Origin of the sequence: Caballeronia arvi, assembly GCF_001544695.2 — a bacterium.
Lineage (GTDB): Bacteria > Pseudomonadota > Gammaproteobacteria > Burkholderiales > Burkholderiaceae > Caballeronia > Caballeronia arvi.
Genome location: NZ_FCOM02000004.1, coordinates 1 through 56,558, shown reverse-complemented (window position 1 = coordinate 56,558; position 56,558 = coordinate 1). Strand labels below are relative to the sequence as shown.

General features: G+C 64.2%; 54 protein-coding genes and 1 pseudogene (1 of these 55 running past the window's edge). 27 read left to right on the top strand and 28 right to left on the bottom strand.

The window, feature by feature from the left end:
* On the top strand, window positions 1-579 hold the 3' portion of the coding sequence (gene leuD, locus AWB74_RS06545) for a 3-isopropylmalate dehydratase small subunit (protein ID WP_061145971.1). The gene continues 39 nt to the left of window position 1, outside the view; 579 of the gene's 618 nt are visible here — the last part of the coding sequence; its start codon lies beyond the left edge, outside the window; it ends in the stop codon at window positions 577-579.
* Window positions 580-595: 16 nt separating this feature from the next.
* Complete coding sequence (locus tag AWB74_RS06540) at window positions 596-1,486, top strand: isocitrate lyase/PEP mutase family protein (protein WP_061146171.1); 891 nt, start codon at window positions 596-598, stop codon at window positions 1,484-1,486.
* Here AWB74_RS06540 and AWB74_RS06535 read toward each other — a convergent pair.
* The 5 genes from AWB74_RS06535 to AWB74_RS06515 form a co-directional block, all read right to left on the bottom strand.
* Window positions 1,458-2,426, bottom strand: coding sequence for a 2-hydroxyacid dehydrogenase (locus AWB74_RS06535; RefSeq protein WP_061145970.1), 969 nt, complete (start codon window positions 2,424-2,426; stop codon window positions 1,458-1,460). The genes AWB74_RS06540 and AWB74_RS06535 overlap by 29 nt on opposite strands.
* Window positions 2,427-2,434: 8 nt before the next feature.
* Window positions 2,435-3,742, bottom strand: coding sequence for an MFS transporter (locus AWB74_RS06530; RefSeq protein ID WP_061145969.1), 1,308 nt, complete (start codon window positions 3,740-3,742; stop codon window positions 2,435-2,437).
* A gap of 61 nt (window positions 3,743-3,803) precedes the next feature.
* Complete coding sequence (locus AWB74_RS06525) at window positions 3,804-4,754, bottom strand: dihydrodipicolinate synthase family protein (RefSeq protein WP_061145968.1); 951 nt, start codon at window positions 4,752-4,754, stop codon at window positions 3,804-3,806.
* Between the two features lie 181 nt (window positions 4,755-4,935).
* The gene (locus tag AWB74_RS06520) at window positions 4,936-6,693 is read right to left on the bottom strand and encodes an IlvD/Edd family dehydratase (RefSeq protein WP_061145967.1); all 1,758 of its coding nucleotides are present in this window, start codon (window positions 6,691-6,693) and stop codon (window positions 4,936-4,938) included.
* Window positions 6,694-6,837: 144 nt separating this feature from the next.
* Window positions 6,838-7,713, bottom strand: coding sequence for a LysR family transcriptional regulator (locus tag AWB74_RS06515; protein ID WP_061145966.1), 876 nt, complete (start codon window positions 7,711-7,713; stop codon window positions 6,838-6,840).
* A 107-nt stretch (window positions 7,714-7,820) separates the two neighbouring features.
* Here AWB74_RS06515 and AWB74_RS06510 point away from each other — a divergent pair, with 107 nt between their 5' ends.
* Window positions 7,821-8,945 (top strand): mandelate racemase/muconate lactonizing enzyme family protein, encoded by a 1,125-nt coding sequence (locus tag AWB74_RS06510; RefSeq protein WP_061145965.1) that lies wholly within the window; start codon window positions 7,821-7,823, stop codon window positions 8,943-8,945.
* 9 nt (window positions 8,946-8,954) lie between these two features.
* A complete protein-coding gene (locus AWB74_RS06505; RefSeq protein ID WP_061145964.1) occupies window positions 8,955-10,502 on the top strand; it encodes a UxaA family hydrolase in 1,548 nt (515 codons plus the stop codon).
* A 19-nt stretch (window positions 10,503-10,521) separates the two neighbouring features.
* Here the strand turns inward: AWB74_RS06505 and AWB74_RS06500 are convergent, their stop codons facing one another.
* Both AWB74_RS06500 and AWB74_RS06495 read right to left on the bottom strand, forming a co-directional pair.
* Entirely contained in the window at window positions 10,522-11,352 is an 831-nt protein-coding gene (locus tag AWB74_RS06500; protein ID WP_061145963.1) for a siderophore-interacting protein, read from the bottom strand.
* 16 nt (window positions 11,353-11,368) lie between these two features.
* Complete coding sequence (locus tag AWB74_RS06495; protein WP_061145962.1) at window positions 11,369-12,118, bottom strand: PadR family transcriptional regulator; 750 nt, start codon at window positions 12,116-12,118, stop codon at window positions 11,369-11,371.
* Window positions 12,119-12,270: 152 nt separating this feature from the next.
* Here AWB74_RS06495 and AWB74_RS06490 point away from each other — a divergent pair, with 152 nt between their 5' ends.
* The 3 genes from AWB74_RS06490 to AWB74_RS06480 all read left to right on the top strand — a co-directional run bounded on the left by AWB74_RS06490 (window position 12,271) and on the right by AWB74_RS06480 (window position 14,711).
* Window positions 12,271-12,852, top strand: coding sequence for a flavin reductase family protein (locus AWB74_RS06490; RefSeq protein ID WP_061145961.1), 582 nt, complete (start codon window positions 12,271-12,273; stop codon window positions 12,850-12,852).
* Between the two features lie 262 nt (window positions 12,853-13,114).
* The gene (locus AWB74_RS06485) at window positions 13,115-13,801 is read left to right on the top strand and encodes a hypothetical protein (protein WP_061145960.1); all 687 of its coding nucleotides are present in this window, start codon (window positions 13,115-13,117) and stop codon (window positions 13,799-13,801) included.
* A gap of 133 nt (window positions 13,802-13,934) precedes the next feature.
* A complete protein-coding gene (locus tag AWB74_RS06480) occupies window positions 13,935-14,711 on the top strand; it encodes a class I SAM-dependent methyltransferase (RefSeq protein ID WP_061145959.1) in 777 nt (258 codons plus the stop codon).
* On the opposite strand, the gene AWB74_RS06475 is transcribed toward AWB74_RS06480, so the two are convergent.
* From AWB74_RS06475 to AWB74_RS06430, 10 genes are all read right to left on the bottom strand, one after another.
* Window positions 14,684-15,151, bottom strand: coding sequence for a hotdog family protein (locus tag AWB74_RS06475; protein ID WP_061145958.1), 468 nt, complete (start codon window positions 15,149-15,151; stop codon window positions 14,684-14,686). The two genes, AWB74_RS06480 and AWB74_RS06475, sit on opposite strands and share 28 nt — an antisense overlap.
* On the bottom strand, window positions 15,148-15,948 hold the full coding sequence (locus AWB74_RS06470) for a beta-ketoacyl synthase chain length factor (RefSeq protein ID WP_061145957.1): 801 nt from the start codon (window positions 15,946-15,948) through the stop codon (window positions 15,148-15,150). Before AWB74_RS06470 ends, AWB74_RS06475 begins: the two co-directional genes overlap by 4 nt.
* Window positions 15,945-17,162, bottom strand: a complete 1,218-nt coding sequence (locus AWB74_RS06465; protein WP_061145956.1) for a beta-ketoacyl-[acyl-carrier-protein] synthase family protein — start codon at window positions 17,160-17,162, stop codon at window positions 15,945-15,947. The genes AWB74_RS06470 and AWB74_RS06465 overlap by 4 nt, the downstream gene beginning before the upstream one ends.
* A 79-nt stretch (window positions 17,163-17,241) precedes the next feature.
* Window positions 17,242-17,964, bottom strand: a complete 723-nt coding sequence (locus AWB74_RS06460) for a class I SAM-dependent methyltransferase (protein WP_061145955.1) — start codon at window positions 17,962-17,964, stop codon at window positions 17,242-17,244.
* Between the two features lie 39 nt (window positions 17,965-18,003).
* Complete coding sequence (locus tag AWB74_RS06455) at window positions 18,004-18,816, bottom strand: polysaccharide deacetylase family protein (RefSeq protein WP_061145954.1); 813 nt, start codon at window positions 18,814-18,816, stop codon at window positions 18,004-18,006.
* Window positions 18,813-21,176 carry an MMPL family transporter gene (locus AWB74_RS06450; RefSeq protein WP_061145953.1) on the bottom strand — a complete coding sequence of 788 codons (2,364 nt, stop codon included), beginning with the start codon at window positions 21,174-21,176 and terminating at the stop codon, window positions 18,813-18,815. The genes AWB74_RS06455 and AWB74_RS06450 overlap by 4 nt, the downstream gene beginning before the upstream one ends.
* A 6-nt stretch (window positions 21,177-21,182) precedes the next feature.
* Window positions 21,183-21,767 (bottom strand): LolA family protein, encoded by a 585-nt coding sequence (locus AWB74_RS06445; protein WP_087038869.1) that lies wholly within the window; start codon window positions 21,765-21,767, stop codon window positions 21,183-21,185.
* A gap of 4 nt (window positions 21,768-21,771) precedes the next feature.
* On the bottom strand, window positions 21,772-22,746 hold the full coding sequence (locus AWB74_RS06440) for an LpxL/LpxP family acyltransferase (protein ID WP_061145951.1): 975 nt from the start codon (window positions 22,744-22,746) through the stop codon (window positions 21,772-21,774).
* Window positions 22,743-24,425: an AMP-binding protein gene (locus AWB74_RS06435; protein WP_061146170.1), complete on the bottom strand. Its 1,683-nt coding sequence runs from the start codon at window positions 24,423-24,425 to the stop codon at window positions 22,743-22,745. The genes AWB74_RS06440 and AWB74_RS06435 overlap by 4 nt, the downstream gene beginning before the upstream one ends.
* Before the next feature lie 20 nt (window positions 24,426-24,445).
* On the bottom strand, window positions 24,446-25,099 hold the full coding sequence (locus tag AWB74_RS06430; protein ID WP_061145950.1) for a COG4648 family protein: 654 nt from the start codon (window positions 25,097-25,099) through the stop codon (window positions 24,446-24,448).
* 447 nt (window positions 25,100-25,546) lie between these two features.
* Here AWB74_RS06430 and AWB74_RS06425 point away from each other — a divergent pair, with 447 nt between their 5' ends.
* From AWB74_RS06425 to AWB74_RS06385, 9 genes are all read left to right on the top strand, one after another.
* The gene (locus AWB74_RS06425; RefSeq protein WP_061145949.1) at window positions 25,547-25,807 is read left to right on the top strand and encodes a phosphopantetheine-binding protein; all 261 of its coding nucleotides are present in this window, start codon (window positions 25,547-25,549) and stop codon (window positions 25,805-25,807) included.
* A 142-nt stretch (window positions 25,808-25,949) separates the two neighbouring features.
* Complete coding sequence (gene fabG / locus AWB74_RS06420) at window positions 25,950-26,666, top strand: 3-oxoacyl-ACP reductase FabG (protein ID WP_061145948.1); 717 nt, start codon at window positions 25,950-25,952, stop codon at window positions 26,664-26,666.
* 13 nt (window positions 26,667-26,679) lie between these two features.
* Window positions 26,680-28,011, top strand: a complete 1,332-nt coding sequence (locus AWB74_RS06415; RefSeq protein WP_061145947.1) for an NAD(P)/FAD-dependent oxidoreductase — start codon at window positions 26,680-26,682, stop codon at window positions 28,009-28,011.
* Window positions 28,011-28,871 carry a MipA/OmpV family protein gene (locus AWB74_RS06410; protein ID WP_061145946.1) on the top strand — a complete coding sequence of 287 codons (861 nt, stop codon included), beginning with the start codon at window positions 28,011-28,013 and terminating at the stop codon, window positions 28,869-28,871. The genes AWB74_RS06415 and AWB74_RS06410 overlap by 1 nt, the downstream gene beginning before the upstream one ends.
* On the top strand, window positions 28,864-29,658 hold the full coding sequence (locus tag AWB74_RS06405; protein WP_061145945.1) for a lysophospholipid acyltransferase family protein: 795 nt from the start codon (window positions 28,864-28,866) through the stop codon (window positions 29,656-29,658). Before AWB74_RS06410 ends, AWB74_RS06405 begins: the two co-directional genes overlap by 8 nt.
* A gap of 68 nt (window positions 29,659-29,726) precedes the next feature.
* On the top strand, window positions 29,727-30,494 hold the full coding sequence (locus AWB74_RS06400; protein ID WP_061145944.1) for a glycosyltransferase family 2 protein: 768 nt from the start codon (window positions 29,727-29,729) through the stop codon (window positions 30,492-30,494).
* Between the two features lie 279 nt (window positions 30,495-30,773).
* The gene (locus tag AWB74_RS06395) at window positions 30,774-31,499 is read left to right on the top strand and encodes a gluconate 2-dehydrogenase subunit 3 family protein (RefSeq protein WP_061145943.1); all 726 of its coding nucleotides are present in this window, start codon (window positions 30,774-30,776) and stop codon (window positions 31,497-31,499) included.
* A 3-nt stretch (window positions 31,500-31,502) separates the two neighbouring features.
* Window positions 31,503-33,278, top strand: coding sequence for a GMC family oxidoreductase (locus tag AWB74_RS06390; RefSeq protein WP_061145942.1), 1,776 nt, complete (start codon window positions 31,503-31,505; stop codon window positions 33,276-33,278).
* A 13-nt stretch (window positions 33,279-33,291) separates the two neighbouring features.
* A complete protein-coding gene (locus AWB74_RS06385) occupies window positions 33,292-34,602 on the top strand; it encodes a c-type cytochrome (RefSeq protein WP_061146169.1) in 1,311 nt (436 codons plus the stop codon).
* Between the two features lie 15 nt (window positions 34,603-34,617).
* Here the strand turns inward: AWB74_RS06385 and AWB74_RS06380 are convergent, their stop codons facing one another.
* The 4 genes from AWB74_RS06380 to AWB74_RS46860 form a co-directional block, all read right to left on the bottom strand.
* A complete protein-coding gene (locus AWB74_RS06380; protein ID WP_061145941.1) occupies window positions 34,618-36,627 on the bottom strand; it encodes a glycoside hydrolase family 28 protein in 2,010 nt (669 codons plus the stop codon).
* 307 nt (window positions 36,628-36,934) lie between these two features.
* Complete coding sequence (locus AWB74_RS06375) at window positions 36,935-38,266, bottom strand: sensor histidine kinase (RefSeq protein ID WP_061145940.1); 1,332 nt, start codon at window positions 38,264-38,266, stop codon at window positions 36,935-36,937.
* Window positions 38,263-39,006 carry a response regulator gene (locus AWB74_RS06370; RefSeq protein WP_061125551.1) on the bottom strand — a complete coding sequence of 248 codons (744 nt, stop codon included), beginning with the start codon at window positions 39,004-39,006 and terminating at the stop codon, window positions 38,263-38,265. The genes AWB74_RS06375 and AWB74_RS06370 overlap by 4 nt, the downstream gene beginning before the upstream one ends.
* Window positions 38,993-39,136, bottom strand: a complete 144-nt coding sequence (locus AWB74_RS46860; RefSeq protein ID WP_167390430.1) for a hypothetical protein — start codon at window positions 39,134-39,136, stop codon at window positions 38,993-38,995. Before AWB74_RS46860 ends, AWB74_RS06370 begins: the two co-directional genes overlap by 14 nt.
* A gap of 201 nt (window positions 39,137-39,337) precedes the next feature.
* On the opposite strand from AWB74_RS46860, the gene AWB74_RS06360 reads away from it, so the two are divergent.
* From AWB74_RS06360 to AWB74_RS06320, 9 genes and pseudogenes are all read left to right on the top strand, one after another.
* Complete coding sequence (locus tag AWB74_RS06360) at window positions 39,338-39,865, top strand: thioredoxin family protein (RefSeq protein WP_061145938.1); 528 nt, start codon at window positions 39,338-39,340, stop codon at window positions 39,863-39,865.
* Between the two features lie 206 nt (window positions 39,866-40,071).
* The gene (locus AWB74_RS06355; RefSeq protein WP_061145937.1) at window positions 40,072-40,293 is read left to right on the top strand and encodes a DUF4148 domain-containing protein; all 222 of its coding nucleotides are present in this window, start codon (window positions 40,072-40,074) and stop codon (window positions 40,291-40,293) included.
* A gap of 38 nt (window positions 40,294-40,331) precedes the next feature.
* A complete protein-coding gene (locus AWB74_RS06350) occupies window positions 40,332-40,604 on the top strand; it encodes a hypothetical protein (protein ID WP_061145936.1) in 273 nt (90 codons plus the stop codon).
* A gap of 38 nt (window positions 40,605-40,642) precedes the next feature.
* Window positions 40,643-41,059 carry an organic hydroperoxide resistance protein gene (locus AWB74_RS06345; RefSeq protein ID WP_041733356.1) on the top strand — a complete coding sequence of 139 codons (417 nt, stop codon included), beginning with the start codon at window positions 40,643-40,645 and terminating at the stop codon, window positions 41,057-41,059.
* A gap of 79 nt (window positions 41,060-41,138) precedes the next feature.
* Window positions 41,139-42,062, top strand: a complete 924-nt coding sequence (locus AWB74_RS06340) for a LysR family transcriptional regulator (protein WP_061145935.1) — start codon at window positions 41,139-41,141, stop codon at window positions 42,060-42,062.
* A 109-nt stretch (window positions 42,063-42,171) separates the two neighbouring features.
* Window positions 42,172-43,372 (top strand): annotated as a pseudogene (locus tag AWB74_RS06335) (YbfB/YjiJ family MFS transporter).
* Window positions 43,369-44,601, top strand: a complete 1,233-nt coding sequence (locus AWB74_RS06330) for an MFS transporter (RefSeq protein WP_061146168.1) — start codon at window positions 43,369-43,371, stop codon at window positions 44,599-44,601. The pseudogene AWB74_RS06335 and the gene AWB74_RS06330 overlap by 4 nt, the downstream one beginning before the upstream one ends.
* A gap of 118 nt (window positions 44,602-44,719) precedes the next feature.
* On the top strand, window positions 44,720-45,541 hold the full coding sequence (locus AWB74_RS06325; RefSeq protein ID WP_061145934.1) for a serine hydrolase family protein: 822 nt from the start codon (window positions 44,720-44,722) through the stop codon (window positions 45,539-45,541).
* Window positions 45,542-45,550: 9 nt separating this feature from the next.
* A complete protein-coding gene (locus AWB74_RS06320) occupies window positions 45,551-45,916 on the top strand; it encodes a hypothetical protein (RefSeq protein WP_143749151.1) in 366 nt (121 codons plus the stop codon).
* Between the two features lie 4 nt (window positions 45,917-45,920).
* Here the strand turns inward: AWB74_RS06320 and AWB74_RS06315 are convergent, their stop codons facing one another.
* The 6 genes from AWB74_RS06315 to AWB74_RS06290 all read right to left on the bottom strand — a co-directional run bounded on the left by AWB74_RS06315 (window position 45,921) and on the right by AWB74_RS06290 (window position 51,685).
* The gene (locus AWB74_RS06315) at window positions 45,921-47,171 is read right to left on the bottom strand and encodes an MFS transporter (RefSeq protein ID WP_061145932.1); all 1,251 of its coding nucleotides are present in this window, start codon (window positions 47,169-47,171) and stop codon (window positions 45,921-45,923) included.
* Between the two features lie 85 nt (window positions 47,172-47,256).
* Window positions 47,257-48,177: a LysR substrate-binding domain-containing protein gene (locus AWB74_RS06310; protein WP_061145931.1), complete on the bottom strand. Its 921-nt coding sequence runs from the start codon at window positions 48,175-48,177 to the stop codon at window positions 47,257-47,259.
* A gap of 42 nt (window positions 48,178-48,219) precedes the next feature.
* The gene (locus tag AWB74_RS06305; protein WP_061145930.1) at window positions 48,220-49,515 is read right to left on the bottom strand and encodes a sugar efflux transporter; all 1,296 of its coding nucleotides are present in this window, start codon (window positions 49,513-49,515) and stop codon (window positions 48,220-48,222) included.
* A 203-nt stretch (window positions 49,516-49,718) separates the two neighbouring features.
* Entirely contained in the window at window positions 49,719-50,084 is a 366-nt protein-coding gene (locus tag AWB74_RS06300) for a response regulator (RefSeq protein WP_061145929.1), read from the bottom strand.
* 50 nt (window positions 50,085-50,134) lie between these two features.
* Complete coding sequence (locus AWB74_RS06295; RefSeq protein ID WP_087038867.1) at window positions 50,135-50,827, bottom strand: response regulator transcription factor; 693 nt, start codon at window positions 50,825-50,827, stop codon at window positions 50,135-50,137.
* A 147-nt stretch (window positions 50,828-50,974) separates the two neighbouring features.
* Window positions 50,975-51,685, bottom strand: a complete 711-nt coding sequence (locus AWB74_RS06290; RefSeq protein WP_235024510.1) for a bestrophin-like domain — start codon at window positions 51,683-51,685, stop codon at window positions 50,975-50,977.
* 301 nt (window positions 51,686-51,986) lie between these two features.
* Here AWB74_RS06290 and AWB74_RS06285 point away from each other — a divergent pair, with 301 nt between their 5' ends.
* Entirely contained in the window at window positions 51,987-53,954 is a 1,968-nt protein-coding gene (locus AWB74_RS06285) for an alkyl/aryl-sulfatase (protein ID WP_235024500.1), read from the top strand.
* A 42-nt stretch (window positions 53,955-53,996) separates the two neighbouring features.
* On the opposite strand, the gene AWB74_RS06280 is transcribed toward AWB74_RS06285, so the two are convergent.
* Window positions 53,997-55,940: a sensor histidine kinase gene (locus tag AWB74_RS06280; protein WP_087038866.1), complete on the bottom strand. Its 1,944-nt coding sequence runs from the start codon at window positions 55,938-55,940 to the stop codon at window positions 53,997-53,999.
* A 298-nt stretch (window positions 55,941-56,238) separates the two neighbouring features.
* On the opposite strand from AWB74_RS06280, the gene AWB74_RS06275 reads away from it, so the two are divergent.
* Window positions 56,239-56,558, top strand: a 320-nt coding sequence (locus AWB74_RS06275) for a helix-turn-helix domain-containing protein (RefSeq protein ID WP_143749150.1), incomplete at its 3' end; no start/stop codon positions are given.

Below are 56,558 nucleotides of genomic sequence, written 5' to 3'. Positions count from 1 at the left end.
CTCTTGCGCGATAACATCGACACCGATCTGATCGTTCGCATCGAACGCATATCGCAACTGAAGCGCGGAGAGTTGGGGCCTTATCTGCTTGAAACGCTGCGTTATCGCGGCGATGGTCCGGCGAGCGGCGAGCGCGAAGACTTCGTGCTGAACCAACCCGCGTTTCGTGACGCATGCACGATCCTCGGCGGCATGAACTTCGGCTGCGGCAGTTCGCGTGAAATGGCTGTGTGGGCGCTCGAAGAAGCGGGCATTCGCTGCGTGATCGCGCCATCGTTCGGCGATATCTTCTATAACAACTGCCTGCAGAACGGCTTACTGCCGGTGCGGCTCGATGCAAAAGATATCGGGCGTATCGCGGACGCATCGCGCCATGGCGAAAGTATCGAAGTCGATCTGCGGTTACGCGAAATACGCGCGCCGAAGCTCGATCCCATTCCTTTCGAATTCGACGACGCACAGCGCGAGGCCTTGCTCGAAGGACTCGACGAGATCGACCAGACACGACGCCTCACCGAAGACATCGCGCGCTTTCGCGCCAACGACCGCAAGGCCCGCGGCTGGGCTTACCTTGCGTGATATCCGGAGATTGATCTTGACCCGTTCCGCACGCTTTCGCGAGTTGTTCAAGGAAGGTCCGTTCGTTTGCATGGGCGCGCACGACGCCATTACCGCGATGCTCGCCGAGCAGGCCGGTGCGAAGGCGATCTATGTGTCAGGCTTCGTCGCGTCGGGTGTCGTCGCGGGGCAGCCCGATATCGGCGTGCTGTCGCAAACGGAGATGTTCGAGCATATCCGCCGCATTTGCCGCGTAACGTCGGTGCCGGTCTTCGCCGATGCCGACACCGGTTACGGCGGCATTCTCGATGTGCAGCGCACGATGCGTCTCTGGGAAGAAGCGGGTGCATCCGTGCTGCATCTCGAAGATCAGGCGTTGCCGAAGAAATGCGGCCACTACGCGGGCAAGCAACTCGTCCCTCGCGAAGAGATGGTGCTGAAGTTGCGCGCGATGATCGAAGCGCGGCGCGATCCAAATTTCTTTATCGTTGCGCGCACGGATGCGATCGCGGTGACGGGCATCGACGATGCCATCGCGCGGCTCGAAGCGTATGCAGAAGCAGGCGCGGACGGTCTCTATGCCGATGCGCCAGAAAGCCTCGAGCACATGCGCGAGCTCACTCGTCGCCTGAAGCCGCTGGGCAAACCCATCCTCTTCAATCAGGCGCGCACGGGAAAGAGCCCGTATGTGTCGATGAAGGAGGCCTATGAAATGGGCTTCGATTACACGCTGAGTCCCATCGAACCGATGCTCGCGATGCACAAGGCCGTGAAAGACATGCTGGCCGTCTTCATGCGCGAAGGTTCGACCGACGCCATCGCGGATCGTTTGACGCCGTTCGAGGAATACAACCGCTTCGTCGGGCTCGACAAGGCGGTCGATGTGGAGAAGCGCTTCGCTAGCGGTTCGTCGAAACAACAGGTGTGATTGCTTTCCCCTTCGCGAAGAACGACACGACGTTATCGATGGTGAGCTGCGCCATCGCAAGGCGCGTTTCGTGCGTTGCGCTGCCGATGTGCGGGCTGAGCACCACGTTATCGAACGTGCATAGCGCCGACGCTTCGAGCGGTTCGTGTTCAAACACATCGAGCGCAGCGCCCGCGATAGATTTTCGTTCGAGCGCCTGAACGAGCGCTTCTTCGTCGACGACGGAACCTCGCGCGATGTTCACGAGGATGCCTTGCGCGCCGAGCGCATCGAGCACGCTGGCATCGACGAGATGCCGCGTATCGCTGCCGCCGGGACACGCCGCGATCAGAATGTCGGACCAGCGCGCCAGTGCTTGCGGATGCGCGAACGATTCATGCGAAAGCGCTTGCCGCGTGCGGCCATAGTATGCGATCTCGACATCGAACGGCGCGAGCCGCCGCGCGATTTCCTTGCCGATGCGTCCCATGCCGATGATCCCCACGCGCTTGCTCGCGAGGCTCGTGCCGAGCGCAAACGCGCCCTTCGACCATGCGCCCGAACGCACGAAGCTATCCGCTCGCGGCAGTTGCCGCAATAGCGCAAGCATCAACCCGATGGTCAACTCCGCAACGGCCGCGTTGAGCAGGTCCGGCGTATTGGCGACGACGATGCCGCGCTCACGCGCGAACTCGACGGGAATCCGATCGAATCCGACGCCGCTCGTCGCGATGATCTTCAGCGATGGCAAGCGCTCGATCAACGCGATATCGATGTCGTAATTCGAACGCGTGACGATCGCGCCGATGCGCTCGCGCAGAGCATCATCGCGGTCTATGTCTGCGAGCGTAACGGGCGCCAGGCGCGCTTGCACCAACGCATTGGCATTCGCCGGGAAATCGCCGATGCACAGCACCGGCGGCAAGTTCAGGTCCACAGGATTGTTATCGCGATCGGACATCGAAAGCCTCATTTATTGACGAGCCGCGCGGGCACGAGCACCACAATCAGCAGCGCCGAAACGGCAAGCGAAGCCGCGACGACGAAGAGTCCCGATGATAGCGAATGCGTGGCGGTCTTGAGCCAGCCGATCACCGCCGGGCTAATGAAGCCTGCGAGATTGCCCGTGCAATTGATGAGCGCTATGCCCGCGGCCGCGCCCGCGCCGCCGAGAAACGCGGTCGGCAATGCCCAGAACATCGGCAAGGCGGTGATGACGCCGGCGGTCGCGAGCGTGAGCCCGAACACCGACATTGCCGACGACGAACCGAACAGCGCGCACAGCACGAAGCCCGAGCCTGCGATGAGCGCAGGTATCGCGACATGCCAGCGCCGCTCGCGCGTATGGTCCGCGTGCTTGCCTGTCACGATCATCGAAACGAGCGCGACGGAATAGGGGATCATCGTGAGCAGGCCGATGATGAACGCGTCCTCGATGCCCGTCGCGCGCAGGATGGTCGGCTGCCAGAAGCCGATCGCATACGAGCCCATCACGATGCCGAAGAGGATCAGGCACATCAAATAGACGCGTCCCGATGTGAACACGGCGCGCACCGAGCCATGCGTGTGCGTGGCGGTGTCGGCGGCGATTTCATCGAGAATCACGGTCTTTTCGCGTTCGGAGAGCCACGTGGCATCCGCGACGCGATCGTCGAGATGACGCAAGATCACGAGGCCGAGTACGATCGAAGGCAGCGCTTCGATGATGAAGAGCCATTGCCAGCCCGCGAGGCCCCACGTGCCCTGCATCGCATGCATGATGTAGCCGGACACGGGACCGCCGACGAGCCCCGACACCGGATTGCCTGCCATCAGCAACGCGACCATCTTGCCGCGCCGATGCGACGGAAACCAGTACGTGAGATAGAGCACCATGCCGGGAAAGAACCCGGCTTCGGCGACGCCCAGCAGAAAGCGCACGATGTAGAACTGCATCGGCGTGCTGACCCACGCGGTGGCCATCGAAAGGATCGCCCATGTGACCATGATGCGCGCGATCCAGCGCCGCGCGCCGATGCGATGCAACAGCAGGTTGCTCGGCACCTCGAAGAAGAAATAGCCGACGAAAAAGAGTCCCGCACCGAGACCGTAGACGGTTTCGCTCAAGTGCAGGCTATTGAGCATTTGCAGCTTCGCAAAGCCGACATTCACGCGATCCAGATAGGCGACGACATAACCGACGAAGAGCAAGGGCATGAAGCGCAATGCGACGCGCCTGAAAATCGAATCGGCTTCGCTCGTTTCGATCGTCGCGGGCAGGGATGTGCTGTTGTACAAGGTTGTCTCCTGTAAATCTGCAGAGCCTTCGTTTTGTTTATGTGCTCGCTTGCGGACGGATTCAGTTCAGTGCTTCCGTCGATAGCGCGAGATTCGCCGCATGCGGAATGCGAAAGCCGATCGCCGCGAGCGCGCTTTCCAGCTGCATGCGTTGCGATGCATCCAGTTCGACGAGCGGCGCACGCAACGTTGCCCAGCCTTCATCGCCGGATTGCCATGCGATCGCGGCTTTCATTGCGGCGATCATCGGGAAGCGCTGAAATACCGCGCGCGTTTCGTCGAGGCGTCGTTGCTGAGCGGGTGCATCGACGGCTTGCCAGTCGCGCGCGAGACGAGCGATCGCCGCGGCGTTCACGTTGCCCGTCGCCGTAATGCAGCCTGCGCCGCCCGCTTGCAACGTGCGCAGCAGGAAGGTCTCGCTACCCGCAAAGACTTCGAATCCCGACGAAGCGAAAGCGTCGATGAGCGAGGCCGTGTTGTTCCAGTCGCCCGAGCTGTCCTTGATGCCCGCGATTGCGTCGGGATAAGTTTTGAGCAGGCGCTCGATCAGCGTCAGGCTCAGGCCGACTTGCGAGACGGGCGGGATGTGATAGAGATAGATCTTGAGACGCGCATCACCGATTGCTTCGATCACGCTCGCATACGCGCGAAAAAGTCCTTCGTCGCTTACGCCTTTGTAGTAGAAGGGCGGCAGCATCAATACGCCCGCGCATCCATTGGATACCGCGTGACGCGTCAGCTCGATCACATCGGGTAGTGCGCATGCGCCCGTGCCCGGCATCATGCGCGCGGCGGGCAAGCCTGCCTCGAGCAAGGCGTCGAGCAGACCGCGTTTTTCCGACACATTGAGCGAGTTTGCTTCCGAGTTTGTGCCGAAGACCGCAAGCCCGACATCGTCATTCAATAGCGCGCGGCAATGGCGGATGAAGCGTTCAGTCGAAGGCGATCCGTCTTCGTTGAATGGCGTGAGCACCGGCGACAGCGCGCCATGAAAGTGATGCGATGAGGTCATGAGCAAGCGTTTCCTTTACGGTCCTTTGCGATGGAAGCCAGTATCGCCGTGCGTAAAGCATCGAAGAACCGGGGGCTGCTTGCTTCAAACTCAAAAATTTTTTGTGTCTTGTGTTCGATCGCGTGGAACGTAAAAAAGGCCACTCGTAAGTGGCCTGGCAATTACTCGATGAACGCCGACGTCATCGCCGCGGTGTCACGCCTCGCGTTTGCGTTGCGCGCAGAAAGTCGAAATCGACGCCTTTATCCGCTTGCGTCACAGTGTCGTAAAACAGCTTGCGATAACCGCGATCCGCAGTCGGCACAGTAACAGGCGCTGCTTTCGCGCGTGCTGCGAGTTCTTCATCGCTTATCAGCAGGCTGATTTCGCGTTTGGACACGCTAAGGCGAATGCGGTCGCCCGAGCGGACATGCGCGAGCGGCCCGCCGACCGCCGCTTCCGGTGTCACATGAAGAACGATGGTGCCGAATGCCGTGCCGCTCATGCGTCCATCGGAGATACGCACGATATCTTTGACGCCCTTGACAGCTAGCTTGCGCGGGATCGGGATATAACCCGCCTCGGGCATGCCCGGCGCGCCTTTCGGACCGATATTCTTCAGCACGAGAATATCGTCGGCCGTGACGTCGAGATCGTCGGAATCGATGCGCGCCGCGAGATCCGCGCCATTCTCGAACACGACCGCGCGTCCTTCGTGCTCCATCAGCTTCGCATCCGCAGCCGACTGCTTGATGATCGCGCCGCCCGGCGCGAGATTGCCTTCGAGCACCGCGATGCCGCCTTGCGGATAGATCGGTTTATCGAACGCACGCACGACGTCCTGCTCGAAAGCGGGGCCAGCCGCTTCGATTTCTTCACCGAGCGTGCGGCCCGTGATTGTCAGCGCGTCGAGGTTCAGAAGCGGCTTCAGCTCGCGCAGGAGCGTCGCCATGCCGCCGGCCTTGTGAAAGTCTTCCATGTAATGCGAGCCTGAAGGCTTCAGGTCGACGAGCACCGGTGTCTCGCGTCCCATGCGATCGAGCGCTTTCAGGTCGACTTCATAACCCATGCGTCCCGCGATAGCAGTGAGGTGCACGATGCCATTGGTCGAGCCGCCGATCGCGAGCAGCACGCGCATCGCGTTTTCGAATGCTTCCGCCGTAAGGATCTTGTCGATGGTGAGGTTATCGCGCGCCATCTGCACGGCTTGCATGCCGGTCATCTCGGCGATGCGCATGCGATCCGATGTCACCGCCGGCGGCGATGCACCGCCCGGCACCGTCATGCCCAGCGCTTCGGCAATGCATGCCATCGTGCTCGCAGTGCCCATCACCGAACAGGTTCCCACGCTCGCGACGAGTTGATTGTTCACCGCGGCGATCTCGGCTTCGTCGATTTCCTCCGCGCGAAAACGGCCCCAATAGCGGCGGCAATCGGTGCACGCGCCGACACGCTCGCCGCGATGCGCGCCCGTGAGCATCGAACCCGTGATGAGCTGTATGGCCGGAATGCCCGCCGATGCCGCGCCCATCAATTGCGCGGGCACGGTCTTGTCGCATCCGCCGATCAGCACGACTGCGTCCATCGGTTGCGCGCGAATCATTTCTTCCGTATCGATCGACATCAGATTGCGCAGGTACATGCTCGTCGGCTGCGAGAACGATTCAGCGATCGATATCGTCGGGAAATCCATCGGCAGGCCGCCTGCCAGCATCACGCCGCGCTTCACGGCTTCGATGAGTTGCGGCGCGTTGCCATGACAAGGGTTATAGGCGCTGCCCGTATTGACGATGCCGATTACCGGGCGATCCAGCGCGCTGTCGGTATAACCCGCGCCTTTGATGAATGCCTTGCGCAGAAAGAGCGAAAAGCCGCTGTCGCCATAGCTCGTCAGCGACTTGCGCAGGCCGCCCGGTTGCGTGGGTTCGTCGCCGGGCTTTTTCTTGAATGTATCTGTCATGGTTGCACTACCGTCGAATGAGCGTTGAATGTCTCCGCGGCTTGATTATCGCGGCTTTGGCAGGCTTTGAGCGCACGTGGCGTTTGCTTCAAACCATAGAGATTTTTGCTTCCCGAAGCAGGCAACGCTAATGATCGCCGCTTGTCAGTGTCGTTCGATGGAGTCGGCTGCGGCCAGAAACGCTTGCACAAGGCGCAATCGCGCAGATGAACGTCCCCATAGCAGGCCGACAAGCCGCTTGGGCGCCGCATGCGGCAACGCCCATTTCTTCAGCGAAAGACCGCCCAATTCCCGCGACGCCCAATCCGGTATCAGCGAGACGCCAAGGCCGCGATCGACGAGCGTCGCGATAGCGGCAAGGCCGTCGAGTTCGCAACGCTGATGCGGCTTGATGCCGTGCTGCCGCAGATAAGCATCGGCAAGCTGACCGCCTACGACATTGCGGTCATAGCGCACGAATGGCTCGCTTTGCAGCGTCGCGTGTACATCGGTGACGTGCATCGACGCGGGCGTCAGGAGAACCAGCGATTCCTTTCTGAACGTATGCCAGTCGCAACTCTTCGGCAGATTGAATAGCGGTTGCGCGATGACCGCGGCATCGAGATCGCCGCTCGTCACCTTGCGATAAAGATCGAGTGAAGTGCCCGGCTCGAGATAGAAATCCATCTGCGGATAACGGTTCAGAAGCACCGCGAGCGCATCGGGGATGAGGCCCGCCATCATCGTCGCCATGCCGCCGAGGCGCAGTTGGCCGCCGAGTTGATCCGTATCGTCGATGTCCGCGCGCAGGTCGCGTATGTCGTGCAGCACGGTGCGCGCCCGCGCGAGAATGCGCTCGCCCGCTTCCGTCGCGCCGACCGTGCGGCCCGAGCGGCGCACGAGCGTCGCGCCGAGTTCGGCCTCCAGCATCTTCACCCTTTGCGCGACTGCGGCAGGCGTGAGATCCAGTCTGCGCGCGGCTTCGGCAATGGAGCCGAGCTCGACGACGAACACGAAGCTCTGCAGATAGCGCGAGTCCATCGATAAAAATTTTTGGGTTTGAAGAAGCCAAAGGATACTTCCTCTTGGTCCCGCACGCCATCAAACTGATTGCATTCGCAACGAATGAGAACCCCGGAGACGAAGTTATGCCCGTCATCGAATCGATTGCTGTTTGCGCGGCCGCCGTGCCGCTCGATCGCGTCACGTCGTTTTCCACCCGCACCGTATCGACGCGCCACTATGGGCTCGTCAAGGTTCGCTCGACGGATGGCGTTGAAGGTATCGGCTTCTGCTATATCGGCAGTGCGGCGGGCGAGTTGCTGACGGTGGCCGTCGAACAATTGCTCACGCCAGTGTTGATCGGCAAGGATTCGTATGCGGTCGAAGGGCTGTGGCAGGCGATGTATGACGAAGCGCTTCTGCAAGGACGCGCGGGCACCGTGATGCGCGCGCTGAGCATTCTCGATGTCGCGTTATGGGACCTCAATGCGCGCACGCATAAGCTGCCGCTGCATAAATATCTCGGCGCAAATGAACTGGAGACAGTGCCCGCTTATGCGAGCGGCGGCTATTACCTCGAAGGCAAGACGCCCGAAAAGCTCGGCGAAGAAATGGCGAGTTATGTCGAGAAGGGCTTTCGTGCGGTGAAAATGAAAGGCGGCAGGTTATCGCCGCAGGAAGAAGAGCGCCGTGTGAAAGCCGCGCGTGAAGCGGTGGGGCCGGACGTCGAACTCATGATCGACATGAACAATGGCTGGACCGATGTCACGCAGGCGCTTCAGCACGTGCGGCGCATCGAGCAATACGATCCGTACTTCATCGAAGAGCCTTTTTCACCCGATGATGTCGATAACCACGCGCGTCTCGCCAGAGCCACACGCATTCCGATCGCGACAGGCGAGATCGGCTATGGCCGCTGGTATCACAAAGAGCTACTCGACAAGGGCGCGGCCGCAATTCTGCAAACGGATGCGGCTGTGTGCGGCGGCATCACCGAATGGCGCAAGATTGCGGCGACCGCTGCAAGTCATGGCGTCGTGATGTGTCCGCACTGGTTTCACGATCTGCACGCGCCGCTCGTTGCCGCGACCCCGAATGCGCGCTATGTCGAATTCTTCTGGGACGATCAGGTGCTCAATTTCCGACGGTTGATCGACCGGCAACTGTCGCATCGCGATGGCCGCGTGAAGCTTCACGATGCACCCGGTCTCGGCTTCTCGTTCGATGAAAAGGAAGTCGCCAAATACGGTAAGTGGAAACACACTGCATAACGACGAATCATGTCAGACACGCTCAATAAAGTCATCGCGGGTCCGGTGATTCGCCTGCATCCCGAAGACAATGTCGTGATAGCGCGCACGGACGTGGCTATCGGCACGGCGGTTCCATCGGATAACTTCGTTTGCAGAAGCCAGGTCACGGCGGGCTATAAGATCGCAGCGCGCGCGATCGTCAAAGGCGAGGCCGTGCGCAAGTACAACGTGACGATCGGCTTCGCGAACACGGATATCGCAGCGGGCACGATGGTGCATAACCATAACGTCGAGTTCCGCGAGTTCGATCGCGATCATGCGTTCTGCGCGGACTATCGTGCGGTCGACATGCTCGCGGACGAGCAACGCGCCACGTTTCAGGGCATCGTGCGCGAGAACGGCGAAATCGCGACGCGCAACTACATCGGCATTCTGTCGACGGTGAATTGCTCGGCCACGGTTGCGCACAAGATTGCGCAATGGTTCACGCCGGAGCGTCTCGCCGACTACCCGAACGTGGATGGCGTGGTCGCGTTCACGCATGGCATCGGTTGCGGTATGGAGATGAGTGGCGAACCGATGGCGCTTCTGCGTCGCACGATGGCGGGCTATGCGCGGCATCCGAATCTCGCGGCGGCGCTCGTCATCGGGCTCGGTTGCGAACGCAATCAACTGGCCGGATTGATGGAGCAGGAAGGCTTGAGCGCGGGCTCGCGCCTGCATACGTTCATCATGCAGGAGAGCGGTGGCACGCGAAGGACGATCGAAGCCGGCATCGAAGCCGTGCGCGCGTTGCTGCCAGCTGCGAACCGCGTGACGCGCACGGCTGTGAGCGCCAGTCATCTGAAGATCGGCTTGCAGTGCGGCGGGTCGGATGGCTTTTCATCGATTACCGCGAATCCCGCGCTCGGCGCAGCCGTCGATCTGCTCGTTCGGCATGGCGGCACGGCGATTCTTTCGGAGACGCCGGAAATCTATGGCGTCGAGCACACGCTGACACGGCGCGCGGTGAGCCGTGAAGTCGGCGAGAAACTGCTCGAACGCATTCGATGGTGGAAGGAAGAATATTCCGTCGGACGCGACGTGCAGATCAACGGCAAGGTCAGCCCGGGCAATCAGATCGGCGGACTCGCGAATATCTTCGAGAAGTCGATTGGCTCGTCGATGAAAGGCGGCACGGGGCCGCTCATGGAGGTGTATCGCTATGCCGAACCCGTGAAGCAGCGCGGGCTCGTCTTCATGGACACGCCCGGCTTCGATCCCGTTTCCGCAACGGGACAGATCGCGGGCGGCGCGAATCTCATCGCGTTCACGACGGGACGCGGCTCGATGTTCGGTGCGAAGCCGGTGCCATCGCTCAAGCTCGCGACCAACACGCGCATGTTCGAGCGTTTGATCGAAGACATGGATCTGAATTGCGGCGGCATTCTCGATGGCGTTGCGTCCGTCGAGAGCACCGGCCGCGCGATCTTCGACGCGATGCTTGCCGCCGCTTCAGGCCAGCGCACGAAGAGCGAACTGCTTGGGCTTGGCGATCATGAATTCGTGCCGTGGCAGATCGGCATCATGAGTTGATCCAAAGCGCCGCGTGCGATCAACCGTCGATCGTCTCGTGCACGCCTTGCTCGCCGCGTTTCCAATACGCCGATGCGCGAATGCGCTTCTTGTCGATGCCGCGTTCTTCGCAGAGCAGCTTGCGCACGGCGCGCATCAGCGTGGCTTCGCCTGCGGCCCACACGTAGCCATCGCCATCGGGCAGATAGGTTTCGCGCAACGCGAGCAGAAGTGCGCCGCCCGGATGCTCGCTTTCATTTCGATAGCGCCACTGCACGTACAGATCGGCACGCGTATCGAATTCGATGCGCGCCGATGGATCGGCTACTTCGATCAGCGCCGCGACGCGCGTGCCTTCGGGCAACTCTTCGAGCCGGCGCGCGATGGCGGGCAGCGCGGTTTCATCGCCGATGAGGAGATGCCAGTCGAACTGCGTCGGAATCACGAACGAGCCACGCGGCCCGCCGATGCCGAGATGCTGGCCCGGCGCGGCTTGCACGGCCCACGCAGTTGCAGGACCGGCTTCGTGCAGCGCGAATTCGATATCCAGCTCGCGCGCCGCGCGGTCGAAGCGGCGCGGCGTGAAGTCGCGCGCGATCGGACGCGGCTTCGATGGATCGAACTCGGGACCATTGGGGCCGGCTTGCGGCAGCGCGGGCATCGGCTCACCCGGCTCCGGGAAAAACAGCTTCACGTGATCGTCGAACGATGCGCTGACGAAGTCTTCGAGGTCATCGCCCGTGAAGGTCACACGCACGAGATGCGGGTTGAGCGCCTGCACGCGCGTGACTTGCAGCAAACGAAACTTGAGCGCGTGGCGCACGCGCGTGACTTCGAGATCGGGCCGGTCTTGCAGGATGGAATCGGTCATCGTGTAGGGCTCCTTCTTACGCCTGCTTCGGCGCCGGGTTCTGTTCGATTTCCTCAGTCGCGCGGGCGAGGATCGCGGCGATGCGGCGCTGTTCGTCTTGCGGCGCATCGGTGCGCAGCAGCAGCGCCTTCTTCAGCGCGCGGCGCGCGGCGATCAGTTCGGGCGCCCAGCCGCCGTCGGCCGCAGCGTCGTCGATTTCCTCGCCCATGTATGCGCGGCGCACGAGATCCATCTTGCGCGCGAAATGCGTGAGCTTCGCGAGCATCAGGTCCACGCGCTCGCGATTCGACGCGAGATAGTCGCGGCCTGCATCGGACAGCGCATAGCGTTTGCGATTGCCTTCCAGCTCGACGGTCGTATAGCCGAGCTCTTCCAGATAAGTGAGCGCCGGATACACCATGCCCGGACTCGGTGCGTAAAAGCCGTTCGAGCGGTCTTCCAGCGCCTTGATGAGTTCGTAGCCGTGACGTGGTGCTTCGGCGAGCATCGCGAGAAGCAGCAATTGCAGGTCGTCCGATGAGAACTTGCGGCCGCGCGGCATGCCATCTTCACCACCGAATCCACCCATGCCGCCCGGGCCGCCCGGGCCGCCCATTCCACCGGGACCACCGCCGAAGCGGCCGCCGCCGCCGTGGCGATGACGGCCGACCATGCCCCAGCGTTCGAAAGCGAAGCGTTCGGCCCACTCGGGCGCGTCGAACGGGGAATCAAAACCGAATGCGCGGAAACTGGCATCACGCGCGCGTTGAAAGCAACGAGATTTCATATGAAAACTCCAGATATGTCGTAAAACATATCTAAAGATATATATCGTAAGAGCGTCTGTCAAGCGGAGTTTTCGGGGAGCGATCCTACGGGGCGCGCGCATTTTGAACGCCGCATACAATCACGCGCATTGTCCTTTGCATTCATAAAACCATGAGCCACTTTCTTCCCGTCAGGCTGGAGCACGCCAGCCGCCTCATCAATCATGGTCCAACGGTGCTCGTCACGAGCGCGCACGGCGGCCGGCGCAACGTGATGGCCGCAGCGTGGTCGATGCCGGTGGAATTCACGCCGCCGCGCATCGCCGTCGTGATCGACAAGAACACGTACACGCGCGAGCTCGCCGCCGCGAGCGGCAGGTTCGGGATCATCGTGCCGGGTGCGGCGATGATCGATCTGACTTATGCGGTCGGCTCGACGAGCGGGCGCGAGATCGACAAGTTCGAGGCCTTCGGCATCGACACGGTGCAAGGGCCGGTGCTCGGCCTGCCGCTCATCGAGACGAACTGCGCGGCGTGGCTCGAGTGCAGGCTCATCGACGAAAAGCACACCGAAGACGCCTACGACACCTGTTTCGCGGAAGTCGTCGCCGCCGCCGCGGATACGCGCGTGTTCGTCGACGGCCACTGGACCATCGACGAATCGAATCAGCCGCTGCACACGATCCATCATCTCGGCGCGGGCAAGTTCGTGCGCGCGTCGTCGATGGAGCAGGCGAAGCCGCTTGCACGCTGATGTGTTCCACGGGCGCCTCGCGCGCCCGCTTTAGCCCGCGAACGAAGGGCTAAAGATTCCCCGTTCCCCAGTCGATAAAGAGACGTCGACCGCGAAAGACCGAAAGGCTATTCGCGGCGGCGCTTTTGAGCGTGCGATCCGTCAATTCGAATTCGGACGCGCGCGACAAGATGGGTGAGGACAGGTTTGCCGAGGTCTCGCGCAGCATGAGGGATAGACCGCAGCAACGACCGCTCGCACCGTCAGGGGAAAGGGGTGTGGTATGGAACAGCGTTTTTCGGTCGTGCGATTCGTGATTCATCTCGTCGTCTTCACGAGTCTTTTGTTGCTGAGGCTCGTCGTTTCGCTCGTTGTTTCGCCGGACGGGCAGGGCGGCATGACGGCGTTCATCGCGTGCGTGGCGGCGCTCGCGGCTGGATACATGGTCTGGTACGCAACGTCGGAAGGCTATCTGCGCAATCTGATGAGCGGGGTCGTCGTCTATCTCGCGCTCGCAGCCGTGGTGGCCGCGTGCCCGGCACTCGTGCTCGTGCTGGCCGTCTGGTCGATCTTGCGTCTCGTGAAGGAGGGGCGTGCGCTGCTCGTTCACGCGATCTCGGGCATCGCGCTCTTCGTGCTGATTTTTCCGATGCCTTTCGCGCAACGCATCGGTATGCCCGAACTGGCGGGTGCGCCTGCCGCGATTGCTTACACAGCGTTCGCGCTCGCGTGGTCTGTGCGGGCGTCGCGCAGTCCGCTAAAGGCAGGCCTTTTCAGATTCGCGACGATGCTGCTCGCGGTGCCGCTGATTGCATCGTGTGTCGCGCTCGTGGGCGGGGGCATGCTCGGGCGGCCGGAACGACGCGTGCGTAACTCGATGATGCGCGCGCGGAAAGCGCCGATGTGGGCGGGGACGGTCAAGGCATCGCCGGCAATCGTGGAGGTGCTGGCTCCGGCGGTGGAGGTCTAACGCTCGGGGGGCGATGGCGTCGAGGCCACGCCGGCATTCTGCTTCCCGTGAAACCCGCTCCCCTCCACCCACGCCCTGTGATAAAACCAATCGACAACCTGTCCGCGGCCCAGCACAAAACCCAGGAGACTCGATGACTTCCCCCCGGCGCGACACGAGCATCGAAACCAACGAAAAAGCCCCGCACGAGCCGCTCACATCCTATTACCCCGACGAATCCCGGCGACGCCTCTGGCTGCGCGGCATCTTCGACCGCACGGCCTCCGACTACGATGCCATCGAACGCGCGATGGCCTTCGGCTCGGGCCCGTGGTATCGCAAACGCGCGCTGCGCTCGGCGGGTCTCGCGCGCGGCATGCGGGTGCTCGATGTCGGCATGGGAACGGGGCTCGTGACTAGGGAAGCGGTCGCGATCACCGGTAACCCCGCGCTCGTCACGGGCGTCGATCCGAGTCCGGGCATGGTCGGACAGGCGCATCTGCCGAAGGGCGTCGAAACGCGCATCGGCACTGCCGAAGACCTGCCGTGCGACACCGCCGCCTACGATTTCCTCAGCATGGGCTTCGCATTGCGCCACGTCAGCGACCTCGCGAAAGTCTTCGACGAATATTTTCGCGTGCTCGCGCCCGGCGGACGGCTCTGCGTGCTCGAAATCACCCGCCCCGCGCATGGCGTGGGCACCGCCGCGCTGAAGCTGTACATGCGCGGCGTCGTGCCGATGATCGCGCGAATCGTCGGGAAGAAAGAGGAAAGCGTCGAGCTGATGCGTTATTACTGGGACACGATCGAAGCCTGCGTGCCGCCCGACACTGTGCTCGCCGCCATCCGCCGCGCGGGTTTCGCGAACGTGCGCCGCGATGTCGAGCTCGGCATCTTCTCCGCTTATTGCGCGACCAAGCCCGCCGCCTGAGCGGCGTCGAGGATCACGGCCGCGCGCCCGCTCAGCAGCAAGCGTCCCTTGCAATGCACGGCAAAGCGATAGAGCACGGTGTTATCGTCGCCGCCCATGCGCTCGGCATCGATATCGAGCGGGCCGTCGAGCGTATCGAGACGATCGATGTGCATCTGAACGCCGCGCACGCTCGTCAGCATACCGACGCGCGGACGCTCGCTCGCATCGCCGACGAGCGCGCCATGCGTCGCCATCGCCTGCGCGGCATATTCGATGCCGCACACCGACGCGAGCCGTCCTTTCGAACGCAACGGATTGTCGGAGGCGAGATGGCTCGTCGCCGTGCAGCGGATATGCTGCGCATCCCACGCGATGACGGCATCGAGCAGGCACATCGAACCGGTATGCGGAATGCGCGCCGCGATCCAGTCGCGATCGAGAATGTGCGCGTCGCTCATGTCGGGTCGATATCCACGGCAAGGCGCGTGCCGTCGAGGTAATCGAGCACGACGCCCGTTGCCTGCCCGCGCGCCAGCACTTCGAGCAGCGGCAGCGCACGCGCCGCGGGGTTCGACAGGCGCAGCGCTTCGAGATCCGCATCGGCGAAGCTGAACGCGTCGGCGTCCGTGAGACGCGCCTCGATGCGCGCCAGCGTGCGGCCGCTCGATTCAGGCGCGAGCACGAGCGCGACGCCAAACGCATCGGCGATCGGGCGCGCGTGGCGCAACGGCTCCGGATAGTCCGTGTCGTAGGCGACGAGCAGCGTCGCGGCGCCATCGACGCTCACTTGCGCGAGACTTTCCAGCAAGCCCGCCGCGAAGCTGCCGTCATAAGCGCACAGCACGTTCGATGCAGCCATCGCGCGCGTCGCGATGCTCCAGTAGCCCGCGGGCGCGTTGTGGACGGAGTTGTGGAAGCGCGTTGGCGAGAGTTGCGGCTCGTCGCTCGCGAGCGTTTCGCAGATCGCGTGAAAATTCCCGCCATCACCGCCGGATGCCGCGAACACGGCGGCGAGCGTCGCGGCATCGCGCCCGCTCTGCGCGACCGCTTCGTGCGCGGCCGCGAGCGCCGCGCGCACGACTGGCCCGGTGCGGCGCCGCTCGGCGGAAGGCAGGCTGGCGGGCGCCGGCAGCGCGGTCCGCACGGCGGCGTCGCGTGCGGCGCGTTGCATCAGCACGCTGGCGGCCTGCGGCCAGTCCGCGAGCCCCGGTCCGATCACGCCGATCCCCTCGATATACGCACGCAATGGAGTCATGCCGATGCCGCTCCCTTGCGTCCGAACACAAGACTGCAGTTCGTCCCGCCGAAGCCGAACGAATTGGACAGCACTGCGCAGAGCGGCGCGTCGCGCGACGTGAGCACGTAGTCGAGACCGAGCACGGGATCGGGCTCCGTCGTGTTGGCGCCGGCGGGAATCATTCCGTGCTTCAGCGCGAGCGCCGCGATCACCGCTTCGAGCGCGCCTGCCGCGCCCAGCGTGTGTCCCGTCGCGCCCTTGGTCGAACTGCACGGCACGCGGTCGAACAGGTCCGTGAGCGCGCGGCTTTCGGCGGCGTCGTTGCTGGGCGTCGCCGTGCCGTGCAGGTTGACATAGCCGATGTCGCGCGCATCGAGGCCCGCGCTCGCGAGCGCCTGTTCCATCGCAATGCGCGCGCCGAGCCCTTCGGGGTGCGGCGACGACATGTGATACGCGTCGCTCGATTCGCCGATGCCGAGCAGACGAATCGCGTCGCCATCGTCGGCACGGTCGGCACGGTCGGCCGCGTCACGTTCGAGCAGCCCGAACGCCGCCGCCTCGCCGATAGAAATGCCGTCGCGCTTCACGTCGAACGGCTTGCACGGCCCGGTCGACAGCAGTTCGAGCGAATTGAAGCCGTAGAGCGTCGTGAGGCAGAGCGTATCGACGCCGCCGACCACGGCCACGTCGATGAGACCGGTTTCGAGCATGCGCCGCGCCGAGCCGAACACCTTCGCGCCCGACGAACACGCCGACGACACCGACACCGCCGGTCCGCGCAGCCCGAAATACGCGCGCACGAAGCCGGCGAGCGAATACGGATTGTGCGTGGTCGCGTAGTTGAAATCGGCGGGCAGCGCGCCGGTTTGCGCATCCCGGCGGCGGTACGCGAGTTCAGTTTCCAGAATGCCCGCGGTGCTCGTGCCCATGAACACGCCGACGCGCGCCGCGCCCACCCGCGCGATCGCTTCGCGCACGCGCGCATCGAAGCTGTCCTGCGTCATCGCCAGTTGCGCGAGGCGGTTGTTCCGGCAGTCGAATTCAGCGAGGTCCGCGCGGACCGGCGCGTCTTCGATGCCCCCGACGCGCCCCGTGTAGGTGCGCAGCGCGGCGCCCTCGAAGTCGCATGGCGCAAGGCCGCCTCGGCCTTGCGCGAGCGCGGCGAGCGTCGCGTCGAGGCCGCGTCCCGCGCAGCTCGTGGCGGTGAAATGCGTAAGCAAAAGAGGATTCACTACAGGTTCGGCCTCGACATTCAGTGGCGGTTCAGTGCGATTAATTGTAACAAACGAGGGTTTTCGGCCGGGACGACGCTCAGCCGGCCGGTCGCGCGATCAGCAGACGATTGGCGTCGTGCGCGCCGCTGCCCATCGGGCGAATCGTCGTGTGAAAGCGCAACTCGTCGAGCAGCGCGAGCCATTGCGCTTCGCTGCGGCACGTGAGCCCGTTCGCGCGTCCCGACCGGGCGATCTGCACGCCGAAATCGACGGCGCGATCGAGCTTCGCGTGCCAGCCCGCGGCGGCGTCGCTGACGCGCAGAAGCAGCACGCCGTCCGGCGCGAGGCTCGCGCGCACGCGGCGGAGGATGGACGCTTGCGCGTCGGCATCGACGTAATGCAGCACATCGCACGCGACGACGACATCGGCCTCTGGAAACGGCGCGACACGAATGTCGTCGCAGACGAAGCGGATGCGCGCTGCGTGCGCCTTCAATGCGATGCGCGCCCGTTCGACATCGCGCTGCGTCAGCTCGATGCCGTGCAGCGAATGCGGCAGGGGCGGCGCGGGCCAGTGCGGCGGCCACTTCTGTGAAGCGTCATCGCGATGCCACGCGTGCGCGCCGACGAGCCACGCGGCGAGCAGGCCCTGGCCGCTGCCGAGATCGAGGATGCGCGCGCCATCGCCGATCAGTCCGTGCGCGAGGACGTGGGCGAAGAACGGATCGTGACGCAGCTTCGCCGACGCGAAGTGCCACGCGAACCGGCCCGCGGCGCGGTAAGGACGGCAGGCGGCTTCGATGAGCGCGGTCGGGACCATGCGGACGCAGGTGAGGATGGGCCCGTGCAGTCTAGCCGACTAACCGACGATCGCCTCGCGCAAGGTTGCGGTGACGAGCCCGCGATCCGCCGCCGCGCGCAACACCGTATCGAGCGCGGCCAGCACGACCGGCGCGCCGTCGGGGTCTTTGGCGGCGTGGCCATCGTGGACGAGCAGGATGTCGCGCGCCGCGAACCCGTTCAGCAGACGCCGGGCGACGAGCGCCGCGTCGCCCGCGCGCGTATCGAAACCGCGCCGCGTCCAGCTCGCGAGATGCAGGCCGAGACCGCACAGCACGGGCTCCAGAAACGGATTGCGCAAACCGGCGGGCGCGCGAAAGAACACGGGCCGCGTGCCCGCGATTCCGCCGATCGTCGCTTGCGCCGCTTTGATCTCGCGCCGGAGCGCGCCCGGCCCCATCAGCGAAAAATTGTGCCGATGCCGCTGGCTATGGTTCTCCACCGCATGTCCGCGCGCGACGATCGCCTCGACGATGCGCGGATGCGCTCGCACCCGCTCGCCGATGCAGAAGAACGTCGCGCGGGCGCGATGCGCGTCGAGCAGATCGAGCACGCGCGGCGTGACGTCGGGATCGGGACCGTCGTCGATAGTGATCGCGATGCACGCGCCCGCCGATTCCGGCAGCGTCGTCCAGTTGTGGCCGAGCAGCGAACTGCGCGGCCAGAGCCCCGCCGCCGTCAGCGCGAGATGCGACGCGATCACGCTGCCCGCCGCCCACGGCCATGCGCCGGGCGCAACCGCCAGCGACGCGAGCGCGCCCGCGTGCACGGCCAGCGCGCCGCCGATCAGCGGCGTCGGAGTCCATCGGCGTGGCGTGCCCGGTGGGTTCATCGCCTGAATCCGGAGCGCGGCGCGAGGATCGCCGAAAACAGCAGCGCCAGAATCGCGCCGGGGCCCACGGTCAGGCCGAAGGTTTTCAACATCGGCACGCTGGAGAGCGCGAGCAGACCGAAGCCGAGCACGGTCGCGAGATTCGCGATCACGAGCGACACGAGCGTTTGCGGCGAGATCGCGTTGTCCTCCGCGTGCGCGCGATAGTTGAAGAAGAGCGCGTAATTCGACCCGACCGCGACGATCAGCAGCATGCCGATCAGATGCAGGATCGTCAGCGACTTGCCCGCCAGCGCGAGCGCCGCGATCACGACGATCACCGCCGCGACGAGCGGCGCAAGCGTGCGCGCCGCGCGCACCGGCGAGCGCAGCGCCAGCACGAGCAGCACGACGATCGCGGCGAAACCGCCGAGCGAAAGACGAATGTCCTCGTGCACATAGTTCTGATAGAGGCGGTCGGCCTCGGCTTTCATATCGACGAAAAGCGCGTCCGGCACGTGCGACGATGCCACCGCCGCACGGATCGTCTGTGCCTGCACGTCGGAGCCTTGCGGCGCGCGCAAGGGCAGCATCGCGGTCCAGCGGCCGTCGCGTTGCGTGAGGAGCGAATCGACGGCGAGCGCCATCGACGTGCCTTGCAGATCGGCGCGGCGCACGAGCGGCTGCGCGCGGGCGGCGTCGATATCGGCGATGAAGGGCTCGAAGACTTCGGGCTTCACGCGGATCGTCTGATCGCGCAGCGCGGCGGCGAGGCGCGTGCGCAAATCATCGGCGGGCGGCAGGCTCGCGATGCGCGCGCGCTGCGCCGCATCGCTCGGCAGATAGCGCGCGGGGCTTTCGTAGCCGGCGATCACGTGTTGATCGACCAAGGGCTGGAGCTGATGCGCAACCGCTTCCGCACGCTCCAGCGCCGCCTGCTCATCCGCCGCCGACACCACGACGAGATAGCGCACGTCCGGCGCGCCGACATCCGCGCGCAGGCGTTCATCGAGATCCTGGCTCGCTTTCGGGACCGGGCTCAGCGCAGACAATTCCTGACTCCACAATCCATGCCGCTGCATCAGCAATGCGGCAACGGCCACGAGCAGCAGCACGGCGAGCGCCACGCGCAAGCGCGACGCCTGCGCCGCGACACGCGCGAGCAGATTGCCGAGGCGCGACACGTCGCGGATCGCGAAGCCTTGCGGCAGCAGATGCGGCAGCACGAAACGCGTGACGATGCCCGCCGTCGACAGACCGACGATCGAATACAGCCCGAGTTGCACGAGGCCCGGAAAGCCGGAGAAGAGCATCGACGCGAAGCCGCAGATCGACGTCAAGACGCCGAGACGGATCGTCGGCCAGAAGCCCGCGACCCAGTCTTTCAGCGATTCGCGTCGCCCGCCAAAGGTCACGCCCGCCGACTGCACGAAGAGATAGATCGAATAATCGACGGCCTCGCCGATCAGCGTCGTGCCAAAACCGAGCGTCAGGCCATGCACGGTGCCGAAGGCGAGGCTCACGGCGGCGACGCCCGCCGCGACGCCCGACAGAACGGGCATCAGACCGAGCAGCAACGTGGGCAGCGATCGATACACCGCCAGCAGCAGCACGACGATCAGCACGATGCTCGCCGCCGACAGCCAGCGCACGTCGTGCATGATCGTGTCGCGCGTCTCGACGGCGAACACGCCGGGGCCCGTCATCAAAAGACGATACGACGGCGCAACCGATGCAAACGCATCGCGGATGGCGGCCATCGCGCTCGCCTGCGCATCGGTGTCGGAACCGGCGTTCGCGGTTTGCGCGAGCAACACGGCGCGCTGGCCGTCGCGCGATGCCCACACGCCGTCGCGCATCGCGGGCTGCGCGCCGCTGTCGAGCTGGCTGACGAGCGCGGTGACTTCGCCGGTCGGATCGTGCGGCAGCAGGTCTTTCGCCATCATGCCCGCCGATGACGTCAGCAAGTCGAGGCTGTCGGCGAGCGCATCCTTGAGGCCGGTTTCGCTGAAACGCTCGGGCGTCACCGCCGGACTCAGCTGATAGCGATGATCGAACACGAAGCGCTCGTCGCGCGCCTGTCCGACCGGTTCGCCATTGTTGATCGCGGAAAAGCGCTTGTCTTCACGCAGCTTCGCGGCGATCTGGCGCGAGACCTCCGCGCGCCCCTTTGCATCGCCACCTTCGATGCCGACGAGTATCAGCCGCGACACGAGGCCGTCGCGCAACTGTTCGACGAGCACGCGCTGCTGCTCGCTGGGCGAGCGCGGCAGGAACGCGGAGAGATCGGCGGTAAAGCTCGTGCGCGCGATGATCGCTGCACACACCGCGAGAAAGCACAGCCAGACGATGACCGCAGGCCGACGAAGAACCGCGCGCATGCGTGTTCAGTGCGCCGACGCGTCTTGCAGGCGCATCAGCGAACGGTCGCCATCGGCCTGTCTGATCTCGACGCGCGCGAGCGCTGCGCCCGTGCCGGCGAGCGTGATCGAACTGACTTTCTGCTTCATGCGCGAATCGATCGGCACGAGCGTGAGCGTCCAGTCGTTGCCTTTACCGTCGATCGAGACCTTGTACGCCTCTTCCAGCGCGAAGCGGTTGCCCGCGAGCGTCGCGCGGATGCTCTCGATGAACGCGCCCAGCTCCGGATAGTTGCGCAGCGGAATGGTGATCTTGCGGCCGTTGCGATCGACGGTGAGCATGTCGCCATCGACGACGAGATTCTCGGGCTTGGGGCTGACCGTATGCTTTTCCAGATGGTCCGGCGCGACGAACACGAGTTCGCCCGACGATTCGAGCGGCTCCTGCGCGATCTTCAGATAACGCGTCTCGGTGAAATTCGCGCGGCCGGACTTCTTCGCGCCGAGCGTGTTCATCAGGCGATCGAGCGTCCAGGGCGTGTCGGCCGCGGCGCTGATCGTCGGTCCGGCCGACAGCAATGCGGCCATGAAAACCGCGGCGAAAACTCGCATAAGCTCAGGCATCCTTCACAACTTTTTGCAAGACGGCGCCCGTCGCGCGCCCGGGCGCCTGCGCGGCGTTCGCCTGCCAGAAGTCGAAATAATTGAACCAGTTGTACGGCGCGGCGCGGCAATACTGCTCCAGCAGCGCGACGTAGCGCGTCAACGCGGCATCGACGGCGGCGGCGCGCTCGCTGCGCTCGACGGTCGAGAAATCGGCGAGCGTTTCGAAGTGAATGTCGTAGCGATTGCCGCCGAGATACAGCCCCGTCATGAAGACGACCGGCCGCCGCAGCACCGCCGCCATGTGCAGCGGCCCGAGCGGAAACGCGGCGGGCGCGCCGAGAAAATCGCGCTCCTTCAGCGTGTCGCCGGCCTGGCGCAGCGTGCGGTCCGCGAGAATGCCGACGAGACTGCCCGCGTCGAGCCGCTCGCGCACTTTGAGCATCGCATCGACCTTGCCGAGCCCGATCACGTCGTGCTGCGCGGCCGGATTCACGGCCGCGAGAATCGCGCCAATCTTGCGCGCGTTCTCCTCGTACATCGTGATCGCGATGCGGATATGCGGCTGCGCCCGCCCGATCGCGCGCACCACTTCGAAGCTGCCGAGATGCGCGCCCATCAGAAACGCGCCGCGCCCGTCGGCGAGCGCGGCTTCGACGTGTTCGACGCCATGTGTGCGGATATCGAACAGATCGAAGCGTTCGTTGAGCAAATAGATGCGGTCGTGAATCGTCGATGCGAACGAAAACACATGGCGATAGCCGTCGCGCCAACCCGCGTGCCGTCCGAGCGCACGATTCAGATAAGCACGCGACGCACGCCGGGCGCGCGGCGAGAAGGCCACGAAATACGCGGTGATGATCCGCAGCAGCACGCGTCCCGCGCGCCGTCCGAAGCGCAGCGATATCCACGTCATGAAACGCAGCAACGCGAGGTTGCTGCGTTCCTGGCGGTCGGCCCAGTCGTCGCGGTTGCGCGGTTCGTTCACGATGTGTGTTTGTCCGTTGCCGCGAGCGCACCGCTCGCCACCGCGCGTTCGCCCGCGCGGATCGTGAAGCGGATCGCGCCGCTCGCCGCCGTCTCGTAGGCGATGTCGAGCGTCTCGCCCGGTTTCGCCGGACTCAAAAATTTCGCCGATTCGATCCGGCACGCGTCGAAACGCTGTCCGAGCGCGACGCTGATCGCATCGAGCGCGTGATCGAGGAGGACTACGCCCGGCACGATCGGACGTCCCGGGAAATGTCCGGCGAGCGCGGGATGGCCGGGCGGCACGGTGAACGTCAGCGCGGCGCGCCGGTTGCGTTCGGTTTCGATCAGCTTCGTCAGCACTTCGCGCGGCAGCTTGCCGGTTGCGTTGCGCGGCAGCGAATCGACGAACAGAAGCGGCCGCGGCATGAACGCGGCATCGATGCGTTCGCGCAAGGCGCGTTGCAAATCGGCCGCAACGAGGTCCGGCGCGACCACGAGCGCCATCAGGCGGCGCACCGGCTCGCTGTCGGACGCAGATTCGTCGGGCATGTAGAACACGCCATCGACGACGCCCGGCACCGCGTTCAACTGATGGTTCAGATACGCGAGCGACGTGCGCTTGCCCGCGATATTGATCAGATCCGCTTTGCGTCCGTGCAGCAGAAAATGCGCGCCGTCGATGAGTTCGAGCGCGTCGCCCATCGGCACGGGCACTTCCACATGACCGCCCGATGCCCACATCGTCTGTTCGCCGGGATCGTTGGAATGGTCGGAACCGTCCGCGCGCGGCGTCAGCGTGATGTCGGCAAACAGCTCCCATGCGGCGGTGCGCGCGGTGCGGCGCGTCGCGATCTGGCCGGTTTCGGTGCTGCCGTAGATTTCCATCAGCGGTGCCTGCAGGCGCGCTTCCGCGTCGAGCGCCAGCTTTTCCGATAACGGCGCGGTCGCCGACAGCACCAGCGACGCGCGCGGCAGCGCTTCGTCGTTGGCCAACAGCGCGCGAAGGTGGATCGGCGAACTCACGAGCACGCGCGGCTCTGGGATGGCATCGAGCTCCGCGCGGATATCGACGGGATAGAACGGCTGGCGGTTGCTGAACGCGAGGCCGCCGAGCAGCGCGAGCAGCACGGTCGATTCGAAGCCGTACATGTGCTGCGGCGGCACGGTGCCGATGAGCGTCGCGCGTGCTTCGCCAAGCAGATTAAGGCGCGCCGCCGCCGCGCGCACGTTCTTCACCAGAAAGCCCCACGTCTTGCGATGCGGCACCGGCGCGCCGGTCGAGCCGGACGTGAACACGTAGGCCACGACGCGCGCGCCGTCGATGTGCGGCACCTGCGTTTCGCCGTCCGCGCGCACCGGCGCGCGCTCCGGATAACGGAAGCGCGGCAGATTGATCGCGCAGTCGTCGTGGTCGTGCAGACAGAACGCGTCGGGGGCGAACGAGGCGAGGGCGCGCACCATGTCGGGCGTGTGCGTCGACGGCAGCAGGCTCGTCTTGCCCGCGACGAGGGTCGCGCACAGGCTAACCGTGAAGCGGTATCGATCCGTGCACACGTTGAACACGTGCCCGCCTTCGGGCAGCGCGGCGGCGAGCGCGCGCACATCGGCGAGAAATTCGCGCACGCTGATGGGCGCGCCGTCGCGCCAGGCGATCGTCTGATCCGGCGACGCGTGAAAAACCAGCGGAAAAGTCTGCATGGGCGATGAGTTCGTCGGCATCACCGCGCCCCGCTGCGACGCATCTGCATCGAATGCATATAGGCGCGTACGGCGTCCATGATGCCCGACGGCGCCATGTCCGGCAGCGCGATGCGGCGGCACGCGTATTCGGCGACGAACATCAGCCCGACCGCCGGCAGCGCGAGATAGTTCGCGAAGGTGGACCACGCGACGATCGACGCGAGCGCGAACAGCGCGGTCGAAACGAGCGCCGTCGCGATGAAGAAGAGCGTCCACGCGACCGTGACGCCGCGCGTATAGCGCACGACGCGCGGTTCGAGCTTGCCGTGGACCATCGTCGCGAACTGGGTGCAGAGCGGTTCGCGGCCGGCCGCGAGCGTGCGGCCGAACATCCACGCGAGCGCGAGATTGAAGCCCGCGTGCTCCAGCCACAACCCCCAGCCGAAGTGCGCGGTGAGCGGGGCGCGTCCGAGCCACAACACGGCGCACGCGAGCGCCCAGAGCGGCAGCAGCCATGCGCGTGCGCTCGAGCGCACCGCGCCGTTCAGCGTGACGAGCAACAGCGGCGCGAGGACGAGTGCGAGTCCGAGCCCGTGCGCGCCCGGCGTGGACGCGGCATGATGCGCGGCAAGCTGGTAGGCGACGATCGCGGCCACGACGCCGGCCGCGCGCAGGAAGCGGGCGGCGCTCATCGAATTACACCTGCGCCGCGCATGACAGCGCGGGACGAAAGGAAAAAGGTACGCAACATGGGATGCGGCTGCGGCGTTCTTTCTGAACGCTCGGTTGTTGAACAAAGATGCGGCAGTCGCCCGCCTGACGATCATTTTCCCGCGTGGGTGCGGGCCCGGTCTGTAACCGATTGTTCGATGATCTTACATTCGTCAGACGGGCGAATTTTACCCTACCGGCGCGGCCCCCCGAGCGGAGGGGGAAGCTACTGATTTTTCTCAATAAAATGGTGCCGGTGCCCGGCGTACGGCCGGTTACCTTTACTACTAGGCGTGCCAGAGGGCATCGTCTAGAATTTCGCCACCGCAATTATCTCGATAACAGGCGGCCGGCAGCGTGCGGAGAACGCGGGGCGCACGTATTGCGAGCGACCTTCGCCGCGCGTTTTTGCGCTGGTTGTACACACGATGAATGAACTGGAAAGAGAGCTCGCCGAGCTGATCGTCGCCGAACTGAATCTCGAGGACGTCGATCCCAAGGCCGTCTCGGCCGATACGCGCTTGTATGAAGAAGGTTTCGGGCTCGATTCCATCGATATCCTCGAGATCGCGCTGCTGATCTCGAAGAAGTACGGCTTCGAGCTGCGCTCGGACAATCCCGACAACCAGAAAATCTTCGCGAGCCTCGGCGCGCTCGCGGCGCACGTCGCCGCGCATCGCACGAAATAGGATGCGGCTCGTCCGCTCGTTCGACACGCAGCCGCTGTCATGCAAATGAAATCCGCCGCATCGAGACTGGACAACGCGCACGCTCGTGCGGGCCCGTTGCGGCGACACATGAAAGCGGAGTGCAATCGATGATGGAAGCCCCATGCGCGCGCTCGTAACCGGCGGCAGCGGCGCGATCGGACAGGCGGTGAGCAGAACGCTGGCGACCGCCGGACACGAAGTCTGGATTCACGCGAACGGCGGCATCGAACGCGCTGAAAGCTGCGCGCAAGCGATCCGCGCGGCGGGCGGCAGGGCGCACGCCATCGCCTTCGATGTCACCGATCCCGACGCCACCGAAACCGCGCTCGCGCGCATTCTGGCCGACGGTCCCGTCCAGATTCTGGTGAACAACGCGGGCATCCACGACGACGCGCCGATGGCCGGCATGACGCGCCAGCAATGGAAGCGCGTGATCGACGTGACGCTCGACGGTTTTTTCAACGTCACGCAGCCGCTTTTGATGCCGATGATCCGCACGCGCTGGGGACGGATCGTCAACATGTCGTCGCTGTCGGGGCTGATGGGCAATCGCGGGCAGGTGAACTATGCGGCGGCGAAGGCCGGGCTGATCGGCGCGACGCGCGCGCTCGCGCAGGAACTCGCATCGCGCGGCATCACGGTGAATGCGGTGGCGCCGGGCGTCATCGATTCGCCGATGCTCGGTGAGGCGTTTCCGCCCGAGCGCATCAGGCAGCTCGTGCCGGCGCAGCGCGCGGGCACGGCGGAAGAGGTTGCGGGCATGGTCGCGTATCTGGTGTCGGATGCGGCGGCTTACGTGACCGGACAGGTCTTGTCGATCAACGGCGGAATTGCATAAGGAGGGGAGGAGCATGAGCGAAACGCAGCAGCAAACCTGGGACGTCGTCGTGATCGGCGGCGGTCCGGCCGGATCGACGGCGGCGACGCTGCTCGCGGACCGCGGCTATCGCGTGCGCGTGCTGGAGAAGGCGCGGCATCCGCGCTTTCATATCGGGGAATCGCTGCTGCCGGCGAATTTGCGGCTTTTCGAACGGCTCGGTGTCGCCGATGAAGTGCGCGCGATCGGCATGGTCAAGCTCGCGGCCGAGTTCGTGTCGCCGCAGCACGACAATCGCCTGCAACGTTTTATGTTCGCCGATGCGTGGGACAAGTCGATGCCGAGCGCGTATCAGGTGCGCCGCTCCGAACTCGACGAAATCCTGCTGCGCAACGCCGCGAAGCACGGCGCGCATGTGAGCGAGGGCTGCCGCGCGCGCGATGTCGCGTTCGCGACCGACCATTCCAGCGCGACGATCAGCGCCGAGCACGACGATGGCCGCATCGAGGAAGTGCGGGCGCGCTTTATCGTCGATGCATCGGGCCGCGACACGCTGCTCGCGAATCAATTCAAGACGAAGCGCCGCAACGCGCGCCACAACTCGTCGGCGCTGTACGGCCATTTCAGCAACGCGCGCCGCAACGCGGGGCAGAACGAAGGCAACATCACCGTGTTCTGGTTCGAACACGGCTGGTTCTGGTTCATTCCGCTCGCCGACGGCGCGACGAGCGTCGGCGCGGTCGTGTGGCCGACGTATCTGAAGCGCCGTCCGAAGGGCACGACGGTCGAGGCGTACTTCCGCGAGACGATCGCGCTCTGTCCGCCGCTCGCCGAGCGCCTGAGCGACGCCGAACTGATCAGCGAAGTTCACGCGACGGGCAACTACGCCTACACCGGCGACATGACGCACGGACGCAACTTCCTGCTGCTCGGCGACGCCTTCGCGTTCATCGATCCGGTATTTTCGTCCGGCGTGATGCTCGCGATGCAAAGCGCGTTCGCGGGCGCCGAGGCCATCGACGGCGCGCTCTCGAACCCGGCCGACGCGCCGGCCGCGCTCGCGAAGTTCGACCGCGACGTGCGCCACGGCCCGCGCGAGTTCTCGTGGTTCATCTACCGCATGACGTCGCCGACGATGCGCAATCTCTTCATGGGACCGAGAAACCCGCTGCGCATGAAGGAAGCGCTGCTGTCGCTGCTGGCGGGCGATATCTTCGGCACGACGCCCATCTGGCATTCGCTGCGCGCGTTCAAGGGCATCTACTACGTCACAGCGGCGCTCGACTGGCGCAATTCGCTGCGCGCATACCGGATGCGAAAGCGCAATCTGAGCGATGCGGAACGCGCGGAGCTGTCGGCCAATTGATGACGATGCCGTCGATCCGTCCGTCGCGCTTTGCGTTTTTGATGCTTCTCGTCGCGAGCGGCGCTGCCTGCGCCGAAGAAGAAGCGCCGCCGCCGGAGAAGCCGCTGTGGGAGCTTGGCATCGGCGCGGGCGTGGCCGCGTTTCCGCATTACCCCGGTTCCGACCAGACGCGCGCATGGGTCTTTCCGTTTCCGTACGTGATCTATCGCGGCAAGTTTCTGCGCGCGGACCGCGACGGCGTGCGCGGCCAGTTGCTCGCTACCGACCGCGTCAACTTCAATATCAGCGTGCTCGGTTCGCTGCCGGTCTCCAGCCGCGACGACAACGCGCGCGCCGGCATGCCCGATCTCAAGCCGACGATCGAAATCGGTCCGTCGGTGGAAGTGCATCTGTGGCGCACGCCGTCGCGCGACATGCTGCTCGATCTGCGCATGCCGCTGCGCTTGGGCATCACGCTGGAATCGTCGCCGAAGACGGTCGGCTGGCAGTTCGAGCCGAATCTGAACCTCGATCTCGTCGATGTCGCGGGTGTGTCGGGCTTGCGCGTCGGCATGTTCGCCGGGCCGATGTTCGCGAACGGTCACTACAGCGATCACTATTACACCGTCGCGCCGCAATACGCGACGCCCGGCCGGCCGGCGTTTCAGGCGAGCGGCGGCTATTCCGGCGCGCAGGCGCTCGTGTCGATGTCGCGGCGCTTCAGCCATTACTGGGTCGGCGCGTTCATGCGCTATGCCAATCTCGCGGGTGCGAGCTTCGCCGACAGCCCGCTCGTGCGTCAGAAAAGCGTGCTGTCGGGCGGCGTGGCGCTCGCGTGGGTGTTCGGGCAATCGTCGAAAACGGTGGCGAGCGATGAGTGACGCGCATCGGAAAATCGGCGGCGAACATGGGCGGTCGCTCGAAAGCGTCTGGCAAGGCGTGGCGTTCTATTTCGCGCTCGTCGTGCTCGCGCTCGTGTGTCTCGCGTGGTTCCCGTTCGCGCTCGTTTTGCGATGCGTGCTGTCCGTCGATGCGGGGCGGCGCGTCGGGCGCGCCGTCGTGCAGCGCGTATGGCACATGTACTTCGCGCTGCTGCGCACGCTCGGCGCGTGCCGCTTCGATCTCACCGAACTCGATTCGCTCGCAGGCGAACCCGCGATGATCCTCGCGCCGAATCATCCGTGCCTGCTCGATGCGCTGCTCATCGCGTCGCGCGTGCCCGATACATGCTGCGTAATGAAGGGCGACGTCGCCGGCAACGTGTTCCTCGGGCCGGGCGCGCTGCTCGCGGGGTATATCGTCAACGACACGCCTGTCGGGCTGATTCGTTCCGCCGTCGCCGAACTGCGGCGCGGCAGTCCGCTCCTGCTGTTTCCCGAAGGCACGCGCACGGAAAGCGCATCGGTGAATCCGCTGAAAGGTGGCATCGCGCTGATCGCGGCGCGCGCGCAGGCGCCGGTGCAGACGCTCATCATCGAAACGGATTCGGGCTTTCTCGGCAAGGGCTGGCAGATCTTCAGGAAGCCGGCGCTGCCGATCACCTATCGCGTGACGCTCGGCCGGCGTTTCGCGCCGCCGGGACGCGATCACGCCGCGCTGCAGGCGTTCATCGGCGAATTGCAGCGCTTCTATGACGGCGAGGTCGACACGCATCGCACGCGCGACTGAGCGACCGAGAGCGGCGACGTCCACAGACGTTAAAATTCGTCGCATCTTTTCGTTTTCTGTTTTCCCTAATGCCTTCGACACGCGCATCGTCCACGCATCTCGTCCTCATTCCGAGCTACAACCCCGGCGAGAAAGTCGATGAAACCGTGCGCGGCGCGCGCGAGCAGTGGAATCCGGTGTGGGTCGTCGTCGATGGCAGCACGGACGGCAGCGCCGCACGTCTCCTCCAAATGGCCGAAGCCGATCCCGGCCTGCGCGTGATCGTGCTGCCGGCAAATCGCGGCAAAGGCTCGGCGATCCTCGCGGGCCTCGACGAAGCGGCGAAACTAGGCTTCACGCACGTGCTGACGATGGACTCGGACGGCCAGCATCCCGCCGCGCTGATCCGCACGTTCATGGAAACGTCGATGGCCGCGCCCGAAGCGATGATCCTCGGCCGCCCCAGATTCGACGCGAGCGCGCCGCAATTGCGCGTGCAGGGGCGGCGCATCTCGAACGGCTGGGCGAATCTGGAGACGCTTTGGATGGGCATCGGCGATTCGCTGTATGGCTTTCGCGTGTATCCGGCCGCGCCGCTCGCCGCCGTGATGCGCTCGCAAACGTTCATGCGCCGTTTCGATTTCGATCCCGAAGCCGTGGTGCGTCTCTGCTGGCGCGGCGTGCAGCCGATCAATATCGACGCGCCCGTGCGCTACTTCAGTCCGGAAGAGGGCGGCGTTTCGCATTTTCACTATGGCCGCGACAACGCGCTGCTCACATGGATGCACGCGCGGCTATTTATTGGTTTTCTGATACGGCTGCCGCTGCTGATTGCGCGTCGCCTGAAAACCCGTTAAAGCCTTATCCGGTTCAACGAGCCGAAAAGTGAATAATTCTTTTGAACGCTTTTCCGTTTTCTTGACGAAAACGTAAATCGTAATCAACGTTTGCAAATTTCAACCTTTTAGTCCGGTTCCGGCTGCCATACTCGTTCATTTAGGTCTGTCCCAGCAACTGCATTTCAATTGCTTCCGAATGGCGCGGCGAGAATATTCGCACGCGCCGAATTGCGATCATTGCTGAAATAAATTCGAATTACTAATCGAATTAATCCCTAATCGAACGAGTCAGTCAATATGTCGAATAATCAGGAGCCGCGCCGCCGCTTCCTGCGGCAGGTCATTGCCATCATGCCGGCTGCGACCGTCGTGACGGGCGCGGCGCTCACACAGACCGCGTGCAGCCAGTCGGCGGAAACGGCAGCCGCATCGCCTTCCCGTGACTATCATCCCGTCTATTTCCACGCGTCCGAATGGCGCTTTTTGCAGGCCGCCGTCGATCGTCTGATTCCCGAAGACGGGCACGGTCCGGGGGCGCTGAAGGCAGGCGTGCCGGAATTCATCGACCGGCAAATGGAAACGCCTTACGGCTACGGCAAGCTCTGGTACATGCAGGGGCCGTTCCATACGGATTTGCCGCCGGAACTCGGCTATCAGATGAGCCTTACGCCGCGCGATATCTATCGCCTCGGCATCGCGGCATGCAACGACTGGTGCGAGAAACAATACGGCGGCAAAGTCTTCGCGGACCTCGATATCGCCACGCAGGAAGCCGTGCTCGCGCAACTGGAGCACGGCAAGACCGAATTCGACGCGCTGCCCGCGCAAACCTTCTTCTCGTATTTGCTCACGAACACAAAGGAAGGCTTTTTCGCCGATCCGATTTACGGCGGCAATAAGGACATGGCCGGCTGGAAGATGATCGGTTTTCCTGGCGCGCGCGCGGATTTCGCGGACTGGATCGACCGGCCGGGCGAGAAATATCCGTATGGCCCGGTATCGATCGACGGAAGGCGGGGGTAAGTCATGGCGATTCAAAAGAAAAAAGTCGATTGCGTGATCGTGGGTTTCGGCTGGACCGGCGCGATTCTGGGTCAGGAACTCACCGATGCGGGTCTCGATGTCGTCGCGCTCGAACGCGGCGCAATGCGCGACACGCCGACGGACGCGGAGTATCCCAAAGTCATCGACGAGCTGGCCCACGTGCGCCGCGGCAAGCTGTTTCAGCATCTGGCCAACGAAACGGTCACGATCCGTCACGGCGTGGACGATCTGGCCGTGCCGTATCGGCAGCATGGTTCCTTCCTGCTCGGCAATGGCGTGGGCGGCGCGGGTTTTCACTGGAACGGCATGCACTACCGCGTCCTGCCGGAAGAGTTGAAGCTGCGTTCGCACTACGAAGAGCGCTACGGCAAGAAGTTCATTCCCGAAGGCATGACGGTTCAGGACTTCGGCGTGACCTACGACGAGCTCGAACCGCACTTCGCGTTCGCCGAGAAAGTGTTCGGCACATCGGGCAAGGCGGGCAATCTCAACGGTACGATCCAGCCGGGCGGCAATCCGCTCGAAGGGCATCGCAGCAGCGAGTATCCGACCGCGCCGCTGAGGAACTCGCTCTCCGCGCAACTCTTCGAGAAAGCCGCGCGCGAAGCGGGTTTCAATCCGTATCCGGCGCCGGCGGCGAATGCGTCCGAGCCGTACACGAATCCGTATGGCGTGCGCCTCGGGCCGTGCAACTTCTGCGGGTTCTGCGAACAGTTCGGCTGCTACATGTACTCGAAGGCGTCGCCGCAGACCACCATCCTGCCGGTGCTGCTGAAGAAGCCCAACTTCGAACTGCGCACGAATGCCTACGTGACCAAGGTACTGCTCGATTCCGACAAGAAGCGCGCCACGGGCGTCAGTTATATCGACGCACAAGGCCGCGAAGTCATACAGCCCGCCGATATCGTGATCGTCGCGGCGTTTCAGATGCACAACGTGCGTCTGCTGCTGCTGTCGGGCATCGGCAAGCCGTACGACCCGAAGACGGGTGAGGGCGTCGTCGGGCGCAACTATGCGTATCAGATGAACGGCGGCATCAACGTGCTGCTGCCGAAAGGCACGCAACTCAATCCGTTCATCGGCACGGGCGCGGGCGGCGTCGCGATGGACGATCTGAACGGCGGTCAGTTCGATCACGGCCCGCTCGGTTTCCTCGGCGGCGCGAGCATTCGCCAGGTGATGTACGGCGGACGCCCGATCAGCATGACGCCCACGGTGCCCGGCACGCCCGCATGGGGCAGCAAGTGGAAAGACGGCGTGGCCGATGCGTATCAGCGCTACATGACCATCGGCATTTCCGGCTCGGTGATGCCGTATCGCGATGCCTGTCTCGATCTCGACCCGACGTATCGCGACGCGCACGGTTTGCCGCTCTTGCGCATGACCTTCGACTGGCACGACAACGAATACGCGATGCTCGGCTACATGGGCGATCGCATGGAAAGCGTCGCGAAGGCGATGAAGCCCGAAGCGTATTTCAAGGCGATCCGCAAGAAGGGCGAGCACTACGACACGCGCGCCTATCAGTCGACGCACACGACGGGCGGCGCGGTGATGGGTTCGTCGCCGCAAACGAGCGTCGTGAACAAGTATCTGCAGAGCTGGGACGTGCATAACGTGTTCGTGACGGGCGCGTCCGCGTTCCCGCAGAACATGGGCTACAACCCGACGGGCGTCGTGGCCGCGCTCGCCTTCCACACGGCAAAGGCGATCCGCGAACAGTATCTGAAGCAGCCGGCTCCGCTGGTGCAGGCTTGAGGAGACGGTGATGATATTCAAGAAACTCACGACCGCGTTGATGTCGGCGCTGATCGTCGCGGGTGCGTCGTTCACGCATGATGCGATTGCATCGGGCAGCACGGATGCGCAACTGATCGAACGCGGGCGCTATCTCGCAAGCGTCGGCGATTGCGCCGCGTGCCACACGACGAAGGGCGGCAAGCCGTTCGCGGGCGGGCTCGGCATTGCGTCGCCGGTCGGCACGATCTATTCGGGCAACATCACGCCGGACAAGGAAACGGGCATCGGCGCTTACACGCTCGAGGACTTCGATCGCGCGGTGCGTCAGGGCATCGCGAAGGACGGCTCGACGCTCTATCCCGCGATGCCCTACGCATCGTATGCGAAGGTCAAGCCATCCGACGTGAAAGCGCTCTACGCGTATTTCATGAACGGCGTGCAGCCGGTTTCGCAGCCCAATCGTGCGACCGATATTCCGTGGCCGCTCTCGATGCGCTGGCCGCTGCGCTTCTGGCGCATGTTGTTCGCGCCGGCGCCCGTCGCGGACGACACACCGCTCGCCGATCACTCCGCCGCGCGCGGGCGCTATCTCGTCGAAGGGCTCGGACATTGCGGCGCATGCCATACGCCGCGCGGCATCGGCTTGCAGGAAAAGGCGCTGACCGACGCGAGCCCGCTATATCTGTCGGGCGGCACGGTCGACGGCTATCTCGCGAAAAGCCTGCGCGGCGACACGAAGGACGGTCTCGGCGCATGGAGCGAGGCGGACATCGCGGCCTTCCTGAAGAGCGGGCGCACCGCGCACTCGGCCGCGTTCGGCGGCATGAGGGACGTGGTTCAGGACAGCACGCAGCACATGAGCGACGCGGACCTCGGATCGATCGCGCTTTATCTGAAGACGCTGTCGCCCGTGCGCGCAGCGGAACCGGCGCTCAAGCCCGACGATGCCGCCGCGCTCAGGCTGCGTGACGGAGCCGACACGAGCAACGGCGCGCTGACGTATATCGACAACTGCGCGGCGTGCCATCGCACGAGCGGCGCGGGTTACGGCGGCACGTTCCCGCGGCTCGCGCTGAACACGGTGGTGAATTCGGACGATCCGAGCTCGCTCATCACGCTGGTGCTGAAGGGCGGTCAGATGCCGTGGACGAAGGCCGCGCCGACGCACTACGGCATGCCCGGCTTCGCGGACCGCCTGACCGACCGCGATGTCGCCGATGTGCTGACCTTCGTGCGTTCGAGCTGGGGCAATCGCGCACCGGCGGTGACGGTCGATCAGGTCAAGACGCTGCGTCACACGACCGGCGCCAGGCGTCAGCCGGCGCGCCCCGAGAACGGCTGACGCACACACGACGAATCAGCGCGCGTCGCTGACCGTCGTGTTCATCGCGACGCCGGCGATCACCGTGTTCTTCAACGTGATGTCGTGCACGTTGTAGGCGTAGATCGGGCCGGGCGCGGTGGCCGACGCGGGGCCGGCCGCGACCGGCGAGCCGAAATCGCAATCGGTGATCGTGACGCCGGTGATCGCGGGAATCGCGGGCGTGGGGGCGGGGCCGTTGTAGTCGAACGCGACCGGCCCTTGCGCGACGATCGCCTGGAAGCACGATCCGGTTGCGCCGTTCAGCATCACATTGCTCGCCTTCACGTTCGAGATATTCACGTTCTGCACGAGCGCGGGCCGCGTGCGGATCGCGTCCTTCGACGGCTGATAATCGCAATCGAACGTGATGATGCCGCCCTGCGCCGCCGATGGATTCGCCGCGCTGGCCGTCACCACGCCGAGCGGCACCGTCGCGTTGATCGGACTGCCCGCGAGCAGGCTGGTGCCGTAGCCCGAAGGCGTGAGACTCACGCCATTGGGCAGCGTCACGTTGTCCACGTAGAAATCCTTCACGAAGCCGCCGCGGTTCATGTTCGTCTTGATGCGAATCGCGATGTTCAGCGAATTCGTCGCCCAGAACTTGTTGAGCATCTGCAGATTGCGCGCATAGATTTTCTGCACGCCACCGCCCATTTCGCTGCCGAGCGTGATGCCGCCGTGGCCGCTGTTCATCGTGCAGTTCTGGATGACGTGGTTCTGCGCCGGGCCGTACTGCGTGTCGAGATCCTTGCCCGACTTGATCGCGATGCAGTCGTCGCCGGTATTGAACGTGACGTTCTCGCACAGCACCGTGTTGCATGCGTCGGGGTCGAAGCCATCGTTGTTCGGGCCGATACTGTCGACGGTCACGCTGCGCATCACGACATTCTGGCAATCGGTCGGATGATGCTGCCAGAACGGCGTGTTGTTCGTGCGATAGCTTTCCATCAGCACATTCGTGCAGCCGATGAATTCCACCATGCAGGGCCGCAAATAATGACCGATGCCGAAGATGCGCTTCTCGATCGCGACGCCCGCCTCGGATAGCGCGGGCAGATAGTTCTGATCCTGCTGCCAGGGCGTGGCGGGATCGGTGAGCTTGGCGTAGAGCGCATCGGCGATGCCGGGCACGGCCGCTTTCAGATCGACGTTGTTCGGATTGAGCGATGCCTGCGACGGCGTCGATGCGTTCACGCAGCCGTACACGCCGTTATTGCCTTTCCATGTCCACCAGCACGTGGCCGTGTTGCCGCTGCCGGCGAAGGGCGTCATCGCCTGGCCGTTGAGCACGGAGGTGTCGCCTTCGCCCGTGACCGCGATGTTCTTCTGGTTGCGCGCGTAGACCGGCGGGCCGTAGTTCAGGCAATCGTTCGCCTGCCAGCGGCTGTAGAAGAGCTTGCCGTTCGGGCCGCAATCGATGGGGCCGTCCTTCGCGTAGTCGGCGGGATTCGGGCTGAAGTAGATCGTGCAGTTCGCGCTCAGGTGAAAGTCGACGTTCGACAGCAGCACGATCGGGCCCGCGCAATACCACGTTCCCGCCGGCACGACGACATGGCCGCCGCCCGCCGCGCTGCAAGCCGCGATGGCCGCGAGAAATGCCGGGCGCGAATCGAACGAGGCGGGCGCGTTGGTCTGGTCCGCGCCGGTGGAAAGCGGCGATTTGGCCGGATCGGTGTACGGATTCGCCACCGCGACGACGGCGCAGGGTTTCGCGCCGTAATCGGTGACGGGGAACTGGCGGCTCGGGAACATCGATGTCGATACGCTTTGCAGCGCGTTGACGATCTGCGTCGCCGAACCGGACGGGCCCCAGATCGGATCTTGCGCGGCGGGCGGCGGTGTCGTGCCGGAGCCGGAGTTGTCGTCGTGGCCGCCGCAGCCGGCCAGCGCGCCGAGCGTTCCCATCGCGCCGATGAGCGGTGCGCCCGCCGAAATGCCCGCGAATTTCACGAAGGTGCGGCGCGCGGCAGAGCGCACAGCCGATGCGTGTTTCGGTTGCTTCATCGAAATGTCTCCTGATACGGATTTCTGGTTCTGGATGCGTGCGAGTGCGCGGACGTGGAAACGTCCGGCCTGACTTCGAAGCGGAGAAAAGGGAAAGGCCTCAGCGCGGCGGTTGCGCGAGGCGATACTGGATAAACAAACGACGTCGTATGACTTGAGCGCGGCGGGGCATGGCGTCTCCAGCAATGTTCTGATGCGCGCGTGGGTCCGCGCGTCGTGCAGCAAACGTTAGCGGAGTTGCCGGTTGAACGTCAAGCAGGGAGTTACGTGTACGCCGCGTGTGGCGTGCAGATATCGGACATCGTATTTATGCGGCTTTCTTCAGCACGAGCCGTGCTTCCAGCCCGCCGCCTTCGCGCTGATGTAGCGTGAGGGACGCGTCCATCGCGAGCGTGAGCTGCCGTGCGATCGCGAGACCCAGCCCCGTGCCACCGGTTTGCCGGTTGCGCGAGCCTTCGAGCCGCACGAACGGCTCGAACACCGCCTCCAGCGATTCGGCGGGAATGCCCGGTCCGCGATCGAGCACGGCGATCACGGCGCGGCCATCGGCGCGGGAAGCGACTTCGATTTCCGCCGCGCCCGCATACTTGATCGCGTTATCGACGAGATTACCCACCACGCGTTTGAGCGCCTGCGGAGGCGCCATCAGCGCCCCGCCGATGCTGCCGGTGAGCGTTACGCTTTGGCCGGCATCGAGATAATCGTCGACGATGCTTTCGAAGAGCGCATCCGCATCGATGCGCCGCGGCGCTTCGTTCGTGCCGTGCAGCGTGCGCGCATACGTGACGCCTTCCTTCACGAGCGATTCCATCTCCTTCAAGTCCTGCTGGAGCTTCGCGCCCGCCGTTTCGTCGTCCATCGTGTCAACGCGCAGGCGCATGCGCGTGATCGGCGTCTGCAGATCGTGCGTGATCGCCGCGAGAATCTGCATGCGCTGCGTCATGTACAGCGAGACGCGGTCCTGCATCGCGTTGAACGCCTTCGCGGCGCGCGCGACTTCCTCCGGTCCGGATTCCGGCAGGCGCTCGGCCTTGAGATCGGGGCCGAGCGTGTCCGCGGCGCTCGCAAGCTGCTTGAGCGGGCCGGTGGCGAGGCGCACCGCGAGCCAGCAGCACGCGCCGAGCACGATCAGTTGCAGCACGAGAACCAGCGGCAGCCACGTGGATAGCGGCGTGCCGACCATCGGACGCATGTCGATGGTGAGCGGCGAGCCGTCCGACAGCTTCAGATGCACCTGAAAGCGTTCCTTGTGGCCGGGCATCGCGTTGACGGTCACCGGATAGCGCTTGCCGATGCCATCGCTGATCGAGCGCGCGAAGCGTTCCGAGAGCGCGGCGTCGGGCGGCGCACCGTTCGTGTCGCCCGGTCCGAGAATGAATTCATAGCTGCGCCGCGCGAGCCGCGGCAGCCATGCGGCGCGTTCGGCTGGCGGCAGATGATCGAGCAGCGCGACCGAGCTCGCGACCTCGCGCTCGACGTAACCCACCATGACGTTGGTCATCGATTCGTCGCGTTCGCGCATCGTCAGCAGGAACGAGAAGGTCTGCGCAAGCGCCAGTCCGACGACGAGGATCAGCGCAAGCCGCGCAAACAGCGTGCGCGGCCAGTGCAGCAACGGAGTCGATGAAACCGTGCTCATTGGGACGACTCGATCGGTTTGACCTCGGCCGAGAACACATACCCTTCGCTGCGCAGCGTTTTGATGTAGCGTGGCTCGCGCGCCGTATCGCGCAGACGTTGACGCAGGCGCGACACGAGCAGGTCGATGGAGCGGTCGAACGCATCGGCCTGGCGGCCCTGCGTCAGATTCAGCAACTGATCGCGCGTGAGCACGCGCTGGGCATTGTCGAGAAACACGCGCAAGAGACGATATTCCGCGCCCGAGAGCGCGACCATCGTGCCTTCGGCGTCGAGCAGATGGCGCGCGGTCGTGTCGAGACGCCAGTCACCGAAGCCGAGCATTTGCGACGACTCACTCACCTCCATGCCCGGCGGCAGCATGCGCGTGCGGCGCAACACCGACTTGATGCGCGCGAGGAGCTCGCGCACGGCGAAGGGCTTCGGCAGGTAATCGTCGGCGCCCATTTCGAGGCCGAGAATGCGATCGGCTTCTTCATTGCGCGCGGTGAGCATCAGCACGGGCACATCGCGGAACTTGCCCGAGCGCAGTTCGCGGCACAGCACGAGGCCGTCTTCGCCAGGCAGCATCAGATCGAGCACGACGAGATCGGGCGCGCCCTGCTGTTCGAGCACGGCGCGCATCTGCCGGCCGTTCGCCGCGAGCGACACGCGCATGCCGTTCTTTTCGAGGTACTCCGCGAGGAGCTCGCGAATGCCGCGATCGTCGTCGACGATCAATACGTGATCAGTGGTTTCCATCGATGGATCGTTGTCGTTGACGCTTCAGTTGCACCCGGCTCGGGCTGACCAGCAGACACTGAACCGGATGGGCCATTTCCGTCGCTATCCCGCCTACGAGGAAGGCGAGCACTGCCAGCATGCGTTTCATGTCCTGCTCCCGCTGATAACCGATGACTGCGTTATAGCGCGGTTCGGCGGGGCTTTTGTATCGCAGTGTATCTCGCATGCCGCACGATACATAACATTGCGCAATGCGCCTTTCCCCGACACAAGCGGGATACGCGCGAGCAGTCCAATGCGGTCATGCCGATGAGAACGTCGGCTTTCACCGCATCGAGAGGACTTCATCATGTTTGCTGCAATCAGGAAAGCCGCCGCATGCGCAGGACTGGCCGCGTGCGCCGCGGTCGCGCCCGCGCCCGCCAGCGCCGACATTAACGCCCACGCTGCGCCGGAATTCGCCGGCATCGACACCTGGATCAACAGCGCGCCCCTCACGCTCGCTCAGTTGCGTGGCAAGGTCGTGCTCGTCGACTTCTGGACCTTCGCGTGCGGCAACTGCATCAACACGCTGCCGGCCGTGCAGTCGTGGCATCAGAAATACAAGGACAAAGGGCTCGTCGTGGTCGGCGTGCATACGCCCGAGTTTCCGTTCGAGCAGGACACGAACAACGTGAAGCGCGCCGTCGAGCGTTTCGGGATCACGTACCCGGTCGCGCAGGACAACCGCTATGCGACGTGGGCGGCATACGGCAATCAGTATTGGCCGGCGTTCTATCTCATCGACAAGCACGGGCGCGTGGTCTATTCGCACGTCGGTGAAGGCGATTACGCGCAGACCGAAGCGGCCATCGAAAAGCTGCTGGCCGAGCACTGAACCGGGCATTCGTATCGCAATGTATCTGGAACGAACACGATACAAAACATTGCACAGCACCCGGTTTCAGGACACATGCCAGATACCTGCAAGCCTTCAAATACACACAACGACGGCAAACGAGTGAAACGCAAAGCGAACACTGCGAAAGCCGAAGTGCAGAAACACATTCGACAGACTGATTGATCCGCCCAAGGAGAAACACCATGAAATCCACGATCGTTGCTTTCGCTCTCGTCGCCAGCGCCATGACCGGTGTTGCTCATGCCGCCATGACCAACCACAACCCGGTGGACGTGCAGACGCAGCAGGCCGTCGCGAATCACACGTATGCCGGCAAGACCCGCGCCGAAGTCAAACAAGAGCTGGTGCAGGCACAACGCGACGGCCAGATCGCCGCATTGCGCAGCCTGTATCAAGGCAGCTGATTCGAACGCTCATTGAAACCACGACAAAGAGGCCCATCATGATCAAGCAACTCGTCACCGCCACAGTTCTCGCCATCAGCGCCGTCGCAGCCGGCTCCGCCTTCGCCAGCAGCGGCTACGGCCCCGCGCCGCACTACGACCCGCTCGCGGGTGCGCCCGCCTCGCAGCGCGGCGTGAGCGCGCAGACCATCGCCAGCGAAAGCGCCGCCATGCCGATGCAAGCCTACGGCGGCATGGGCGACACCGTCTCGCAATCGGGCGGGCGTGGTGTAGCGACGAACGACGTCGCCCGACTCTTCGCGCATCACTAAGTCAATCCACCTTTCGAACGAACCAAGAGGAATTCATCATGACCCAGATCGACACCGTCCTGTACACCGGCAAAACCCGCGTCGTCGGAGGCCGCGAAGGCCACGCGAAGAGCACCGATGGCCGTCTCGACGTCAAGCTGTCGCCGCCTGGATCGGCGGGCGCGGGCACCAACCCCGAGCAGATGCTCGCCGCGGGCTGGTCCGCGTGTTTCATCGGCGCGATGGGCAAGGCCGCCGCGAAGCTGAAGACGCGCCTGCCCGCCGACACCGCCGTCGATGCCGAAGTGGATCTCGGCATGGCGGGCGAAGCGTATCTGCTGCGTGCGCGTTTGAACGTGAGCCTGCCGGGTATCGAGCGCGCGGTGGCCGAAGAGATCGCGAATCTGGCGCATCAGACTTGCCCGTACTCGAAGGCGCTGAAGAGCAACATCGACGTGACGATCTCGGTGGTCTGACGCGTTTCGTCGCCGCGATCCGGCGATTCGGTCCGGTAGACTGGGCGCTTCATCGAACCTGAGCGAAGCCCGAGCCGACATGGACCGAATCGACGCGATGAAGGTCTTCATCGCCACGCTGGACGAAGGCAGCCTGGCGGGCGCGGGGCGGCGGCTCGGCCGTTCGCCCGCCGCCGTGAGCCGCGCGATCGCCTTTCTCGAGGAACATACCGGCACGGCCTTGCTTCATCGCACGACGCGCACGATCCGGCTTTCCGAAGCGGGCGAGCGCTATGCCGCCGCGTGCCGCCGCATCCTCACCGATCTCGAAGAAGCCGACTTGCTGATCGCGCACGAGCGCGCCGCGCCGCGCGGCCTGCTGACGATCACCGCGCCCGTCGCGGCCGGCGAAGACATCCTGCGCCCGCTGCTCGACGATTTTCTGGCGCGCTTTCCCGCCGTCTCCGTGCGCCTGCAACTGCTCGACCGGCCCGTGAGCCTGATCGACGAAGGCATCGATGTCGCGCTGCGCATCGCGCATCTGTCGGACTCGACGCTGATCGCGATTCCCGTGGGCGAAGTGCGGCGCGTCGTGGCGGCGTCGCCGCGCTATCTCGCGAAGCATCCGCGCATCGGAAAGCCTGCCGATCTCGCGCAGCATCGAATCATTTCGATGACGCATTTCGGCCTTGATTCATGGAGCTTTCCGACATCGGGCGGCTCGACGATTCCGCAGGTCGTGCAATTCGCGCCGCGCTTCATCGTGAATACGGTGCGGGCGGCGGTGGCGTCGGCCGTCGACGGTCACGGACTCACGCGGCTCTTTTCCTATCATGTCGCGAAGGAAGTGAAGGACAAGTCGCTGCAAATCGTGCTGACGGACAGCGAGCATGCGCCGTTGCCGGTGCATCTGCTCACGCCGCACGGACGCCTTTCGGTGCCGAAAGTGCGCGCATTCGTCGATTTCGCCACGCCGCGCCTGCGCCGCCAGTTCAGACAACTGCAACTCGATTCAACCGCCTAGCGGAAGATTGACTTCCGGTTCGCGACGATTCTCTCTTCATTCGATCGAATATAGACTGGCCTTCATGGAAGGGTGCGTGGTCCGCGCCCGATGCAGCAGTGGAGGCCGTATGCAAGACGCAGTCTTGAATCGATCGGAAAGCGGAGCGTTTCCAATCTGGCGCGGAGTGCTCGCCGGCGCAAGTGCGAGTCTCGTCGGCATCGGGCTCGCGCGCTTTGCCTACACGCCGCTGTTGCCGGCGATCATCGGCGCGCACTGGTTTCCGGCGTCGACGGCGGCTTATCTCGGCGCGGCCAATCTCGGCGGTTATCTCGCGGGCGCGCTCGCGGCGGGCCTGCTCGCGCGGCACGCGCGCGCCGCCACCGTTCTGCGCGCGATGATGGTGCTCGCGACGATCGCGTTCGTCGCGTGCGCCTTTCCGGTTTCGTTTCTGTGGTTTTTCGCGTGGCGCTTTCTGTCGGGCATTTCGGGCGGCGCGCTGATGGTGCTCGCCGCGCCGACGATCATCGCGCACGTCGCGCCGTCGCGCCGCGGTTTCGCGAGCGGCGCGATCTTCACCGGCATCGGGCTCGGCATCGCCGCATCGGGGACGATCGTGCCGCTGCTGCTGCGGCAAGGGCTCACCGAGACGTGGCTCGGCCTGGCGGTGGTGTCGCTGCTGCTGACGATCGTCGCGTGGAACGGCTGGCCCCCGCAGGATGCGCCGCGTCCTGCGCAAACGAACGTGCACACCCATGTGAAGACGCCAGCGCCGCGCGCGTTGCGCGCGCTTTTCGCCGAGTACGCGCTGAATGCGGTCGGGCTCGTGCCGCACATGATCTTTCTCGTCGATTTCGTCGCGCGCGGCCTCGGCAAGGGCGTCGATGCGGGCGCGCAATACTGGGTGCTGTATGGGCTCGGCGCCATTGTCGGACCGCTTCTGGCCGGTCATCTCGCGGATCGCGCAGGATTCGGGCGTGCGCTTCGCGTCGCGTTTCTGATTCAACTGGTGGCCGTGGCGCTGCCGGCGATTTCATCGAACACCGGTTTGCTGATGGTGTCGAGCGTGCTGGTCGGTGCGTTCACGCCGGGCATCGTGCCGCTCGTGCTCGGACGCGTGAACGAACTGCTGGCGCATCATCCGGCCGCGCAGAAGGGCGCATGGAGCACCGCGACGACCGGATTCGCCGTGCTGCAGGCGCTCGCCGCATACGGTTTGTCGTTTCTGTTTTCGAACAGCGGCGGATTATCGCCTGCTGTTTGCGATCGGCGCAGGCGCGCTCGCGGTCGCGCTCGTCGTGGATCTGTTCGCCGCGTCGAGGTCGAAATGAGTCAGGTCTTTCAGGCGGCGATGCCGCGCGGCTACGCCGAACGCAACGAACACTACTGGCGGCGCAATCTCGCGGTGTGCGTGTTCGGCTCCTTCACGACGCTCGTGAGCCTCAGCATGCTGCTGCCGTTTCTGCCGCTGTACGTGCGGCAGCTCGGCGTCGAGTCGCAGGCGGCAGTGATCGAATGGTCGGGCGTCGCGTTCAGCGCGACGTTTCTCGGCACCGCCGTCACCGCGCCGCTTTGGGGCCGTCTCGCGGATCGATACGGCCGCAAGCCGATGCTCGTGCGCGCCGCGCTCGGCATGGCCGTTGTGATGTCACTGATCGGCGTCGCGCATTCGGTGCAACAACTGGTCGCGCTGCGTTTGCTCGCGGGGCTGCTCGGCGGCTACGCGTCGGCATCGACGGTGATGATCGGCACGCAGGCGCCGCGCGAACGGGCAGGGTGGGCGCTCGGCATTCTGTCGACGGGCGCGCTCGCGGGCAATCTCGCCGGGCCGCTCATCGGCGGATTGCTGCCGGGACTGATCGGCATTCGCGGGACCTTCTTCGCGGGCGCGGCGATGATCGCGGTGGCCGCGTTCTTCACCATCGTTCTCGTGAAGGAAGACTTTCATCGCGGCGATGCGAAGAAGCGCGCGACGCACGCGGCGTCGGCACGGGCGCATCGCACGAACTACGGGGTCGTCGCCGCGCTGCTCGCGACCGCGATGATGGTGCTGCTCGCCAATATGTCGATCGAGCCGGTCATCACCGTTTATATCGGGGGCCTGGGCGTGTCGGCGGATCATGTGGCGCGCATCGCGGGCGTCGTGATGGCGTGCTCCGCGCTCGGCAGCATGCTGACGGCGGCGCGGCTCGGGGCGCTCGCGGATCGCATCGGAAGCTGGAATGTGATCGTCGGATGTCTGGTGCTCACGGGCATCGCGATGATTCCGCAGGCGTTCGTGCATCAGTGGTGGGAGCTTGCCGCGCTGCGCGTTGTGATGGGCATGACGCTCGCCGGGCTGCTGCCTTCGATCGCGAAGCTCGCGCGCGGCGCCGTCGATGAAAATGGCAGCGGGCAGATGCTCGGCTATCTGCAATCGGCACAGTTCAGCGGGCAGGTCATCGGGCCGGTGATCGGCGGGCAGATCGGCGTGTGGTTCGGGCTGCACGCCGTGTTCTTCGCGACGGGCAGCCTGCTGATCGCGTGCGCGGGGCTCGCGCATTGGGCGCGCACACGATAAAGACATCATGCGCAGTTTAAGTTTCGCTTAAGGCGCGCAACTTACGGTAGCGGGTCTTTTGCCCGCCGCCGCACCATGCCGCCACATCGACGCTCATCGACGCGCATCCGAACGCGTCATGCTTAAACTCCATCTCTTCTTCATCGTTTTCATCTTCGCGAGCCTCGTGCCGCTCATCGCGCACGCGAAGCGCGCTGCCGCGAAGCAACCCGCCGTGCAGGCGCGTGCCGCGATCGCCGTCGATCTGGGCACCGGCCGCACGCTCTACGCGAAGCACGCCGATGCGCGTCTGCCCATCGCATCGCTCACCAAGCTGCTCACAGCGATGGTCGTGCTCGACTCGAAGCATTCGCTACTTAAGCCCGCGCGCATCACCGATGCCGACGTCGATCGCCTCAAGTGGTCGCGCTCGCGTTTGCCCGTCGGTTCGCTTCTGCTGCGCAAGACGATGCTCCATATCGCGCTGATGTCGTCGGAGAATCGCGCCGCGTTCGCGCTGAGCCGCGACTATCCCGGCGGCCGCGCGGGCTTCGTGCGTGCGATGAACCGCACCGCGAAGCGGCTGCACATGAACCGCAGCCGTTTCGTCGATCCGACCGGTCTTTCGCCGCGCAATGTATCGACCGCACGCGATCTCACGCGGCTCGCGCGCGCGGCGTATCGCTATCCGACGATCCGCGAATTCGCGACTTCGCATCACAAGCTGGTGCTCGGCGGCGACGGGCCGCTCGTGTATCGCAATACCGATCCGCTCGTGTATCGCGATTCATGGCACGTTGGTTTGCAGAAGACCGGCTTCACGAACGAGGCGGGACATTGCCTCATCGTCGTCGCGTCGGTGCATGGGCGTCCGACGCTCTTCGTCATCCTCGGTGCGCCTGCCGTGCATGGGCACTTTCAGGACGCGGAGAGGCTGCGGAGCTGGCTGATGAGGCGCTGACGACACGCGATGAAACGACCACGCTTCGCATCGGCAATCGGCTTGTGCATCGTGCTCGCTGCGTGTTCGCGGCAGGACAGCGTGTTTTCGATGTCGCCCGCGTTCGAGGCGCGCACGACGGCGACGGCGTCATCGGTGGAAGCGTGCATCGCTTCGCGCTGGAAAAGCGGCACGCGCGGTTTGAGCCGCGTGAAGCGGGAAGGCGCGGTTCGCCTGCGTGCGCAGACGTTTTTCAAGGGTGTGACGATCGGCGTGAGCGTCAGGAAGGATGCGGGCAAGACGCTCGTCGAGTATTTCGAGCGGCGCATCGCCGCCCCGCTGTATGAGACGATGGTGCGCGGCTGCCTGCATCCGGACGCCTCGGACGGAAGCTGAAGCGTCACGCCACCGCGAGCGATTCCTCGGTGACGGGTTTATCGTCGATAGGAAAGTGCAGCAATGCCGCGACGAGCCCCGCGATGGCCGTCGCGCCCCAGATCAGCGAGTACGAGCCGGTCGTGTCGAACACATAACCGCCGAGCCACGCGCCGAGAAACGAGCCGAGCTGATGGCTCAGGAACACGACGCCGAACAGCGTGCCGAGATGCCGCGTGCCGAACACCTTCGCGATGAGGCCATTGGTCAGCGGCACGGTGCCGAGCCAGGTCAGGCCCATCACGGCGGCGAAGATGACGACGGACACGCTCGTCGTCGGCAGGAGCACGAAGAGGGCGATCGCTCCGCCGCGAATCAGATAGAGCCATGCGAGCACATGCTGCTGGCGCCAGCGTCCGCCGAGCCAGCCGCATCCCCAACTGCCGATCATGTTGAACAAGCCGATGAGCGCGAGCGCCGTTGCACCGAGCCCGACCGGCATGTGACACAGCATCAGATAACCCGGCAAATGCGTGGCGATGAACGCGAGCTGGAAGCCGCACGAGAAAAAGCCGAGCGTCAGCAGCCGATAGCCGCGATGCCGTGTCGCGAAGCGCAGCGTTTCGCGCAGCGGCATCGTCGCAGGTTGCGTTTCGTGCGATGACGTCGCCACGCCCCGGCGGCGGCTCGCGCGATCGAGCACGATGCCGAGCGGCGCGGCGAAGAGCAGCACGAAGGCGAGCGCATAGAGCGACGCCGCCACGCCCGCATGCACGCGGATTTCCTGCGCGAACGGCACCATCAGCACCTGGCCGAGCGAGCCGCCCGCGCTGGCGAGGCCCATCGCGACACTGCGGGTTTGCGGCGACGCGACGCGCCCGACCGTCGCGAGCACAACGCCGAAGCTCGTGCAACTGATGCCGATGCCGACGAGCAAGCCGAGACCGAGCACGAGCATCCATCCGGATGTCGCGGCGGCGGCGAGCGTGAGTCCGGCGGCAAATGTGGCCGCGCCGGTCGCGACGACGGGCGCCGCGCCGTAGCGGTCGGCGGCGGCGCCCGCGAACGGTTGCGCGAAGCCCCACACGAGGTTGTGTAGCGCGATCGCGAAGGCGATCAGTGTGACGGGCAATCCGCGATCGAAAGAAAACGGTCCGATGAAAAGCCCGAAGGTCTGACGCACGCCCATCGCGGCGCTCAGGATCAGCGCGGCGGCGGCGATCAGCGCCCACGCCGTCGCGCGGCTCGGATTCGTCGTTGGGGAAAGGGTCGGCATGGCGCGTGTTCCTCCTTGCGGCCATCGTCGCAGGCGAACGTCCGTGCTGGCAAACGAAAAGTTTTCGCGGACGGTTGAGCGCAGTTCAACCGTGACGGCGTTCCTCGTCCATCTCGACGAAACCCGCCGCCTGCTCGATCAGCCAGTTGCGGAACGCGACGAGATCCGCGCGGGCGCTGGCTTGCGGCGTCTCGCAGAGCCAGTAGGCCGTTTGCGTTTCGACACGCGTTGCGGATGCTTCGACGAGCGTGCCCGCCGTCAGTTCGCGATCGACGAGCGGCCGCCGCCCGATGACGACGCCGAGCCCGGCCGCGGCGGCATCGAAGGCGAGCTGGACGGTATCGAAACGCAGGCCGCCGTGAAGATCGAGACCGTCGATGCCCGCGCCGTCCATCCACGCCTGCCAGTCCTGGCTCGCAGTATCGACGTGGATGAGCGTCGCGCGCGCGAGATCGGCGCTGCCGTCTGCGCCGGTCAGCATCGCGCGATAGCCGGGACTGCAAACTGGCACGAGCCGCTCGCCGAAGAGACGCTGCCACGACGCGCCGTCCACCGGGCCGCGCGACAGGCGCAGGCCGAAGTCGAAGCCATCGACGGGAAAGCCCGCCTGACGGCGCGAGGTGTCCACACTCACGTCGATGTTCGGCCAGCGCGCGCGGAAATCGGCGAGACGCGGGACGAGCCAGCGGGCGGCGAGCGTCGGCGCGCAGGTGATGGAAATGGAGCGGCGCGTGCGTTGGTCGGGCAGCGATCGCGTGCCGATGGCGATGAGCGAGAACGCTTCGGCGATGTACGGCAGGTAGTGTTCACCGGCGGCGCTCAGCGACAGTCCGCGCGGCTCGCGCACGAACAGCTCGACGCCGAGCATGGTTTCGAGCGCGCCGATGCCGTGGCTCACGGCGCCGGGCGTCACGTTCAGCTCGGCGGCGGCGAGCTTGAAACTGCGATGGCGCGCGGCGGCTTCGAAGAGGCGCAGGGCGTTGAGCGGTGGCAGGCGCTGGGGCATGTTGTCGTTCGTTATTTCCGATCGAGCGCCTAGTTTGCCATCTCAGCGGGCGGGCTCGCGCCGTGCTTTCCACCAGTCCCGCAAGCGACGCGCGATGAGCCCGAACGGCGGATTGGCGAACAGCACCGCCGCGCCCAGCGCGATGCCGCCGCAGACGAGAAACGTGCCCCGATAGCCGAGCGCGGCCACGAGCGCGCCGGACAGTACGCCGGAGAGGATCGATCCGACCCGCGACGCGTTGAAAAACAGCGCCGTTGCTGAGCTGGGGCTTCGCGGCATCAGGTCCTGCATATAGATCATGCCGAGACACGAGATGACGGAGACGACGAACGCGTTGAACGCCTGCATCGGGATCAGGAACGGGATGCTCTGCGAAGACGCGACCGCGATGAAATAGACCATGTGCACGGCGGCGCTGGAGGCGAGCCATCGCTGCTTGTCGAGGCGCGAGCCGCGTGCGCCGAGCGCCAGCATCATCGGGATTTCGAGGAATGCGCCGAGCCCGAGCATGACCGATACGTCGATGCGCGTGCCGTGCATGCCGTGCACGACGTAAAGCGGCAGCACGATCATGGTTGCGCTTGCGGCGAGTCCGACGAGCGCCATCGCCACGGTGGCGCGCCAGATCTCCGCGCGGCTGTGTTGCGCGCCGGCGTGCGGCTGCACGAGTTCCTCGGTGTCGGGCGCGGTGACTTCGAGCAGCGACGACGGATCGCCCGCATAGTGCGCGGGCGCGCTGTGCGGGTCGCCCTTGGGAGAATCGTGCATCTTCCAGACGATGCCGCCGCACGCGACGAAACACGCCGCCGCGAACAGGAAGAGTCCGTAGAAGCCCGCGGCGGCGAGGACCAGCGCGCCGACCGACGGTCCGAACACCCAGGCCATCGAAAGGACGGTTCGCAGCGTCGAGAGCGCGAGGGCGCGTTCTGCTTCGTCATCGACGGGCAAGGCGGCGCGTGCGAACGAGAAGACGAGCGACATGGCGGAGCCGCCCGCGCCGAGAAACACGACGCCGATGGCAACCAGCGCGGCATAGCTGCGCAGCAGGCAAAGCAGCAGAAAACCGAGCGCCGACGCGATGAGCGCCGCAAGCAGAAGTTCGCGATGATGGCCGTGCCGGTCGGACCATTTGCCCGCGAACGTGCTGGCCACGACGCCGCTCGCGGCGATTGCCGTCATGAAGACGCCGAGCCGCAATGGGCTCATGTCGGCCTGTTCGACGCTGAACAGCGAGAGATACGGCGCGGTGAACGACATCGCAATGCCGAGCATCAGGGTCGCGCCGGCGAGCGGCAGGAAGAAGGGGATTTTTGTAAGGCTGAGGAGGCGTGTGTTCATCGGGACGTGGAGGACTCGGGCGATCAGGCGAGTCGTGTTTCGGCTGCAAGGCGCGTTCCGCGGACCTTTTCGGGAATGCGCGCCGGATTCGGGACGGGTTGCGCAAGAATATCGGCGATCAGGCGATAACTGAGCAATTGAATTTGAAACAATTCGAGTGTCGGCTTCGCGGGTCTCCGACAGTAGCGCACGCGGCGTTCCGGTCAGGGCGCATCTACCTTCGAGATCAGTTCGAGCAAATCCGTGCCCGCAAAGGGTTTGACGAGGAGCTGCACGCCACCCGCGTTCGCTACCGCGAGGCGCGTCGACTGATTGTCGTGCGACGTGATGAAGACGGCCGGGGGGCGTGGTTCTCCGATGAGTGTGTACAGAGTCGGCCCCGAGACACCGGGAAGCTGGACGTCAAGGACGAAGCATCGCACAGTCGCCACGACGTTCGCAGCTCTATATGCTTCGGCACTGTCGAACGAAAGCGCCTCATATCCGGCCAGTCGCAATAGCCGTTGGAGCGCGCGTCGCATGCCATCGTCGTCTTCGACGATGACGATCGTTTGTTTGGTATCGCTCATGGCCAGCCACGGGGAGATACCCCGAGTGTGGTGCCGGCAGTGCAAGCTTGCTATCGGGATGTGGGGCAACGAAATTGCCCTTGGGGGCAAGCCGGGTCCGCCAGCACGGCTGACGCGCGGGTAAGTGAGTCCGCGCGTGCGCGGGTAAACGGCTCCGCGCGTCGAACGAGCTCGGCAAGTGAATGCGCGTCGAACTTGCGCATGAGTTCGGCTCGACAGGATTTGATCGTGCGTTCGCTCAGATCGAGGTCGGCTGCAATCTGCTTGTTCAATCTGCCGGCGATGATGCCGCCCAACACGACCTGCTCGCGCTCGCTGAGCGAGACATGGCTCTGCAACGGCGTCGCATGTTCTACAGCCGCGCCATCATGTGCTGCTAGCGCGCTTTCGATGGCTGCGAGCAAGGCCTGCGAATCGATGGGTTTCAGAAGAAAGTCACTGGCTCCGGCCTTGATGGCAAGGACAGTTCGTGGAATGTCCTGATAGGCGCTGATGAAAATGATCGGAACCGGGGTCTCGCGGCGTTGCAGCGCGTGCTGCAGATCCAGCCCGCTAGGACCGGGAAGCTCCACGTCGAGGAGCAGGCAGCCCGGAAGCGGGTTGGGTTCTGCCACGAGGAAGTCGCCGGCGCTCACATAGACCTGCACCGTGTAGCCGGCATGCTTCAAGAGCCGTGACAAGGCGGTGCGCATGGCTTCGTCGTCATCCACGATGTGGATGACCGCTTCGGCATGATCGATCAACTCTCGTGTCCTTGTATCGCCGCCGTTTTGGAACCCGGCGACATGACCGCTCGAGCGCACGCCCCATGCGCCCACTGTGCCTGCGGGTCACTTCGCATTCACAGATATCACAACTTCGCGCCCGATTGCTCGCGTTTGTCGAAGACGCTACGGGTTGGGCATGGAAGCGGCCGTCGCCAGCAGGTTTTGCGGCTTCACCCGGATGAGGCCATTTCGCGGACTGTCGATGTCCGCGATGAGTGTGAACGAAATCGAAACAATCACAGGCATGATCATCAGAAAACGTCGCCCGGGGTTCGAGCTTCGCGTGCCGTATCCAATCAAGGCATTGCAGAAAAAGCCGATGACGACCATCAGCGCCCATGCCGAAATCGGGATGTGGTTCCACCAGGCAGCCTGTGTATAGCCCTGTGTGTTGATGACATCGTTCATTCCGGCGATCGCCAGCGCGGTGAGCGGGCTCGGTTGCGCATTCGCGCCGGAGCGGGCAGCGGTCCAGAGCTTCGACTGCAACTGAGCCGTGCTTGCGTTGATTTGCTGCAGTTCCTCGCTGTCCCCCGTTTGATAGAAGTCGATCCGACGCGCGATGTACTGGCCCAGAAGCGTGCGGATCTCCGAAGCCTGCGCGGCGGGAAGCAGCTCCGCACGCAGCAACTCCGTCCCGATTGCGTTGGCTTCCTCTTCTTCGAGGTTCTTGCGCTGATCGTAACGTCCCACCGCCATCGAAAGACTGAATCCGATGACCAGAGCAAGAAGGGTGAGCGAAGCCGACTGCACAACCCCAAAGTCGTCACGCAAGTCGTCTGCCATCGGACGCGCCCGCCGTAGCACAGTGCCGAGGTAAGCGCCCACTGACATCGCGAGCAAAGTAAGCACGAGAAACGTGATCGGGTGGCTAACCAGCTTTTGCACGTTTGTCTCCTTTGATCGATGCCCGGAACCGGCATTCTCTCAAGCTCTCGATGAGTCGTTTGTCTTGGAAATGTGGCACCAGACGCTCGGTCGTGCTATCGGGACGACGGGCAATGCGATTGCCCGCAGGGGCAATTCGAACGCGGATTGCCCCAAGGGGCAACAGCGGTTGCCCGATATCCCTATGGTACACAGCGACGCACGCGTGAATGATTCTTAACGTCGTTCTCACCAATAGGGGTGAAGCATGTCCATGAAACTTCGCTGGCTGGTCGCTCTTGCTGTCATGGCTATCGACGGGGCTATGACCGTGACGAGCGCCGCGCCCAATCCGGCGACCGACGCCACACGCAAGGCGAACCAGGCCGTCGCAGATTATCTGCCGTTCTCGAACACTCAGGATTTCGAGGACGTGCGCCGGGGCTTCATCGCCGATCTGCCTAGTGCGGTCATCAAAGGCAGCGCCGGCAACACCGTCATCGATCTCTCCCAGTACGATTTTCTGCACCAGAACGGCCCCGCTCCGGCCACAGTGAATCCCAGCCTGTGGCGGCAGTCGGAGTTGCTGTCCACGCGCGGACTCTTCAAGGTGGTCGATGGCATCTATCAGGTGCGCAACATCGACCTCGCGAACATGACCTTCATTCGTGGGAAGACGGGCTGGGTCGTCATCGATCCGCTGACGTCGACCGAGACCGCGAAGGCCGCGCTCGATCTGGTCAACGACAAGGTCGAGCGCTTGCCCGTGACCGGCGTGATCTTCACGCATTCGCACGTCGATCACTTCGCGGGCATTCGGGCGGTCGTCGACGAAGCGGACGCGCGCTCGGGCAAGATCCCGGTCGTCGCGCCCGAAGGTTTCATGGAAGAAGCCGTCAGCGAAAACGTCTTCGCCGGCAACGTGATGAGCCGGCGCGCGTCGTACATGTACGGCAATCTGCTGCCGAAGAATCCCGAAGGCACAGTCGGCGGCGGTCTCGGACTCACGACCGCGGCGGGCACCATCACGCTGTTCGCGCCGAACAAGATCATCGACAAGACCGGCGAGAAGATGACCATCGACGGCATCGATATCGTATTTCAGATGGCGCCCGGCACCGAGGCACCCGCCGAGATGCTGTTCTACTTCCCGCAGTTCAAGGCAATCGACCTGGCAGAGGATGCCAACCACACGCTGCACAACCTCCTTACGCTGCGCGGCGCGAAAGTGCGCAGCGCACAGAAATGGACGAGCACGCTCGACGAAACCATCGAAATGTGGGGCAGCGACGCGGTGGTGTCGTTCGGCAGTCACCATTGGCCGCAATGGGGCAATCAGCGCGTCGTCGAACATCTGGAGAAGCAGCGCGACCTGTACAAGTACATCAACGATCAGGTTTTGCGCATGGCCAACCAGGGCCTGACGATGAACGAGATCGCCGAGCAGTTCAAGCTACCCGACAGTCTCGCCAAGGAGTTCTATAACCGCGGCTATTACGGTGATCTCAAGCACAACGTACGCGCGACATACCAGCTTTATCTCGGCTTCTGGGACGGCAATCCGGCGACCTTCAATCCTTATCCACCGGTGGAGGAGGCCAAGAAATACGTCGCGATGGTCGGCGCGGCCAAGATGATCGACACCGCGAAGGCCGCGTATAAGCAAGGAGATTACCGCTGGGCTGCGACCGTCGCGAACAAGGTCGTCTTCGCCGATCCGAAGAATCGTGAGGCGCGCAGTGTCGAAGCGGACGCGCTGGAGCAACTGGGCTATCAGGCGGAATCGGGGCCGGCGCGCAACTTCTATCTGTCGGGCGCGCAGGAGTTGCGCGCAGGGGTGCAAAAGGCGGCGACCCCCAACACGAGTTCGCCCGACATCATTCGCGGCATGACGACGGACATGTTCCTCGACTTCCTGGCCATTCACCTCAACGGACCGAGAGCGGGCGACAAGTCATATGTCTACAACCTGAGCTTCCCGGACACGAAAGAGCAGTACGTGCTGACAGTGAAAAATGGGGTGATGAACTACCGAAAGAACAAGCAACTCGACAAGGCGGATGGCACCGTCACGTTGAATCGCACGACGCTTGACGACATCGCGCTCGGGAAGATCAAGCTTGGCAATCTCGCCGAAAGCGGTCAGGTCAAGATCGACGGCGACTCGGCGAAATTCAAGGAGATGCTCGGGAACTTCGACAAATTCGACTTCTGGTTCACGATCGCTGAACCTTGAGATACCACGCCCGAGCTATGCGGTTGCCGTTTGCTCGTGGTTTCACGCCTGACCTTGCGCCGCGTTGCGAATGGACTGATGCGGTGCAAGGAATCGATACCTGCCTGCAGATGGCAGCCATACGATGAAAACGCTGCCGCCACCTTCTCTGGACTGAGAGGTAATGGTGCCTCCGTGGCTTTCGACAATCGTCCTGGCGATCGAAAGCCCGAGGCCCATGCCCTGCGGTTTGGTGGTGAAGAAGGAGTCGAAAAGCTTCCTCCGCGTGGCTTCGGAAATACCGTGGCCGCGGTCTGCAACGATCAGCGCAACGCCGTGCTGGCTGGGCTGGGTCGAAATCGATAGGATTCGGTTTGAATCTCCTGTTTCGTGCATTGCATCCATCGCATTCACCGAAAGATTCAGAAGCACCTGTTGAAGCTGAACGCAATCACCAACGATCGGTGAACACTCCAAGCTGAGCTCCGACTCGATCACGATACGGCGACGCCGCGCTTCAGGGGTCAACAGGGTCAGGGTTTCATCGACAGTCGAGTTCAAATCCAGTTCGATGAACTCGATGGGGTGCTTTCTCAACAAATCACGCAGGCGTTGCACGACCTGATTCGCGCGGACTGCATCACGGCGTACGTCAGCGAGAATCTGCTGCAGTTCATGCACTTCGGGTTCGCGATGCTCGAGGATCAGCCCCGCCGCGTCCGCGTTACTGAGAATGGCGCCCAGCGGCTGACCGACTTCGTGTGCGATCGAAGCGCTCAATTCGCCGGCAGACGATATGCGTGCGGCTCTCGCGAGTTCGTTCGCCCGTACCGTTGCGGCTTCTTCCGCGACTCTTCGTTTCCGACGTTGCCAGAGCAGGGCGGCGATCGTCAACGCTTGCAGCCCCACGACGGCAGCCACGAAGACGACGGCGCCCCGATACTGATTCCAAAGAGAAGGAGCGACGTTGATCTGCTTGCAGTCGTCGGGAATCAAAGAGGAGCGAATCGCCAGTCTGTCGGCCTGGCCTCTGTCGACGGTGCAGCGAGATCGCTCCGTGTGCAACGTCGCGCCGTTTGGCGAGACCTTGCCGAGCAGGATGGACGCGGCGAGCTCGCCGGCGCGACGCCCGTTGTCCTCGTAGCTTATGACTGCACCGCCTAACAGGCCTTGATTGAGATAGGTCGGATACCAACCGTAGATGGGAGAACGGGACGCACGCGCCATCGGAGCCACGACTTCAAACGGGAAGAAAGTTCGACCCTCACGGTCACGATACATCGTTGTATAGATGACGGCGGCGCCGGACGGGTCGAGCGCACCCAGCCGCGTTTTCAGTTCCTCTAGTGTGAGCCCGCTCCATACGCTGACATCCCATTTGCGGGATCGGCGGGCGTGAGCAGCTTGCTCGGCCAGCTGCGCGGTGAAATCGTCGAAATTGCTGTTTCCTGCCACGATCACGAGTTGCGTCGCTTGCGGCTGCAACGCTTCTGCGAGAGCAATCGTATTGTCCGCGTCGAAATGCCAGGCGATATACGCGAAGTCGGGCGGCATGCGTGCGACGCGGCTCTCGTCGATGCTTGTAATCAGGATGGGCGCTTTGGGCCAGATGTCCTTGTGATAACGACTGGTAAAGTCGAGCGCGAAATCGGCGATGCCAATCACCATATCGATTCGCTTGTTCTCGTACTTCTTTTTCAGAAGTGCGAGAAATTCCGGAGTCAGATCGTTACTGTCGAATCGCAACTCATCGAGAGAGTCGGTATAGAACTCGACACCATCCGGTGCAGCGGCGGTCAGGGCGCTACGCAGCGCGCGAATCTGGATGGCCACCGCTGGCTGCGTCGGATCGGCGCCGGGAAGAATGACGACACGCCATCTTTCTCCGGCATCGACTGCCGAGGAAAAGAAGCCGAGAAGCAACGCCAGCCAACATAGGCTCCATCGAAGCAATCGTTTGTGACGCGACCACGCAAGACTTCGCGGCGTCGAAGTTCCCTCGACCATATCAACTCCGAAGGTGGGCGGCGAAACGATCCGGTAGCGGGAGCACAAGCGGTACAGGTTGGAGTCGTCGAAGTGCGAACTTGTCCGACGAGCAATATAGCAAGTTGCTTACATTTTGCTGGAGTGTGGGAAGGCTTGCCGTACATACAAACGATGCGGTGATGCAAGAATTGACATAATGTAAATTAGCGCATTTCTGTGTGTAGGTCCCAAGTTCAAATGTCGCGTTTCTGCCAGATGGAAATGTCGTGTTTTGACGTAGGTTCGTGGCCAGACGAGCGTTTCAGGAGCGCTGGCGATGAACACGACCGGGACCATCACGATGTCGATGCGCGAACTGGATCGGTTCAAGGTCATTCAGGCGGTCGCCGACGCGCGACTCAAACCCGGACGTGCGGCCGAACGGCTAGGCTTGAGCGTACGGCAAGTCGAACGCCTGGTGTGGCGTTACCGCGCGGCCGGCGTGGCCGGTCTGGTGTCAGGCAAGCGCGGACGAACGGGTAATCATCGACTGCCCGAGGGCGTGGCGCAGCGCTCGCTCGCGTTGATCCGTGAGCGCTACGCCGATTTCGGCCCGACGCTGGCGTGCGAGAAGTTACGGGAATGTCACGGGATCAA

What these genes read in the sequence shown, in the direction of transcription:
- AWB74_RS46860 (WP_167390430.1), bottom strand. Translation starts at nt 39,136, where the DNA reads ATGAAACGCATGCTGGCAGTGCTCGCCTTCCTCGTAGGCGGGATAGCG.
- AWB74_RS06415 (WP_061145947.1), top strand. Translation starts at nt 26,680, where the DNA reads ATGAGCGAAACGCAGCAGCAAACCTGGGACGTCGTCGTGATCGGCGGC.
- AWB74_RS06410 (WP_061145946.1), top strand. Translation starts at nt 28,011, where the DNA reads ATGACGATGCCGTCGATCCGTCCGTCGCGCTTTGCGTTTTTGATGCTT.
- AWB74_RS06300 (WP_061145929.1), bottom strand. Translation starts at nt 50,084, where the DNA reads ATGAGCGATACCAAACAAACGATCGTCATCGTCGAAGACGACGATGGC.
- AWB74_RS06380 (WP_061145941.1), bottom strand. Translation starts at nt 36,627, where the DNA reads ATGAAGCAACCGAAACACGCATCGGCTGTGCGCTCTGCCGCGCGCCGC.
- AWB74_RS06480 (WP_061145959.1), top strand. Translation starts at nt 13,935, where the DNA reads ATGACTTCCCCCCGGCGCGACACGAGCATCGAAACCAACGAAAAAGCC.
- AWB74_RS06290 (WP_235024510.1), bottom strand. Translation starts at nt 51,685, where the DNA reads ATGTCAGTGGGCGCTTACCTCGGCACTGTGCTACGGCGGGCGCGTCCG.
- AWB74_RS06350 (WP_061145936.1), top strand. Translation starts at nt 40,332, where the DNA reads ATGATCAAGCAACTCGTCACCGCCACAGTTCTCGCCATCAGCGCCGTC.
- AWB74_RS06500 (WP_061145963.1), bottom strand. Translation starts at nt 11,352, where the DNA reads ATGACCGATTCCATCCTGCAAGACCGGCCCGATCTCGAAGTCACGCGC.
- AWB74_RS06375 (WP_061145940.1), bottom strand. Translation starts at nt 38,266, where the DNA reads ATGAGCACGGTTTCATCGACTCCGTTGCTGCACTGGCCGCGCACGCTG.
- AWB74_RS06515 (WP_061145966.1), bottom strand. Translation starts at nt 7,713, where the DNA reads ATGGACTCGCGCTATCTGCAGAGCTTCGTGTTCGTCGTCGAGCTCGGC.
- AWB74_RS06450 (WP_061145953.1), bottom strand. Translation starts at nt 21,176, where the DNA reads ATGCGCGCGGTTCTTCGTCGGCCTGCGGTCATCGTCTGGCTGTGCTTT.
- AWB74_RS06460 (WP_061145955.1), bottom strand. Translation starts at nt 17,964, where the DNA reads ATGGTCCCGACCGCGCTCATCGAAGCCGCCTGCCGTCCTTACCGCGCC.
- AWB74_RS06470 (WP_061145957.1), bottom strand. Translation starts at nt 15,948, where the DNA reads ATGACTCCATTGCGTGCGTATATCGAGGGGATCGGCGTGATCGGACCG.
- AWB74_RS06505 (WP_061145964.1), top strand. Translation starts at nt 8,955, where the DNA reads ATGTCAGACACGCTCAATAAAGTCATCGCGGGTCCGGTGATTCGCCTG.
- AWB74_RS06360 (WP_061145938.1), top strand. Translation starts at nt 39,338, where the DNA reads ATGTTTGCTGCAATCAGGAAAGCCGCCGCATGCGCAGGACTGGCCGCG.
- AWB74_RS06280 (WP_087038866.1), bottom strand. Translation starts at nt 55,940, where the DNA reads ATGGTCGAGGGAACTTCGACGCCGCGAAGTCTTGCGTGGTCGCGTCAC.
- AWB74_RS06430 (WP_061145950.1), bottom strand. Translation starts at nt 25,099, where the DNA reads ATGAGCGCCGCCCGCTTCCTGCGCGCGGCCGGCGTCGTGGCCGCGATC.
- AWB74_RS06525 (WP_061145968.1), bottom strand. Translation starts at nt 4,754, where the DNA reads ATGACCTCATCGCATCACTTTCATGGCGCGCTGTCGCCGGTGCTCACG.
- AWB74_RS06535 (WP_061145970.1), bottom strand. Translation starts at nt 2,426, where the DNA reads ATGTCCGATCGCGATAACAATCCTGTGGACCTGAACTTGCCGCCGGTG.
- AWB74_RS06390 (WP_061145942.1), top strand. Translation starts at nt 31,503, where the DNA reads ATGGCGATTCAAAAGAAAAAAGTCGATTGCGTGATCGTGGGTTTCGGC.
- AWB74_RS06345 (WP_041733356.1), top strand. Translation starts at nt 40,643, where the DNA reads ATGACCCAGATCGACACCGTCCTGTACACCGGCAAAACCCGCGTCGTC.
- AWB74_RS06340 (WP_061145935.1), top strand. Translation starts at nt 41,139, where the DNA reads ATGGACCGAATCGACGCGATGAAGGTCTTCATCGCCACGCTGGACGAA.
- AWB74_RS06510 (WP_061145965.1), top strand. Translation starts at nt 7,821, where the DNA reads ATGCCCGTCATCGAATCGATTGCTGTTTGCGCGGCCGCCGTGCCGCTC.
- AWB74_RS06445 (WP_087038869.1), bottom strand. Translation starts at nt 21,767, where the DNA reads ATGCGAGTTTTCGCCGCGGTTTTCATGGCCGCATTGCTGTCGGCCGGA.
- AWB74_RS06370 (WP_061125551.1), bottom strand. Translation starts at nt 39,006, where the DNA reads ATGGAAACCACTGATCACGTATTGATCGTCGACGACGATCGCGGCATT.
- AWB74_RS06455 (WP_061145954.1), bottom strand. Translation starts at nt 18,816, where the DNA reads ATGAACCCACCGGGCACGCCACGCCGATGGACTCCGACGCCGCTGATC.
- AWB74_RS06315 (WP_061145932.1), bottom strand. Translation starts at nt 47,171, where the DNA reads ATGCCGACCCTTTCCCCAACGACGAATCCGAGCCGCGCGACGGCGTGG.
- fabG (WP_061145948.1), top strand. Translation starts at nt 25,950, where the DNA reads ATGCGCGCGCTCGTAACCGGCGGCAGCGGCGCGATCGGACAGGCGGTG.
- AWB74_RS06520 (WP_061145967.1), bottom strand. Translation starts at nt 6,693, where the DNA reads ATGACAGATACATTCAAGAAAAAGCCCGGCGACGAACCCACGCAACCG.
- AWB74_RS06490 (WP_061145961.1), top strand. Translation starts at nt 12,271, where the DNA reads ATGAGCCACTTTCTTCCCGTCAGGCTGGAGCACGCCAGCCGCCTCATC.
- AWB74_RS06485 (WP_061145960.1), top strand. Translation starts at nt 13,115, where the DNA reads ATGGAACAGCGTTTTTCGGTCGTGCGATTCGTGATTCATCTCGTCGTC.
- AWB74_RS06310 (WP_061145931.1), bottom strand. Translation starts at nt 48,177, where the DNA reads ATGCCCCAGCGCCTGCCACCGCTCAACGCCCTGCGCCTCTTCGAAGCC.
- AWB74_RS06400 (WP_061145944.1), top strand. Translation starts at nt 29,727, where the DNA reads ATGCCTTCGACACGCGCATCGTCCACGCATCTCGTCCTCATTCCGAGC.
- AWB74_RS06325 (WP_061145934.1), top strand. Translation starts at nt 44,720, where the DNA reads ATGCTTAAACTCCATCTCTTCTTCATCGTTTTCATCTTCGCGAGCCTC.
- AWB74_RS06330 (WP_061146168.1), top strand. Translation starts at nt 43,369, where the DNA reads ATGAGTCAGGTCTTTCAGGCGGCGATGCCGCGCGGCTACGCCGAACGC.
- AWB74_RS06435 (WP_061146170.1), bottom strand. Translation starts at nt 24,425, where the DNA reads ATGCAGACTTTTCCGCTGGTTTTTCACGCGTCGCCGGATCAGACGATC.
- AWB74_RS06475 (WP_061145958.1), bottom strand. Translation starts at nt 15,151, where the DNA reads ATGAGCGACGCGCACATTCTCGATCGCGACTGGATCGCGGCGCGCATT.
- AWB74_RS06395 (WP_061145943.1), top strand. Translation starts at nt 30,774, where the DNA reads ATGTCGAATAATCAGGAGCCGCGCCGCCGCTTCCTGCGGCAGGTCATT.
- AWB74_RS06320 (WP_143749151.1), top strand. Translation starts at nt 45,551, where the DNA reads ATGAAACGACCACGCTTCGCATCGGCAATCGGCTTGTGCATCGTGCTC.
- AWB74_RS06285 (WP_235024500.1), top strand. Translation starts at nt 51,987, where the DNA reads ATGTCCATGAAACTTCGCTGGCTGGTCGCTCTTGCTGTCATGGCTATC.
- AWB74_RS06495 (WP_061145962.1), bottom strand. Translation starts at nt 12,118, where the DNA reads ATGAAATCTCGTTGCTTTCAACGCGCGCGTGATGCCAGTTTCCGCGCA.
- AWB74_RS06405 (WP_061145945.1), top strand. Translation starts at nt 28,864, where the DNA reads ATGAGTGACGCGCATCGGAAAATCGGCGGCGAACATGGGCGGTCGCTC.
- AWB74_RS06425 (WP_061145949.1), top strand. Translation starts at nt 25,547, where the DNA reads ATGAATGAACTGGAAAGAGAGCTCGCCGAGCTGATCGTCGCCGAACTG.
- AWB74_RS06305 (WP_061145930.1), bottom strand. Translation starts at nt 49,515, where the DNA reads ATGAACACACGCCTCCTCAGCCTTACAAAAATCCCCTTCTTCCTGCCG.
- AWB74_RS06355 (WP_061145937.1), top strand. Translation starts at nt 40,072, where the DNA reads ATGAAATCCACGATCGTTGCTTTCGCTCTCGTCGCCAGCGCCATGACC.